Source organism: Micromonospora sp. NPDC049201 (assembly GCF_055586805.1).
Genome location: NZ_JBVJHM010000008.1, coordinates 334,185 through 390,770, shown reverse-complemented (window position 1 = coordinate 390,770; position 56,586 = coordinate 334,185). Strand labels below are relative to the sequence as shown.

The following is a 56,586-nucleotide window of genomic DNA, read 5'->3' as shown; positions in this document are numbered from 1 at the left end:
AGCGCGCTCGCCTCGGTGCCGTCCGGCGCCCTGGTCGAGCGGTACGGGCCGGCGCCGGTGGCCCGCGTCGCCATCGTGCTCTCCGCCGGCTCGCTGCTGGCCGTGGCCGGCCTCGCCCGGTCGTACCCCACGCTGGTGGCGCTGCTCGCGCTCAGCGCCGCCGGCAACGCGCTCGGCCAGCTCGCCAGCAACGCCGCGCTGGCCGAGCACGTGCCCGCCCACCGGCAGGGGCTCTCCTTCGGCGTGAAGCAGGCCGCCATCCCGTTCTCCACGCTGCTGGCCGGCGCGGCGGTTCCCACCGTCGCGCTGACCGCCGGCTGGCGCTGGGCGTTCGTGGCGGCCGCCGGGGCCGCGCTGGCCGCGCTGCCGGCCGTACCCCGGTCCGGTCGGGACCGGCGTACCCGGTCCGCCTCCACCGCCCGGGGCGGTGGCCGGGCCGCGCTGGTGGTGGTCGGGCTGGCCGCGACGCTCGCGGCCGGCGCGGCGAACGCGCTGGGCACGTTCCTGGTCGACTCGTCGGCCGCGCGGGGGCTCTCCCCCGGCCTGGCCGGCCTGACGCTCACCCTGGGCAGCGCGGTGTGCGTGTCCGCCCGGGTCGGCGTGGGGTGGCTGGCCGACCGGCGGGCCGGCGGGCACGTCGGCGTGATCGCCGGGCTGTTGGTGGCGGGCTCGGTGGGGCTGCTTCTGCTCGCGGTTGCCGGCCCGGTGCCGCTGGTCGCCGGCGTGGTGCTCGGCTTCGGCCTCGGCTGGGCCTGGCCGGGGCTGCTGAACTTCGCGGTGGTCCGGCTCCACCCGCAGGCCCCGGCCGCCGCCACCTCGATCACCCAGACCGGTGTGTACGCGGGTGGCTGCCTGGGCCCGCTCGGTCTCGGCGCGCTGGCCGGCACGGCCGGCTATCCGGCGATGTGGCTGACCGCGGCCGGCGCCATGCTCCTCGCGGCCCTGCTCATGCTCCTCGCCGCCCGCCTGCTGTCCCGCCCGGCCTGAGCCCTCCCCGTCCGCCGCACGCCGCCCTGCCAGCACGCCGCACCGGGCCACCGGGCCACCGGGCCACCGGGCCACCGGCCCACCGGCCCACCGGCCCACCGGCCCACCGGCCCACCGGCCCACCGGCCCACCGGCCCACCGGCCCACCGGCCCACCGGCCCACCGGGCAGATACTGCCTCGGACGGCTATGACCAGGTGTCATATTTATGACCGTGCGGTATATGACTCCGCTGCGAACTGTTCCTGGCGGAGATCACGCTCGGTAAGGGCCAAGAACGCAGGAACGGCCAGGAACGGCAACCCCGCGGTCCAGACGCACGGCAATCGGCCGCCCGACGACCGGAGCAGGTCAGCTGGTGCGATCGGCGATGTAGTCGCAGAGGGATTCGAGGGCGCGGCGGGCCGGGCCCTCGGGGAGCGGGGCCAGGTGGGCCCGGGCGTCCTCGGCGTAGCTGCGCACCGTCTCCCGGGCGCGCTTGAGCGCCGGGGACTCACGGAGCAGCGTGAGCGCCTCGGCGTGCAGCGCGTCGTCGACGAGCGGGCCGGTGGCCAGGATCTCCCGCAACCGGACGCTGGCCGCGTCCGAGTCGTCGCCGGCGAGCGCGTAGAGCACCGGCAGGGTGGGCACGCCCTCGCGCAGGTCGGTGCCGGGCGTCTTGCCGGACTGCACCGACTCGCTGGCGATGTCCAGCAGGTCGTCGGAGAGTTGGAACGCGACGCCGATGACCTCGCCGTACCCGGCCAGGGCCTCGATGTGCGCGGCGGACGCGCCACCGAACATGCCGCCGAAGCGGGCCGAGGTGGCGATCAGCGAACCGGTCTTCTCGGCGATCACGTGCAGGTAGTGCGCGACCGGATCGGTGCCGCGCGGGCCGACAGTCTCGGCGATCTGACCGTGCACCAGGCGCGCGAACGTGCGCGCCTGCAACCGGACCGCCTCCGGGCCCAGGTCGGCCGCGATGTCCGCGGCCCGCGCGAAGAGGAAGTCGCCGACCAGGATGGCCACCGAGTTGCTCCAGCGGGAGTTGGCGCTCGGCGCGCCCCGCCGCACAGCCGCCTCGTCCATCACGTCGTCGTGGTACAGCGTGGCCAGGTGGGTGAGTTCCATCACCACGGCGGCCGGGACCACCTGGGCGGCCTCCGGATCGCCGAACTGGGCGCCCAACGCCACCAGCAGCGGCCGGAACCGCTTGCCGCCGGCCTCCATGAGATGCCGGGCCGCCTCGGTGACCAACGGGTCGGCGCTGGCCACGCCGGACCACAGTTGGGCCTCGACCCGGTCGAGGACGCCCAGCACGGACGCTTCGACGCGCGGGTCGGCGAGGTGCAGGCCGAGCGCGCCGAACTGACCTGAACGCTCGCCAGCCGGGTTCACCACGTCTTCAACCATGCCACACCCGTTCGACCTGCTCGGTGAGGGGGATACGGACCGGGGGCCGGTACGCCACGGCGTACCGGCCCCCGGGTGGAACCACTTCCGTCATCGGACGAATTCGGCGGCACCGGTGGTCAGGTCCAGCAGGGGCCCGGGGACCACACCGAGGACGAGCGTGGCGAGCACGCCGATCATCAGGGCGGCCGAGGTGAGCGCGCCCGGCACGGTCACCGTCGGGGTCGCCTCACCCGGCTCCGACAGCCACATCATCACCACGACCCGCAGGTACGGGAAGGCCAGCACCATGCTGGTCAGCACGCCGGCGATCACCAGCCAGGCCTGGTCGGCCTCCAGCGCCGGGCCGAAGACCGCGAACTTGCTGGTGAAGCCGCTGGTGAGCGGGATGCCGGCGAACGCCAGCAGGATGAACGTGAAGATCGCCGCGAAGAACGGCGAGCGGCGGCCCAGCCCGGCCCAGCGGGACAGGTGGGTGGCCTCGCCGTCCGCGTCCCGCACCAGCGTCACCACGGCGAACGCGGCGAGCACCGAGAAGCCGTACGCGGCCAGGTAGAACATCGTGCCCGACAGCCCCTCCTTGCTGGGGGCCAGCACACCCACCAGCAGGTAGCCGGCGTTCGCGATCGACGAGTATGCCAACAGGCGCTTGATGTCCGTCTGGGTGACCGCCAGCACGGCGCCGACCAGCATGGTCAGCACCGCCACCACACCGATCACCGGCGTGAAGTCCCAGGAGGCCCCGGCGAACGCGACGTGGAACACACGCAGCAGCGCGCCGAACGCGGCGACCTTCGTGCAGGCCGCCATGAAGCCGGTCACCGGCGTGGGCGCGCCCTGGTACACGTCCGGCGTCCAGACGTGGAACGGCGCGGCGGCGGCCTTGAAGAGCAGACCGATGGCGAGCAGCGCCATGCCGGCGAAGAGCAGCACCTGGCTGGACGAGGACGCGCCGACGGCGGCGTGCACGGTGGCGAAGTCGACGCCGGCGCCACGGCCCGGGATGCCGGAGGTGAAGCCGTAGATCAGGGCCACACCGAACAGGAAGAACGCCGAGGCGTACGCGCCGAGCAGGAAGTACTTCATCGCCGCCTCCTGGCTCAGCAGCCGCCGGCGGCGGGCCAGCGCGCAGAGCAGGTAGAGCGGCAGCGAGAAGACCTCGAGCGAGATGAACATGGTCAGCAGGTCGTTCGCCGCCACGAAGATCAGCATGCCGCCGATCGCGAACGAGATCAGCGGGTAGACCTCGGTGGTCCCGCCGACGCCGTCGGCCTGCTTCCGGTCCTCGGGCGACTCGGCGGTGACCGCCGCGTGCGCCACGAAGGCGCCGCCCCGCTCCACCGTGCGCTCGCCGACCAGCAGCAGCGCCATCACGGCCAGCACCAGGATGGCGCCCTGGAGGAAGAGCGTCGGCCCGTCCACCGCGATCGCGCCGCCGGCGGTGACCAGCCGGGCGTCGGACTTCAGGATCACCATGGTGATCGCGGCCAGCGCCGCCACCAGGGCGAGCGCGAGCTGCACCGCGTTACGCAGCCGGCGCGGCACGAACGCCTCGACCAGGACGCCCAGCAGGGCGGCGCCCAACATGATCAGGATGGGAGCGAGCGCCGCGTAGTCGATCGACGGCAGCTTCAGTTCACTCACTTTGAAGCCTCCTGGACGCTGCCGACCTCAGGGGCGGGATCGGACTTGCCGACGTCCTGCATGGTCGCCTGGACGGCGGGGTTGATGACATCGGTGACCGGCTTGGGATAGAAGCCGAGCAGCACGATCAGCGCGATCAACGGCGCGACGACGACCTTCTCGCGCAGGCTGAGGTCCCGACGCATGCCCTCGACCTCGGTGAGCGCCGGGTTCAGCGTGCCCTGGGTGGTGCGCTGCACCATCCACAGCACGTACGCCGCCGCCAGGATGATGCCGAGCGTGGCGATCACCGCGACCGGCTTGTTGACGGTGAACGTGCCGATCAGCACCAGGAACTCGGAGACGAACGGCGCGGTGCCGGGCAGCGCCAGCGACGCCAGACCGGCGAAGAAGAGCACGCCGGCCAGCACCGGCACCAGCTTGCCCGCGCCGCCGAAGTCGCTGATCAGCGCCGAGCCACGCCGGGCGATCAGCATGCCGACCACCAGGAAGAGCAGGCCGGTGGCGAGACCGTGGTTGAGCATGTAGAGCACCGCGCCGGTGCCAGCCTGGGTGGTGAACGCGAAGATGCCCACCCCGATGAAGCCGAAGTGCGCGATCGAGGTGTACGACACCAGCCGCTTCAGGTCGTTCTGCCCGACCGCCAGCAGCGCCGCGTAGATGATGCCGATCACGCCGAGTGCCAGCGCGTACGGCGCGAACCAGCGGGACGCCTCCGGGAACAGCGGGAGGCAGTAGCGCAGGATGCCGAACGTGCCGACCTTGTCCAGCACGCCGACCAGCAGCGCCGCCGCACCGGCCGGCGCGGCGCCACCGGCGTCCGGCAGCCAGGTGTGGAACGGGAAGAACGGCGCCTTGATCGCGAACGCGAGGAAGAAGCCGAGGAACAGCCAGCGGGCGGTGTTGGTGGCGAACTCGGCCTGGCTCAACGCCTGCCAGTCGAACGTCTTCCCGCCGACCACCCAGAGACCGATCACCGCGGCCAGCATGAACAGGCCGCCGACCAGCGAGTAGAGGAAGAACTTCACCGCCGCGTACTGCCGCTGGTGGCCGCCGTAGCTGCCGATCAGGAAGTACATCGGGACGAGCATGACCTCGAAGAACACGTAGAACAGGAAGACGTCGGCGGCGGCGAAGACGCCGATCATCGTGCACTCGAGGACGAGCAGCAGCGCGAAGTAGACGGGCACCGAACGCTTCGACTGCTCGGCGTCGTGCCACGACGCCAGGATCACCAGCGGCACCAGGATCGCGATCAGCATCAGCATGACCAGCGCGATGCCGTCCACCTCGAAGGTGAACCGCACACCCCAGTTCGGGATCCACGCGTACGACTCGCGGAACTGGAACCGGTCACCGTCGGCGGAGAAGGCGAACCACATCACCACCGAGAGCACCAGCACCAGCAGCGACCAGCCGAACGCCACCAGCTTGGCCAGGTCCGGCCGCCGACGTGGCAGCAGCGCCACCACCAGCGCGCCGACCAGCGGCGCCACGGTCAGCACCGAGAGGAACGGGAAGTTGGACATTATTCGGCCTTACCTCCGTCGTGACTGCGTGGCCCGCCGGCGGGGGCGGCCGCGTTGAGGTCGATCACGCCAGCCACCCCGCCTGTACCGCCAGGAACGCCGCCACCACGAGCAGCGCGCCGGTCAGGATCGAGGTCGCGTACGACCGCACGAAGCCGGTCTGGAGCCGCCGGAGTCGGCCGGAGCCCCCGCCCACCGCGGCGGCCAGGCCGTTGACCAGCCCGTCGACGCCCCGGTTGTCGAGGAAGACGAGCGCCCGGGTGAGGAAGATGCCCGGCTTCTCGAAGACCGCCTCGTTGACGGTGTCCGTGTAGAGGTTCTTGCGGGCGGCGGTGACCAGCACGCCGGCCGGCTGCGGCTCGGTGGCCGTGCCGTTGCGGAACAGGAGCCAGGCCAGCCCGGCGCCGAGCACGGTGAGCAGCAGCGAGAGCACCGTGATCACCCAGTGCGCGAGGACCGCCTCGTGCCCCTCCTCCTGGACGCCCAGGCCGGCGGTGGCCTCCAGCCAGTCCGGCACGGACGTGGAGAGCAGGAAGCCCGCGCCGACCGAGCCGATCGCCAGCAGGATCAGCGGGATCGTCATCAGCTTCGGCGACTCGTGCGGGTGCTCGATGTCCTCGGTCCAGCGGGCCGGGCCGTGGAACGTGAGCACGAAGAGCCGGGTCATGTAGAACGCGGTGAGCCCGGCGCCGAGCAGCGCGGCCAGGCCGAACAGCCACGCCGTCCAGCCCTCCCGCTCGAACGCGGCCACGATGATCGGCTCCTTCGAGAAGAAGCCGGAGAAGGGGAACATGCCGATGATGGCCAGCCAACCCATCATGAACGTCAGCCAGGTGACCTTCATGTACTTGGAGAGGTTGCCGAAGCGGCGGATGTCCACCTGGTCGTGCATGCCGTGCATGACCGAGCCGGCGCCGAGGAACATGTTGGCCTTGAAGAAGCCGTGCGCCAGCAGGTGCACGATGGCCAGCGCGTACGCCGCGCCGCCGAGGCCGACGCCGAGGAACATGTAGCCGATCTGGCTGACCGTGGACCAGGCCAGCACCCGCTTGATGTCGTCCTTCGCCGCGCCGATGACGCAGCCCATCAGCAGCGTGAGCGCGCCGACGCTGACCACCACGAGCTGGAGCGTCTCGTTCGCCGAGAAGATCGGGTTGGAGCGGGCGATCAGGTAGACGCCGGCGGTGACCATGGTGGCGGCGTGGATGAGCGCGGAGACCGGGGTCGGGCCCTCCATCGCGTCCGGCAGCCACGCCTGGAGCGGGAACTGGCCGGACTTGCCGGCGGCGCCCAGGAGCAGCAGCAGGCCGAGCACCAGCACGGTGGTGGAGGTCAGCGAGCCGACCCCGTTGAACACCTCGTCGTACTGGGTGGTGCCGAGCATGGCGAACATGACGAAGATGCCGATGGCCAGGCCGGCGTCGCCGACCCGGTTCATCAGGAACGCCTTCTTGCCGGCGGTGGCCGCGCTCGGCCGGCCGTACCAGAAGGAGATCAGCAGGTACGACGCCAGGCCGACGCCCTCCCAGCCGAAGTAGAGCATCACGTAGTTGTTGCCGAGCACCAGCAGCAGCATCGCGGCGACGAACAGGTTGAAGTACCCGAAGAACCGTCGCCGGCCCTCGTCGTGCGCCATGTACTCCACGGCGTAGAGGTGGATCAGGAAGCCCACCCCGGTGATCAGCAGCACGAACACCGCGGCCAGCGGGTCGAAGAGCAGACCGAAGTCCACCTTCAGGTCGCCGACCGTGATGAACTGCCAGAGGCTCGACTGGACCTGCTTGTTCTCCAGGCCACGGAGCTGGAAGAAGTAGGTCAGGCCGAGCACGAACGCGGCGCCGATGGCCGCCACGCCCAGCCAGTGGCCCCAGCGGTCCGCCCGCTTGCCGAGCAGCAGCAGGACCGCCGCGCTGACCAGCGGGATCGCCACCAGCAGCCAGACACTGCCCAGCAGCCCATCCGCCGTAGCGAATTCCACAGTCTGTTCCACGACTGGCCCCTCAGTACTTCAGCAGGTTGGCGTCGTCGACGCTGGCCGAGCGCCGGGTCCGGAAGATCGCCATGATGATCGCGAGCCCGACCACGACCTCGGCCGCCGCCACCACCATCACGAAGAACGCCATGATCTGGCCGTTCAGGTCACCGTTGATCCGGCTGAACGTGACCAGGGTCAGGTTGGCCGCGTTGAGCATCAGCTCGACGCACATGAACAGCACGATCGCGTTGCGCCGGACCAGCACGCCCACGGCGCCGATGGTGAACAGCACCGCCGCGAGGATCAGGTAGTAGTCCGGGGTCACTGTGCTGTCCCTTCGTTCGCGACTGCGGGGCTCCGCTTCGCTGCACTCCTCGCGCTCACCGATCCGTGCCCTTCAGTGCGGTCTCCTCCGACGTCATGTCGCGCACCGGCATGATCTCCGGGATGCCGCGGTCGGTCAGCCGGCCGTCCGGCAGGCGGGCCGGCGTGGCCACCGAGGAGGAGGTGGCGAAGACGCCCGGGCCGGGCTTCGGGCCGGGGTAGTTACCGGGACGGAACCGCGCCTTCATGGTGGCGACCTGGTCCATCCGGTCCTCCTTGCGCCGCTCCACGTGCGCCAGCACCATCGCGCCCACCGCGGCCGTGATCAGCAGCGCCGAGGTCAGCTCGAAGGCGAAGACGTACTTGGTGAACAGCAGCCGGGCGATGCCCTGCACGTTGCCCTCGGCGTTCGCCTGGTCGAGCCCGGCCGCCCGCACGCCGTCGAGCGCGCGGTAGAGACCGGTGCCGACCAGGCCGGCGAAGCCGAGCCCGAGCACCACCGCGGCGACCCGTTGGCCGCGCAGCGTCTCGATCAGCGAGTCGGACGCGTCGCGACCGACGAGCATCAGCACGAACAGGAAGAGCATCATGATCGCGCCGGTGTAGACGATGATCTGCACCATGCCGATGAACGGGCCGGCCTGGAGCACGTAGAACACGCCCAGGCAGAGCATGGTCAGCACCAGCCAGAGCGCGGAGTGCACCGCGTTGCGGGCCCAGACCATGCCGAGCGCCCCGATCAGGGCCAGCGGGGCGAGGATCCAGAACGTGACCTCCTCACCCCCGGTCACGTCGCCCGCCGCGGCGAGCACCGTAGAAGTGGTCATACCCCTGCTCCCTTGCCCGCCTCGGACCGCTGCGCGGCCTGCTCGGCGCCGGGGAAGGTCACGCCGGGGTGCTCCTTCACCGGATACTGGCCGCCCATCGGCGAGTGCTCGGCGCCGGCCGAGGTGCCCGGGTTGGTCAGCGCACCGACGTAGTAGTCCTTCTCGCTGTCGCCCAGCCGCATCGGGTGCGGCGGCTGCTCCATGCCTTCGAGCAGCGGCGCGAGCAACTGCTCCTTCGTGAAGATCAGGTCCTGCCGGTTGTCCCGGGCCAGCTCGTACTCGTTGCTCATGGTGAGCGAACGGGTCGGGCAGGCCTCGATGCAGAGCCCGCAGAAGATGCACCGGGCGTAGTTGATCTGGTAGTTGCTGGCGTACCGCTCACCCGGGGAGAAGCGCTGCTCCTCGGTGTTGTCGCCACCCTCCACGTAGATCGCGTCGGCCGGGCAGGCCCAGGCGCACAGCTCGCAGCCGATGCACTTCTCCAGCCCGTCCGGGTGCCGGTTGAGGATGTGCCGCCCGTGGTAGCGCGGCGCCGAGACCGGCGGCTTGAACGGGTAGTCGGTGGTGACGACCTTCTTGAACATGTGCGAGAAGGTGACCCCGAAGCCCTTGAACGTTCCGGTGATCGCGCCCACGTCACACCTCCCTGGACTCGGAGCCGGCGACGACGTTGGCCGGCTCCCGCTCGGCGACCACGCGCTTGGTACGCGGGCTCGGCGGAACCTGAAGATCCATCGGTGGCAGCGGGAAGCTGCCGTACGGCCGGCTGTCCGCCTGCTCCTGGGGCGACGGCCTCGGCTGCTTCTTCCGGCTCGGCCAGAAGAGCGTGGCCAGCAGCAGCACGCCCGCGCCGATGGCGGTGACGAGCAGCCGGTCCCGGGTCTGCCAGTCCTCGATCGAGCGGAGTCCGGCGAGCACCAGGATCCAGACCAGGTTGATCGGCAGCAGCACCTTCCAACCGAAGCGCATGAACTGGTCGTACCGGAGCCGGGGCAGCGTGCCGCGCAGCCAGACGAACACGAAGACCAGCAGGATCACCTTGCCGAAGAACCACAGCATCGGCCACCAACCCTCGTTGGCGCCCGACCACAGCGTGATCGGCCAGGGGGCCCGCCAGCCGCCGAGGAACAGCGTCGTGGTGACCGCGGACATGGTCACCATGGCGACGTACTCGGAGAGCATGAACAGCGCGAACTTCAGCGAGCTGTACTCCGTCATGAAGCCCGCGACCAGCTCCGACTCCGCCTCCGGCAGGTCGAAGGGGGCCCGGTTGGTCTCGCCGACCATGGCGATGAAGAAGATGATGAAGCTGGGCAGCAGCAGGATCGCGTACCAGCCCGGGGTGGGCAGGTCGAAGCCGCCGATGCTGAGCTGCGTGCCGTCGGCCTGCTTGGCGACGATCCCGCTCGTCGACATCGTGCCGGCGGTCATGAAGACCGCCACGATGCTCAGCCCCATGGCGACCTCGTACGAGATCATCTGGGCGCTGGAGCGGAGACCGCCGAGCAGGGGGTACGTCGAGCCGGAGGCCCAGCCACCGAGCACGATCCCGTAGACGCCCATCGAGGAGCAGGCCAGGATCACCAGCACCGCCACCGACACGTCGGTGACCTGGAGCGGCGTCCAGTGGCCGAAGATGCTCACCTTCGGGCCGAACGGGATCACCGACAGCGCGGTGACCGCGGAGATCACCGAGATGGTCGGCGCGAAGAAGAAGACCACCTTGTCGGCGGCGCGCGGGAGGATGTCCTCCTTGAACGCCATCTTCAGGCCGTCCGCGAGCGTCTGGAGCAGGCCGAACGGGCCGACCTGGTTCGGGCCGGGCCGCACCGCCATCCGGCCGACCACCCGCCGCTCGAACCAGACGCCGAGCAGCGTGGCCAGCAGGCCGAACGCGAACGCGAAGACGATCTTCCCGAGGACCAGCCACCACGGGTCCTTGCCGAAGTCGGCCAGCGTCGGGTCCTGCGCCGCGAGGTAGACCGCGTTCACTGGTGTGCACCCCCTGCGTTGAGGAGCGGACCCGGCCGTGCGGCGGCGTCCGCGGCGACACGTCCGGCCGGTACGGCCGGCCCGTCGGTAGAGCCCGCGGTCACCTTGACCACATGACCGGACGTCGCGCCGAGGCTGCGCCGCACGGTCGAACCGGGTGAGTTGGTCGGCAACCAGACGACACCGTCCGGCATCTCGGTGATCGCCGCCGGCAGGGTGACCGCGCCACGGTCGGTGCCGACCGTGACCGGGTCGCCGTCGGCCACGCCGAGCGCCTCGGCGGTGCCCTTGCCCAGCCGGACGACCGGCAGGCGGGCGGTGCCGGCGAGGTGCTCGTCGCCGTCGGTGAGGCTGCCCAGGTCGAGCAGTTGGTGCCAGGTCGCCAGCACGGCCTCGCCCGGACCGGGCTGCGGCACGGTGGCCGGCTCGACCGAGGGGGCGGACGGCCGCTCGGTGCGGGTCCGGGGCAGCGCGCCCAGCTCGCGGCGCACGCTCAGCACGTCGCCGGTGCCGAGCGGCACGTCGAGCTGGGCGGCGATCGCGTCCAGCACCCGGCCGTCGGTCATCGCGCCGGTGTCCAGCACCCGCTCGAAGGTCCGCAGCCGGCCCTCCCAGTCCAGGAAGCTGCCGGCCTTCTCGACCACCGGGGCGACCGGGAAGACCACGTCGGCCCGGCGGGCCACCGCGCTCATCCGCAGTTCCAGGCTGACCAGGAACGGCACCGCGTCCAGGGCCGCCTCGGCAGCGCGCGGATCGGCCAGGTCGGCCGGGTCGACGCCGGCCACCACCAGCGCGCCGAGCTTGCCGTCGGCCGCCGCGGCGAGGATGCCGTCGGTGTCGCGGCCCGCCTGGCTCGGGATCACCCCGGCCGGCAGGTCCCACGTCTCGCCCAGCTCCGCGCGGGCGGCCGGCTCGGTGACCACCCGGCCGCCGGGCAGCAGGTTCGGCAGGCAGCCCGCGTCGACCGCGCCGCGGTCACCCGCGCGCCGCGGCACCCAGGCCAGCCGGGCGCCGGTACGCCGGGCCACGTCCGCCGCCGCCGACAGGCCGCCGGGCACCGCGCCCAGCCGCTCGCCGACGATCAGGATCGCGCCCGGCTGCCCCAGCGCCTCGGCCACCGTGGCGTGCTCGGCCAGCACGCTGGCCTCCTCGCCCGGCACCACCCGGGCCAGCTTGGCCCCGAGCTTCTCCAGGCCGCGGGTCGCGAACGGCGCGATCGCGTACACGGTGAGCGTCTTCTTCAGGTACGCCTTGCGCAGCCGCAGGAAGAGGATCGGGCACTCCTCCTCCGGCTCCAGGCCGACCAGCACCACGGCGGGCGCGTTCTCCACGTCCGCGTAGGTCACGTCGGTGACTCCGGCGACGCTGCTGGCCAGGAAGTCGGCCTCCTCGCGGGAGACCGGGCGGGCCCGGAAGTCGATGTCGTTGGTGTGCAACGCGACCCGGGCGAACTTGGCGTACGCGTAGGCGTCCTCGACGGTGAGCCGGCCGCCGGTCAGCACCGCCGTGCCGGTCGCGCCGTCGCGGGCCGCGCGCAGCCCCTCGGCGGCCCGGGTGAACGCCTCGCTCCAGGACGCCTCGCGCAGCTCACCGGTCTTCTCGTCGCGCACCAGCGGGGTGGTGAGGCGGTCGAACGCGCGGGCGTACTGGAAGCCCCAGCGCCCCTTGTCGCAGTTCCACTCCTCGTTCACCGCCGGGTCGTCGCCGGCCAGCCGGCGCAGCACCTTGCCCCGCCGCCAGTCGGTGCGCTGCGCGCAGCCGGCCGAGCAGTGCTCGCAGACGCTGGGCGAGGAGACCAGGTCGAACGGGCGGGAGCGGAAGCGGTACTGCGAGCCGGTCAGCGCGCCCACCGGGCAGATCTGCACGGTGTTGCCGGAGAAGTAGGAGTTGAAGGGGACGTCCCCCTCGTCGCCGTCCTCGCCGTACGCGTCGTCCCGGTAGATGTTGATCTCCTCGTGCGAGGAGCGTCCCATCAGGTCGATGAACTTGTCGCCGGCGATCTCCTCGGAGAACCGGGTGCACCGCTGGCAGAGCACGCAGCGCTCGCGGTCGAGCAGCACCTGGGTGCTGATCGGCAGCGGCTTCGGGTACTCCCGCTTGTGCTCGTGGAAGCGGGAGTCCGTCCGGCCGGTGGACATCGCCTGGTTCTGGAGCGGGCACTCGCCGCCCTTGTCGCACATCGGGCAGTCCAGCGGGTGGTTCAGGAGCAGCAGCTCCATCACCCCCTCCTGGGCCTTCTTCGCGACCGGCGAGGTGAGCTGGGTCCGCACCACCATGCCGTCGGCGACGGTCTGGGTGCAGGAGGCGACCGGCTTGCGCTGGCCCTCCACCTCCACCAGGCACTGCCGGCAGGCGCCGGCCGGGGCCAGCAGCGGGTGGTCGCAGAAGCGCGGGATCTCGGTGCCCAACTGCTCGGCGACCCGGATCAGCAGCGCCCCCTTCGGCGCGGTGACCTCGACGCCGTCGATGGTCAGCGTGACGGTCTCGGTCTGCTTGGCTACGTCCGTCATCAGTGCGCCCCTACCAGGGTCTTCTCCGACAGCTTCGGTGCGGTACGTCCCTCGATGTAGTCGAGGTAGTCCTGCTTGAAGTACTTCAGCGACGAGGTCACCGAGCTGGTCGCGCCGTCACCCAGACCGCAGAACGAACGGCCGAGGATGTTGTCGCAGGTGTCGAGCAGGGTGTCCAGGTCCTCGTGGGTGCCCTGGCCGGACAGGATGCGCCGGTAGACCCGGACCATCCAGTAGTTGCCCTCCCGGCACGGGGTGCACTTGCCGCACGACTCGTGGTGGTAGAACTCCAGCCACCGGTAGGTCGCGTACACCGGGCAGTCCTGGTCCGAGAAGATCTGGGTGGCCGTGGTGCCCAGGATCGAGCCGGCCGCCGCCACCCCCTCGAAGTCCAGCGGCACGTCCAGGTGCTCGGCGGTCAGCAGCGGCGTCGACGAGCCGCCCGGCGTCCAGAACTTCAGCTCGTGCCCGGGCTGCATGCCGCCGGCCAGCTCGATCAGCTCGCGCAGCGTGATGCCCATCGAGGCCTCGTACTGGCCGGGGTTGGCGATCCGGCCGGAGAGCGAGTAGATCATCGGGCCGGACGACTTCTCCGTGCCCATGGTCTTCCACCAGTCCGCGCCGCCCAGCACGATGTACGGCACGCTGGCGATGGTGCCGACGTTGTTGACCACGGTCGGGCTCGCGTACAGGCCGTGGGTCGCCGGGAACGGCGGGCGCAGCCGGGGCTGGCCCCGGAAGCCCTCCAGCGAGTCCAGCAGCGCGGTCTCCTCACCGCAGATGTACGCCCCGGCGCCGGAGTGCACCACCAGGTCCAGGTCGAAGCCCGAGCCGAGGACGTTCCGGCCGAGGTAGCCCTTGGCGTACGCCTCGGCGACCGCGCTGCGCAGCCGGCGGGCGGCGTGCACGGCCTCGCCGCGGATGTAGATGTAGGCCCGGTTGGCCCGGATCGCGTACGAGGCGATGATGACGCCCTCGACCAGCGAGTGCGGGTCGTGGGTCATCAGCGGCAGGTCCTTGCAGGTGCCCGGCTCGCCCTCGTCGGCGTTCACCACCAGGTAGTGCGGCTTGCCGTCGCCCTGCGGGATGAAGCCCCACTTGAGCCCGGTCGGGAAGCCCGCGCCGCCCCGGCCGCGCAGCCCGGAGTCCTTGATGAGCTGGATCAGGTCGTCCGGGTGCGCCTTGAGCGCCTTGCGCAGGGCGGCGTAGCCGTCCAGCTTCTCGTAGGTGCCGAGCCGCCAGGCGTCCGGCGACAGCCAGCGCTTGGTGAGCACCGGCGTGAGCTTGGCCAGCGTCTCCGGCCGAGGAGTGGTCACTTCCGGACCCCCGTTCCGTTCGCGTCCGCCGGGTCGGCGCCGTCGGCGTCCGTACCGGCTTCGGCGTCCTTGAGGTTGCGCTCCTGGGCGCCGGCCGCGTCGCCGGCGGGCTTGCCGTCGCCGGCCGGCGGGTTCGCCGCCGCGCCGGCCGCCTCCGCCGCCCGCGCGTCGCGGGGCGCCGGGGCCGGACCGTCCGTCGGGACCTTGGTGCCGGGCGCGTCCGCGACCGGGGTCCGCGCGTCCGGCTGCCGGGTCTCGGCGGTACGCACCTGCGGCGACTTGTCGTCCGGCGCCTTCACGTCCGGCGCGGTGCTGCCGCTGGCCGCCTCCGGCGTCGCCGGCTCGGCCGCGCCCGCGTTCCCCGGGGTGTCGGCCTTGGCCGGAGTGCCCGTGGCATCGGCCTTCGCCGGCTCGGGCGCCTTCTCCGGCGCGGGGGCCGGCTTCTCGGCCTCGGCCTTCGCCTTCGCCTCGGCGGCGGCCCGGTCGGCCTCGGCCTTGCTGCGGATCGGCGTCCTCGGGTCGAAGCCCGGCACCGAGATGCCGTGCTGCTCGGCCAGACGCAGGCCGCGCAGGGTCGGCTCGCCCGGCCCGCCGTCGGCCACCGCGCCGTCCCGCTCGTCGGCGAAGCCGGCGAGCTGGACCGCCATCTCCTTGAGCGTGCAGAGCCGCGCGCCCCGGGTCGGCATCGGCCGGCCGCCGGCCTGCAACTCCTGCACCACGCCGAGCGCGCCCTGCGGCTCCACGTTGTCGAAGAAGTCGTAGTTGACGGTCATCACCGGGCCGTAGTCGCACGCCGCCAGGCACTCGGCGTGCTCCAGGGTGATCTTCCCGTCGGCGGTGGTCTCCTCGTGCCCGACGCCCAGGTGCTCGGCGAGCGTGTCGTAGACCGCCTGGCCGCCCAGCACGTCGCACATCGTGTTGGTGCAGACGCTGACCAGGTAGTCACCGGTCGGCTTGCGCTTGTACATGGTGTAGAAGGTGGCGACGGCGCCGACCTGGGCCTTGTTCAGCCCGAGCACCTCGGCGCAGAACTCGACGCCGGCCGGGGAGACGTACCCCTCCTCGGACTGCACCAGGTGCAGCAGCGGCAGCAGCGCCGAACGGGACCGGTCCGCCGGGTACCGGGCGATGATCTCCCGCGCCCGCAGCCGGGTCTCTTCGGTGAACGTCGTACTCATCGGTCACAACCACCCATCACGGGGTCCAGCGAGGCGCCACCGGCGATCACGTCGGCGATCAGGCCGCCCTCGGCCATCGCCGGGAGGGCCTGGAGGTTGACGAAGCTCGGCTCCCGGTAGTGCACCCGGTAGGGCCGGGTGCCGCCGTCGGAGACCGCGTGCACGCCCAGCTCGCCGCGGGGCGACTCGATGCCGACGTAGACCTGGCCCGGCGGGACCCGGAAGCCCTCGGTGACGAGCTTGAAGTGGTGGATCAGCGACTCCATCGACTGACCCATGATCTTGGCGACGTGCTCCAGCGAGTTGCCCATGCCGTCGACGCCGATGGCGAGCTGCGCCGGCCAGGCGATCTTCTTGTCGGAGACCATCACCGGGCCCGGCTTCAACCGGTCCAGCGCCTGCTCGACAAGCTTCAGCGACTCCCGGATCTCGGCCAGCCGGACCAGGTAGCGGCCCCACACGTCGCCGTCGGTGTGGGTCGGCACGTCGAACTCGTACGTCTCGTACCCGCAGTACGGCATGGTCTTGCGCAGGTCCCAGGCGAGCCCCGCCGAGCGGAGCACCGGGCCGGTGATGCCGAGCGCCACGCAGGCGGTCACGTCGAGCACCGCGACGTTCGTGGTGCGCTCGATCCAGATCGGCTGGCCGGAGAGCAGGTTCTCGTACTCCTTGAGCTTCTTCGGCATCAGCACCAGGAAGTCGCGGATCTTGCGGATCGCGTCGTCCGGCACGTCCTGCGCCACGCCGCCCGGTCGCACGTACGCGTGGTTCATCCGCAGGCCGGTGATGGTCTCGAAGATGTCGAGGATGTACTCCCGCTCGCGGAAGCCGTACAACATCATGTTGATCGCGCCCAGCTCCATGCCGGTGGTGGCCAGCCAGACCAGGTGCGAGGAGATCCGGTTCAGCTCCATCATCAGCACCCGGATGGTGGTGGCCCGCTCGGTGACGTCGTCGGTGACGCCGAGCAGCTTCTCCACCGCGAGCGCGTACGCCGTCTCGTTGAAGATCGGCGAGAGGTAGTCCATCCGGGTCACGAACGTCGAGCCCTGGACCCAGTTGCGGTACTCCAGGTTCTTCTCGATGCCGGTGTGCAGGTAGCCGACGACGGAGCGGGCCTCGCGGACCGTCTCGCCCTCCAGCTCCAGGATCAGCCGGAGCACGCCGTGCGTGGACGGGTGCTGCGGACCCATGTTGACGACGATCCGCTCGTCGTTGATCGGGTCGGTGCCGGAGACGACCTGGTCCCAGTCCCCACCGGTGACGGTGAAGACCTTGCCCTCGGTGGTCTCGCGCTCGGTCGCGTAGTTCGACGTGGTCACTGGTAGGACCTCCTACGGTCCGGCGGGGGAATTTCCGCACCCTTGTACTCGACGGGTATGCCGCCGAGCGGGTAGTCCTTGCGCTGCGGGTGCCCCTCCCAGTCGTCCGGCATCAGGATCCGGGTCAGGTTGGGGTGGCCGTCGAAGACGATGCCGAACATGTCGTACGTCTCCCGCTCCTGCCAGTCGGCGGTCGGGTAGACGGCGGTGACGCTCGGCAGGTGCGGCTCCTCGACGGAGACCGCGGCCTCCAGCCGGACCTGCCGCCGGTAGGTCATCGAGGTGAGCTGGTAGACCACGTGCAGCCGGCGCGCGTCGGCGCCCAGGTAGTCCACCCCGGACACCGAGGAGAGCAGCTCGAAGCGCAGCGACATGTCGTCGCGCATCACCTGGCAGACCTCGGCGATCCGCTCCGGGCGGACGTGCAGGGTCAGCTCGCCCCGGTCGACCACGACCTTCTCGATCGCGTCACCGAAGGCCGGGTACGCCTCCTCCAGCGCGTCCCGCACCTCGTCGAAGTAGCTCCCGTACGGCCGGGTGGCCTCCTCGATCGGCTTGCGCTGGCGGACCAGGCCGCCGTAGCCGGAGACGTCACCGGTGCCCTGGTTGCCGAACATGCCCTGCCCGGCCGGGCTGGCCGGCGGGTACTCCGCCGGCGCGGTGCTGCTGGCCCCGGCGGGAGTGGTCGGCACCGGGACCCCGCCGTCGTTGTTCCTGTCGTTCGGCGAGGTCATTTCGGGCCCCCCTGCGTCTGGAGGTGGTTCTGCGCCTTCATCCAGTTCTCGATCCGCAACTGTTCCTCGCGCCCCTCGCGGACCGCCTTCGTCCACTCGGCACGCCGGGCCTTGTCGTTGCGGTACGACGACGGCATCGAGCCGTACGGCACGACGGGCACGTCACCCCGCTCCTTGCGGGCCTCCAGCATCTTGCGGCCGTTCGGGCCCAGCGGCTCGTACATGATCTTCTCGCGCAGCTTGAGCACCGCGTCGATGAGCATCTCCGGCCGGGGCGGGCAGCCGGGAAGGTACATGTCGACCGGGACGACGTGGTCGACGCCCTGCACGATGGCGTAGTTGTTGAACATGCCGCCGCTGCTGGCGCAGACGCCCATCGAGATGACCCAGCGGGGCTCGGCCATCTGGTCGTAGATCTGCCGCAGCACCGGGGCCATCTTCTGGCTGACCCGGCCGGCCACGATCATCAGGTCCGCCTGCCGGGGCGAGGCGCGGAAGACCTCCATGCCCCATCGGCCCATGTCGTAGTGCGGGCCACCGGCGGCCATCATCTCGATGGCGCAGCAGGCCAGACCGAAGGTGGCGCCCCAGACGGACGACTTCCGCGACCAGTTCACCAGCTTCTCGACGCTGGTGAGCAGGACGCCGGAGGGAAGCTTCTCCTCGATGCCCATCTGCTACCTCCTCAGTCCCAGTCCAGGCCGCCGCGCCGCCACACGTAGGCGTAGGCGACGAAGACCGCGACGATGAACATGACCATCTCCACGAAGCCGAAGATCGGCAGGGCGTCGAAGGAGACCGCCCAGGGGTAGAGGAAGATGATCTCGATGTCGAAGACGATGAAGAGCATCGCCGTCAGGTAGAACTTGATCGGGAACCGGCCGCCGCCGACCGGCTGCGGGCTCGGCTCGATGCCACACTCGTACGCCTCGAGCTTGGCCTTGTTCAGACGCCGGGGGCCGGCGAATCGGGCAGCGGCCACGGAGAACAGCGCGAACCCCGCGGCGAGGGCGAACAGCCCGATGATGGGTGCATAAGGAGAGAGCGTCATCGTTGTCCCCTGCTCGTCCTTCCCTGACCTCGGTGGTTGGCCAAAATCACACTATTCACGTCCCTGACGACAGCGGTCGGCGGGGGTCGATCTCTCCGCTCCGTGGTCGGTCGACCGCGGGCCGGTGGTCTCCTCACACGGCCGGGGCCACCTTCGTCATGGCGTTGATGACCCGGTCCATCGCGTCCCCGCCGCGCGGGTCGGTCAGGTTCGCCAGCAGCTTCAGCACGAAGCGCATCAACATCGGGTGCGGCATGCCGTGCTTGGTGGCCATCCGCATCACCTCGGGCCGACCGATCAGCTTCACGAAGATCCCGCCGAGCCGGTAGTAGCCGCCGAAGCGGGCCTTCAGCTCCTGCGGGTACGCCATCAGCGCCCGTTCCCGCTCCGCGCCGGCCGGGCGGGCGAGCGCCTGCACGGCGACCTCGGCGGCCAGCTCGCCGGACTCCATCGCGTACGCGATGCCCTCGCCGTTGAACGGGTTGACCATGCCGCCGGAGTCGCCGACCAGCAGCACGCCGCGGCTGTAGTGCGGGACCCGGTTGAAGCCCATCGGCAGCGCGGCGCCGAGGATCGGCCCGTCCGCGTTGGCCTCGTCGGCCATCCCCCAGTCCTCCGGGGTGTTGGCCAACCAGTCGGTGAGCAGCCGGCGGTAGTTCGTCCTGCCGAACGCCGTGGAGGAGTTGAGCACGCCGAGGCCGACGTTCACCCGGCCGTCGCCGAGACCGAAGATCCAGCCGTAGCCGGGCAGTAGCGCGTCGTTGCCCTTGGCGCGCAGCTCCAGCCAGGACTCCAGGTAGTCGTCGTCGTGCTTGGCGGGTGAACGGTAGTAGCGGCGGACCGCCACCCCGATCGGCCGGTCCTCCCGCTTGGCCATGCCGAGCGCGAGCGGGAACCGGCCGGAGACGCCGTCCGCGGCGACCACCAGCGGCGCGTGGAAGGTGGCCGGTTCCTTGTCCGGGCCGACCTCGGCCTGCACGCCGGTCACCCGGTCGTCGGCGTCGAGCACCGGGGCGAGGACGTTGACACCGGTGCGCAGCTTCGCGCCGGCGGCGACGGCCCGCTGGGCGAGCAGGTCGTCGAAGTCGAGCCGGGTCCGGACCAGGCCGTAGTTGGGGAAGCTGGCCAGGTCGGGCCAGTCCAGCTCCAGGCGTACCCCGCCGCCGATCACCCGCAGGCCCTTGTTGTGCAGCCAGCCGGCCTCGGGCGAGGTGTCCACACCCATCCGGACGAGCTGCCGTACGGCGCGGGGCGTGAGCCCGTCACCGCAGACCTTCTCCCGGGGGAACTCCGTCTTCTCCAGCAGCAGCACGCGTACGCCGTGCCGCGCAAGGTGGTAAGCCGTGGCCGATCCTCCGGGACCGGCGCCCACGACGATGACGTCGGCGTCGTTCTCCACCGCGGTCATCCGCGCCTCCTCCCGCATGCTCGTGAAATGCTTCACAAGCCGATCGGGTTGGAGTCTATGACCGGCGTTACACCTGTATGCGCTGAGGGGGTCCTAACTTCCCGGAAACCGGCTGGTAAGGGAGCGGAGATCGGTCACGGGCGGGCCGGCGCGGCCGGTCCCAGCCCGGCGTCGAGCCGGATGGTCTCGGGCAGATGGTCACGCAACGCGCCTCCGGCCGCCCGGTCCAGTGCCGCCAGCACCTCGGCGACCACCTGGCGGACCTCGGTGGGATCCGCGCCGGCCAGCTCCCTGAGCTGCGTGATCAGCTCCGCGGCGTCGTCGTCGGTGGCGGCGTGGTCGGGTCCCGTCATGGGCGCGAGCCTACGGCGGGAATCATTCTCAAGCCGGACATTCACGAAATGCCCGACCGAGGGTCGGACCGATCAGTTCCGGACGGCCCGGTGCAGCGCGACGACGCCGCCGGTCAGGTTCCGCCACGCCACCCGACCCCAGCCGGCCGCGCCGACGCGCGCCGCCAGCGCCGTCTGGTCCGGCCAGGCCCGGATCGACTCGGCGAGATAGACGTAGGCGTCGGGGTTGCTGGAGACCGCGCGCGCCACCGTCGGCAACGACCGCATCAGGTACGACAGGTAGACCGTGCGGAACGCCGGGTTGACCGGGGTGGAGAACTCGCAGACCACCAGCCGCCCGCCCGGCCGGGTGACCCGGGCCAGCTCACGCAGGGCGGCGTCGGTGTCGTTCACGTTGCGCAACGCGAAGGAGATGGTCACCGCGTCGAAGCTGGCGTCCGCGAACGGCAGCCGCAGCGCGTCGCCGGCCAGCAGCGGCACCGCCGGGCGGGTGCGCTTGCCGGCGTGCAGCATGCCCAGCGACAGGTCCGCGCCGACCGCGTACGCCCCGGAGTGGGCCAGCTCCTCGGTCGAGACGCCGGTGCCGGCGCCCACGTCCAGCACCCGCTCGCCGGGGCGCAGCCCGAGCGCCGCCCGGGTGGCCCGCCGCCAGAACCGGTCCTGCCCGAAGGAGAGCACGGTGTTGGTCAGGTCGTAGCGGGCCGCCACGCCGTCGAACATGGCGGCGACCTCGTGCGGCTGCTTCTCCAGGCTGGCGCGTCGGCCCTGCGGGGTACGGCTCACCCCTCCACTCTGCCAGCCGCACCGACCCGGGTACGGCGCGGGGGCGAGGTGGTCGCCCACCCTGCCCCCGCCGTGTCCGGAGCGTCCGGCTCAGTCGCCGGTGCGCTCGTCGGTCGGGGCGACCAGGACCACCCTGCGGCGGCGGGACAGCACCACCAGCGCCGCGCCGGCGGCGAGCACCAGCGCGCCGATGCCGCCGATCAGGCCGACCTGCATACCGGTCACCGGCAGGCCGCCGTCACCGGAGCCACCGCCGCTGCCGCCACCCGTGGTCGGGGTCGGGACCGCGGTCGCGCCGCCGCTCGGGGTCGGCTCGGCGGTCGGGGTGCCGGTCGGCGTCGGCGTCGGCGTCGGCTGCCCGTTCGGGTCCACGAAGACGTCGAACTGGGCGGTGTTGTCGACGTCGTCGACCTCGGAGAAGGCGCGGCGCTGCGCCGAGCTGGCGACGCGCGGCTCCTCCTCCGGCTCGCCGGATGCGGAGTCCAGGCCGGCGGCGAAGACGAAGCCGGGCCGGAGCAGCTTCTCGGTCACGTCCGCGCCGACCTTCACCCGCACGCCGGCGGTGTAGAACTGGCCCGGCTTCAGCACCGCGCCCCGGTCCTCGCAGTACGCCTGCGCGAAGCCGCCCAGGTCCTGCTCGACGCAGCCCTCGGGCAGCTCGGCGAAGGTGACGCCGGCCGGCAGCGTGATGCCGTACGCGACGCCGGTGGCCTGCCGGCTGCCGTCGTTGAAGACGGCCCAGTCCAGCGGCGCGGTCTCGCCCGGCCGGACCGGACGCAGGTTCGCCTCGCCCGCATCGTCGCCGTCGACCTGCACGTCGGCGTACACGTCCTGCACCCAGGTGGTGAGGTCGTAGCCGGGGGCGGTCACGGTGATGTCGTGCTCGACCGAGTTGTTCTCCAGGTCGGGGTCGGCGGTGGCCGCGCTGATGGAGACCTTCAGCGTGCCGGCCGCACCCTTACCGCCGGTGGAGAAGAGCGGGATGCCGAAGTCCTCGGTGGTGCCCGCGGCGAGGTCGCCGAGCGGGCAGGTGAAGGCGGTGCCGGTCACCTCGCAGCCCTCCGGGACCAGCACGCCGACCTTGCGGTCCTTCAGGCCCTTCGTCTCCACCGTGACCCGGACGCCCTTCGCGTCGACGGTGCCGGTGGTGTTGTCCACCTGGAACTTGAACGGCTTGGCCCGGGCCTCGTCGACGCCCTTGGCGAGCTGGTAGCTGAGCGGGACGAGCTGAAGGTCGGTCTCGTCGGCGGCGTGCGCCGGACCGGCGACGGCGGCGAGGCCGGCGGTGGAGAACAGGGCGACCACGCCGGCACGCGCCAGTGTGGATCGGTATCGGAAAGTCATGGTTCCCCCGGGGGTAGGGACGCGCCGATCAGGCACGGAACGAACGGACGGTACCGGAGCGACGCGGCGCGGCGCCAGCGGCGCATGGGTGGAATTCCCACCGGCCCCTACCGACAGCAGGGGCGGGATGGTCACCCATCCCGCCCCTGCCGCGGTGCGTTATGTGAACGGCCCTCATGGGCCGATGGAGGACGACGGTCCGCCGAACGCCGCCAGCGTAGCCGCGACGGCGACCGGCGTGGCCACGCTCGCCCGGGTCGCCGCCGACCTGTTACCTGGCAGCTCGCGGCCCGGATGGGCGGTGTCGAGCGGGGACGTTAGCGGCTCTCGATCAGGCCCGTCGAGGGCCACGCCGAAGCTCCACCGGAAACGGGACGACACCCGGCCGCACGACGCCCCCGACCGACCGAACGGTGGACCGTCAGCTCGCCTCCACCAGCGGCAACGACTTCCCGACGCCGCCGCCCGGCAGCGCGATCGAGGAGAAGTGCGAGACCACGCGGTCGTCACTCGGGTCGTCGGCGGGCGTGCGGTGCACCGCGAGCCGGCGGTAGAGCGTGTCCCGCTGGGCCGGGATCCGGTCCGCCGACCGGATCATGCCGATCAGCTCGTGCAGGTTGGACCGGTGCCGGGCGCCGGCCGAGGAGATGACGTTCTCCTCCAGCATGATCGAGCCCAGGTCGTCCACGCCCATGTGCAGCGCGAGCTGCCCGACGTCCTTGCCCGTGGTCAGCCAGGAGGCCTGGAGGTGCGGCACCGTCTCGAAGAAGAGCCGGGCCACCGCGACCAGGCGCAGGTATTCCAGCGCGGTGGCCTGGGTGCGGCCCTTCAGGTGGTTGTTCTCCGGCTGGTACGTCCACGGGATGAAGGCCCGGAAGCCGGCGGTGCGGTCCTGCACGTCCCGGATCATCCGCAGGTGCTCGATGCGCTCCGCGTTGGTCTCGCCGGTGCCCATCATCATGGTCGCGGTCGACTCCAGGCCCTGCCGGTGCGCCAGCTCCATCACCTCGAGCCACCGCGCGCCCGACTCCTTCAGCGGCGCGATCGCCTTACGCGGCCGGTCCGGCAGCATCTCGGCGCCGGCGCCGGCGATCGAGTCCAGCCCGGCCGCCTTGATCCGGGCGATGGCCTCGTCGAGGCTCACCCCGGAGACCTTCGCCATGTGCAGGATCTCGCTCGGGCCGATCGAGTGGATGACGAGCTGCGGGTAGGCCCGCTTGACCGAGGAGAACAGCTCCTCGTAGTAGTCCACGCCGTAGTCCGGGTGGTGGCCGCCCTGGAGCATGACCTGGGTGGCGCCCAGCTCGACCGCCTCGCCGCAGCGGCGCAGGACCTCCTCGGTCGGGTGGGTCCAGCCCTCGGCGTGCTTGGGGGCCCGGTAGAACGCGCAGAACTTGCACGCCGTCACGCAGACGTTCGTGTAGTTGATGTTGCGGTCGATCAGGTACGTGACGATGTTGTCCGGGTACCGGCGCCGCCGTACCGCGTCGGCCGCCTCGCCCAGCGCGTGGAAGGGCGCCTCGGTGTAGAGCAGCAGCGCCTCCTCGGGCGTGATCCGCCCGCCGTCCGCGCCGCGCTGCAGGATGTCGTCGATCTCCCGGTTCGCCGTCACATCCCCGAGGGTACGCCGGCCGGTCGCCCAGGCCCGCGAGGGTGCGCCGGCACCGGCCCTGCCGGGTTCTTCGAATCGCGCCAGGTCGTGTCGGACAGCTCAGGGAGGACGACTGGGATCACCAGCCGGCAGCATGCACTAATGAAAGCGATATACCTGTGAGTCATTTTTATGACACACAGGTATATCGCTCCGACGTGATGGTTCCTTCCTCCTGGTCACGGTCGGTGACCTCGGAACGACGACTCAGACCGGTCTACGCGTCGTAGTCGACCGTCAGCTGCTCGGTCACCGGGCTGGACTGGCAGGTCAGGACGTAGCCGGCGGCCAACTCGTCCGGCTCCAGCGCATAGTTGCGGGCCATCGTCACCTCACCGGAGGTGACCCGGGCCCGGCAGGTCGAGCAGACGCCGCCCTTGCACGCGTACGGCAGCTCGCCCCGCACCCGGAGCGCGGCGTCCAGCACCCGCTCGTCCCGGCGCATGGTGAAACTCGACGAACGCCCGTCCAGCACGATCGTCACCTCGGCGCCCGCGCCCGGCTGCTCGACCGGGCGGCGCACCGGCTCCGGCGGGGCGTCCACGTGGAACAGCTCGGTGTGCACCGCCGCGTCGGGCACGCCGCGCCCGGCCAGCACCGCCTTGGCGTCCACCACCATGCCGTACGGGCCGCAGAGGAACCACTCCTCGATCTGGTCGCCCGGCACCACGGTGTCCAGCAGCCGGGTCAGCCGGTCCGCGTCGATCCGCCCGGACAGCAGCGCCGACTCGCCCATCTCGCGGCTGAGCACGTGCACCAGGTGCAGCCGGGTCGGGTAGCGGTCCTTCAGGTCGGCCAGCTCCTCGGCGAACATCACCGTGTTCGCCGTGCGGTTGCCGTACACCAGGGTGAAGGTGCTCCGCGGCTCGACGGCCAGCGCGGTCGCGACCAGGCCGAGCACCGGCGTGATGCCGGAACCGGCGACCACCGCGCCGTACCGGCGGACCCGGTCCGGCGCGAACGCGGAGGTGAAGTGCCCGAGCGGCGGCAGCACCTCGACGGTGTCCCCGTCGCGCAGCGCGCCGCAGGCATACCCGGAGAACGCCCCGCCCGGGACCTCGCGCACCCCGATCCGCAACCGGCCGTGCCGGGCCAGCTCGTCCGGGGTGGAACAGATCGAGTACGACCGTCGCGCCTCCGCGGACTCCGGGTCGTCGGCGACGGCCGGACGGCGGACCGTGAGGTGCTGCCCGGCGGAGAACGCGAACGTCTCCCGCAGCTCCTCCGGCACCGCGAAGGTGATCGACACGGAGTCGTCGGTGAGCCGGTCGACGGCGGCGACCGGCAGCGGGTGGAAGACCGGCCGGCGGCGGACCGGCCGGGTGATGGTGACAGTCACAGCGCCTTCAGGTGGTCGAAGGGTTCGGCACAGGAGCGGCAGCGCCACAGCGCCTTGCAGGCGGTGGAGCCGAACCGGCTGACCTGCGTGGTCTCCGGTGATCCGCAGCGCGGGCAGCGGACCGCCAGGGTCAGCGGCACCACCGTGTCGTCGCCGCGCGGGGCGGGCGGGGCGATGCCGGCGGCGGCCAGTTTCGCCCGGCCCGCGTCGGAGATCCAGTCGGTGGACCAGGCCGGCGCGTAGACGGTGCGGACCTCGGCGTCCGGATGACCGGCGACGGCGAGCGCGCGGCGGATGTCCGCGCGGATCACGTCCATGGCCGGGCAGCCGGTGTAGGTGGGGGTGATGGTGACGACGACCCGGCCGGTGGCCGGCTCCTCCTCGACCGCGCGCAGGATGCCCAGCTCGTCGATGGTGATGACCCGGATCTCCGGATCCACCACCGCCGCCACGGCCGCCCTGGGGTCGGTCACCAGTGCCACCCTCTGTTCGCGACTGCCGGGCTCCGCTGCGCTGCACTCCTCGCGCTCACCAGTGCGCTCCGGGGTGGGCGCGGCGCAGCACCTGCATCTCGGCCAGCAGGTAGGAGAGGTGCTCGGTGTGCACGCCGTCCCGGCCCCCGCCGGGCGTCCAGCGCGTTTCCGGGCGGGTGAGCGTGGCCTCGTCCAGCACCGCGGCCACGGTGGCGTCGAAGTCGGCCCGCAGCGTGGCCGGGTCGACCGGCGCCGCCGGGTCGCCGGTGAACAGCTCGTGGACGTACGGCCATACCTGGTCGACCGCGTCCTGCATGCGACGGTGCGACTCGTCGGTGCCGTCGCCGAGCCGCTTCACCCAGAGCGAGGCGTGGTCCAGGTGGTACGCCGACTCCTTGCGCGCCTTCGCGCCGACCGCGGCCAGCCGGTCGTCGCCGCAGCCGGCCAGCGCGGTGTAGAGCGGAAGCTGCCAGGCGGCCAGGAAGAACAGCTTCGCCATGGTCACGCCGAAGTCGCCGTTGGGCAGCTCGACCAGCAGGCAGTTGCGGAACTCCCGGTCGTCGCGCAGGTAGGCCAGGTCGTCCTCGTTCCGGCCGGCGCCCTCCAGCTCGCCCGCGTAGGTGAGCAGCAGTCGGGCCGCGCCCAACTGGTCGAGGGCGATGTTGGCCAGCGCGATGTCCTCTTCCATCTCCGGCGCGCGGGTGGTCCACTCGCCGAGCCGCTGCGCCGCGATCAGCGCGTCGTCGCCGAGGGCGAGCGTGAAGTCGAAGACGCCGCTCACAGGTGGGCCACCCCGTCCGGTACCTCGTAGAACGTGGGGTGGCGGTAGACCTTGTCGGCCGCCGGGTCGAAGAACGCGTCCTTCTCGTCCGGGCTGGACGCGGTGATCGCGCCGGCCGGCACCACCCAGATCGAGACGCCCTCCTGCCGGCGGGTGTAGAGGTCGCGGGCGTTGCGCAGCGCCAACTCGGCGTCGGGGGCGTGCAGGCTGCCGACGTGGGTGTGCGACAGGCCACGCCGGGCCCGCACGAACACCTCCCACAGGGGCGAGGACTGACTACTCATGCCGCCACCGGTTCCTTCCGCCCCACCCGCTTCGCGGCGTACGCCGCGGCGGCCTCCCGTACCCACGCGCCGTCGGCGTGGGCCCGCTGCCGGTGCGCCATCCGCTCCCGGTTGCACGGCCCGTCGCCCTTGATGACCCGCATCAGCTCGGCGTAGTCGGGCTGGGTGTAGTCGTACGCCTGCCGCTCGTCGTTCCAGCGCAGGCCCGGGTCGGGAATGGTCAGGCCGAGCACCTCCGCCTGGCCGACGCACATGTCGACGAAGCGCTGGCGCAGCTCGTCGTTGGAGAAGCGCTTGATCTTCCAGGCCATGGACTGCGCGCTGTGCGTGGAGTCGCCGTCCGGCGGGCCGAACATCGCCAGTGACGGATACCACCAGCGGTCCAGCGCGTCCTGGGCCATCGCCTTCTGGGCCGCGGTGCCGTGTGCCAGCGTGTGCAGGATCTCGTAGCCCTGACGCTGGTGGAACGACTCCTCCTTGCAGACCCGGATCATGGCGCGGGCGTACGGGCCGTAGGAGCAGCGGCACAGCGGCACCTGGTTGACGATCGCGGCGCCGTCCACCAGCCAGCCGATGGCGCCCACGTCGGCCCAGGTCAGCGTCGGGTAGTTGAAGATCGAGCTGTACTTCTGCCGGCCGTCGAGCAGCAGCTCCACCAGCTCGTCACGGCTGATGCCGAGCGTCTCGGCCGCCGCGTACAGGTAGAGCCCGTGGCCTGCCTCGTCCTGCACCTTGGCCAGCAGGATGGCCTTGCGCTTGAGCGAGGGGGCCCGGCTGATCCAGTTCCCCTCCGGCTGCATGCCGATGATCTCGGAGTGGGCGTGCTGGGCGATCTGCCGGATCAGCGTCTTCCGGTACGCCTCGGGCATCCAGTCCCGGGGTTCGATCTTCTGGTCGGCGTCGATCACGTCGGCGAAGTACGCCTCGAAGTCCTCGTCCGGCCCGGGGCCGCCCCGGCGGGCCCGCGCCGCGGCCTCGCGCAGCGCCGCCTCCGCGGCTTCCACCTCGCCGAGCAGGCCGCCGCCCGGAGCGTCCTCGGGCGGGGCGAAGTCGTTGCCATACATAAGGCCAGTGTTACAGCTCGCGACGCATGACACCAGAGGGTGTAACAGGATTCCGCAATCACCTCCGGTGGCCACGCGGAAGCCGAGGGTGGTCACCCCCGAGCTGGGAAAACGTTTGTGACGTCGACCACTTGCCGCACATGAAACCCCCCAGGAACCGCATATCTGCTCAATATCCCGCCCACCCGGCGAGTCGCCGAGTGTCGGGATCTGGCGGAATGCCAGTCCGGAAGTAGACTTCCCCCGGCACACCGATCGGCTGTCGTTGATCGCCAGTTTTCAGGCCACCGTCCCCCGGCCTCGTGGTGATCGGGCCGAACACATGCGGAAGCCGGTCCCCCCGGCCATACATCTGGAGTTCACCCACTCATGCGACCTCGCGTGACCATGGTGCTCGCCGTCGTGGCAGTGCTCGTCGGCGGCGGCATGCTGGTGCCCGCCGCGTACGCCCAGCTCTCCGGCGGAGACAGCCCGAGCAGCCTCGGCGGCTTCGGCGGCGGCACCGAACAGGTGCCGGCGCCCGCCCCGAGCGCGCCCCCGTCCCCGACGCTCGCCGACGCCCCGGTCTCGGTGGACTTCCGGGGTGACTTCTTCTCCTGGGCGCTGATGGACCGCGCGACCGGCACGGTCACCGGCGCGAAGAACATGAACCGGACCAGCTCCACCGAGTCGATGCTCAAGACCTGGATCGTCTCCGACTACCTGCGCCAACTCGGTGACAAGGAGCCCTCCGCCGAACTCAAGAAGGCGGCGAGCGTGGCCATCCGGGACAGCAACGACGACGGGGCGAACCGGGTCTACCGGGCGGCCGGCGGGTCGTACCAGAAGCAACCGGGCAACAAGCTGAACCCGGTGCTCCAGCGCGCCGTCAAGATCTGCGGCCTGACCGACACCAGGGCCGGCACCGTGCCCGCGTACCTGGGTTGGTGGAGCTTCACCGAGATGTCCCCCCGGGACGCGGTCCGGCTCGGCGACTGCATCGCCGACGGCAAGGCCGCCGGGCCGAAGTGGACGAAGTGGGTCATGAACGAGATGGCCAGCGTCCGGGGCAGCATCAAGAGCCAGCAGGAGAAGTCCGGCGGCGGCAAGTGGGGCATCATCGACGGCCTGCCCGCCTCGATCAAGGCCCAGGGCCCGGTGAGCATCAAGAACGGCTGGACCCGGCTCGCCTACGACGGCAACTGGCACGTCAACTGCCTGGCGGTCACCGACAAGTGGAGCCTCGCGGTGATGATGCGCTATCCGGGCGCCGTCGGCCTGTGGTACGGGTCGAAGCTCTGCGCGAGCGTCGCCACGCAGCTCGTCACCCCGCAGCCCGGCGCCGCGCTCAAGGTGCCGCAGCAGCCGATCGGGAAACTCTGATGGCCGGCGCCCGGCGACGGCCCGGCAGTCACCGCCGCCCGCTGGCGTTCAGCGCGGTGGCGGTGGCCCTGGTCGGCCTGCTGGTCCTCGCGCTCCGACTGGTCCCCGGTTCGCCGCTGCGGCCGACCGCCGCCGCGCATCCCGACGTGGCGGGTGACCGGTCCACCGCGCAGCCCACCGACCGTAGCGACCGGCCGGCGCCGGCGCCGTCGCTGGAGCCGCTGCCGTTCCAGACCAGGAACCTCGACGACCTCGACCTCAAGGGCTGGTACGCCTGGTCCGTGCTGGACAAGCGGACCGGGCAGATCATCGGCTCGAAGAACATGGGCGAGACCAGCACCACCGCGTCCCTGATCAAGTCCTGGGTGGTCGCCGACTACCTGCGCCGCAGCGCCGAGGCGGGAAAGACCCCGAGCGACGCCAAGCTCGACGACGCCACGCGGATCATCCGCGACAGCGACAACACCCGCGCCCAGCAGTTCTACGAGAGCGTGGGCAGCGCCGCCTCGATCAAGCGGCTGATCTCGATCTGCAAGCTGACCGACAGCAAGGTCGCCGCCGACGGCGGCTGGAGCCGGACGCTGCTGTCCCCGCGGGACACCGCCCGGCTCGGCCTCTGCATCGACGACGGCCGGGCGGCCGGGCCGAAGTGGACCACGTGGCTGCTCAACGAGATGCGCCTGGTGCGCGGCGCCGGCGACTTCGGCATCCGCAAGGCGTTCCCGGCCGCCGAGCAGAAGAAGATCGCCATCAAGAACGGCTGGATCGACCGGGAGAAGGAACAGGAGTACCACGTCAACTGCCTGGCGATCGGCGACACCTGGACGATGGGCGTGATGGTCAAGAGCCCGTTCAGCGTCGGCGGGTGGGACTACGGCATGAAGGCGTGCGAGCAGATCACCGAGGCGCTGCTGCGCGAGCCCACCTGATCCCGGCCCGGTGGCGCTGACCGCCGCACCCGGTCAGCGGTGGAAGAACTCCGGGCCGCCCGGCGGCAGCGCCGGCACCTCCCCGTACGCGGCGGCGCGGCGGGCGAACTCGCGCAGCCCGGCCACCTGCCGCTCGCCCAGCGAGAAGTCGAGCGTGCGGAAGTAGGTCGCCAGCGTCGCCGCGTCGAACGGCTCCCAGCGGGCCGCCGCCTCGGCCACCTGGTCCAGCTCGGCCAGACAGAGGTCACGCGAGCGCAGGAACGCCTCGTGCACCTCCTTGACCAGCCCCGGGTGGGCGGCGGCGAAGTCGCGGCGGACCGCCCAGACGGCGAACACCATCGGCATTCCGGTCCACTCGTGCCACGCCTGCCCGAGGTCGGTCACCGCGAGGCCCTTGCCGGGCGCCTCGTAGAGCGCACGCAGCGCCACGTCGCCGATCAGCACGCCGGCGTCGGCCTCCAGCAGCATCTGGGTCAGGTCGGGCGGGCAGCGGAAGTACTCCGGACGCACCCCGTACCGCTCGGCGAGCAGCACCTGGGCCAGCAGCACCCCGGTACGCGAGGTGGAGCCCAGCGCCACCTTGCCGCCGTCCAGCTCGGTCAGCGGCCGGGTGGAGACCATGTTGACCGAGAGCACCGGGCCGTCGCTGCCGACCGCCAGGTCGGGCAGGAGCAGCAGTTCGTCGGCGTGCTTCAGGAACTCCACGAGCGTGATCGGGCCGATGTCGAGGTCGCCCCGGACCAGGTCGGCGCTCAGCCGGTCCGGTGAGTCCTTGTGCAGGTCGACGTCGAGCAGCGCGCCGGACCGCATCAGCCCCCAGTAGATCGGGAGGCAGTTGAGGAACTGGATGTGCCCCACCCGGGGGCGGGCGATGCGGTCGGCCATGACCCGACCGTAGCCCCGCCCACAGCTCCCCGCCCCGCAGGGAGCCCCGGGAGTGGCCCATCCCGCACCGGGCTGGAAGGAGGGGCCCCTTGTTAACGCGTCCGGTAGAGAAGGGGCCCCTTCTCACCGCCCCATTCCGCGACCGCGGCGCGCTCGACACGTACCGCCCGGCGGACCGGCCCGGCCAGCGCCGCCACGACCAGCAGGCCGACCACCCCGCAGCCGACGACCAGCGGCCGGGGGTCGGCCACCGCCAGCAACAGGCCGCCGACCAGGTAGCCGCCCATCGCGGCACCCTGCACCGCCGCCCCGAAGACCGCGAACGCGCGCCCCCGGGCCACCTCCGGCACCCGGCGGGCCAGCAGCAGGTTGTTGAAGACGTTGTCGCCGCCGTTGGCGATGCCCCCCACCAGCCAGATCGGCACGAGCAGCCACGCCGACGGCACCGCCGCCGAGACGAGCACCGCCAGGCAGCAGCCGCCGAGCAGCACCAGCCCGGCCCCGAGCAGCGCGCCGTCGTCCGCGAGCCGGCGGGCGACCCGGGCGAACAGCCAGGCGCCGAGCACGATGCCGGCCGTCCAGGCGCCGGTGACCAGGCCGTACACGGTGGTGGAGCTGTTCAGCGTCTCGCGGATGAAGAAGACCTCGATCACGTTGATCGCCCCCACCGCGCCGACCACCGCGGCCACGCTGCCGACCATGACCAGCAGCATCGGGTCGCGACGCAGCCGCCAGGCGGGCGTGGCCACGGCGACGCCGGCCGCCGCCGTGGCCCGGCCACCCCGTCGGGTACGGATGAGCAGCGCGGCCACCACCAGCGCGAGGTAGCTGACCGCGTCGACGAGCAGCGGCACCCGGGTGCCGAACTGCCCGACGAGCAGCCCGGCCAGCGCCGGCCCGGCGAGCGCGCCCAGCGTGCCGGCGGTCTGGTTGAGCGCGCCGGCCCGGGGCAGGTCCTCGGCCCGGACCATGACCGGCACCAGCGCGGCGAGCACCGGCTGGGTGACCGCGAGCCCGGTCGCCAGCAGCGCCACCAGCGCGAGGACCAGGGCCGGTGCCGTCGCGTACGCCAGCGCCGCGCAGATCGCGGACTGCACCAGGCCGGCGACGATCAGCAGGGTCCGGCTGTCCACCCGGTCGGCGAGGCGTCCGGTCAGCGGGGCGAGCGCGACGAGCGGCAGCGTCGCGGCGAGCAGCAGCCCGGAGACGGCGAGGCCGCCCGCGCCGGCGGACTGGAGCGCGAGCGTCAGCGCGGTGGCCGCGAGGAAGTCCCCGCAGCTGGAGACGCCCCGGGCGGTGGCGGCGAGCCAGACGTCCGGCCAGCGCGACGAGCCAGTTGTGAAGGACATACTTCGAAAATAATCCTTCACGACTGGCGCGCGCAACCCACCTCAGTCGATGGGCATCGCCCGGTACTGCATCGCCACCTTGCGTACCCCCGCCGGCGGATCGGTCCGGCTCCGCTGCCGGTACGGCGACGTCAGCGCCCGGATCGCCTCGTTCAGCTCGACCAACTCCTCGGCGGTCACCAGCAGCACGCTGTCGCTGAACCAGAACGACTCGTACCACTCGCGCGGCTCGTCCGGCACCCGGCGCAGCCAGTCCCGGACCCGCTGCGCGTCGCGGACCAGGTGCGCCTCGATCAGCGCCGCCTCGGCGGCGTGCGTCTCCGGGTCGGCGTCCGGCCCGGCCTCGACCGAGTACGACGGGTTCACCGCCTGCCACACCCGCTCCCGCGCGTCACCCCGGCCGGCCGCCTCGCGGACCAGGCCGAACTTCGCCAACTCGCGCAGGTGGTAGCTGGTGGCGCTCGGCGACAGGCCGGCGACGCCGGCACACTCGGTGGCGGTCGCGCCGCCCTCCACCGCGCTGAGGTGTTCGATGATCGCCATGCGGGCCGGGTGGGCGAGCGCCCGCATCACCTGCGGGTCGCTGATAGTCACCCGGTGCTGTTCGGGACGCGCCTCGGTCATGCCCCCATGATCCCGCGCCGGCCGGCGACCGGCGCACGAGGCGGCGCCCGGCAGCGCCGGCCGCGTCCGGCCGGAATCCGGTGGCGTCGCCGATCAGGGCCTCCGTATAGTGGATGACCGCCCGACGGCCGCGGTGAGCATGCACCGCAGCGGACGTCCCCGCGCCGGGAGCAGGCCAACCGCCCCCGGACACGCGAGCGAGCATCATGTTGAGCCTGGGAGTTCACAGTGCCCGCACCGGAACTGACCGCCACCACCCCGCTCGACGACGAACTCGTCGCCGAACGGGCCCACCTGGACACCTCCCGCGCCGCGCTGCGCCGGATGCGGGAGCGCGCCGAGTCGCTGTTCGCCACCGGCGACAAGGTGGCCGGCGACGCGTACACCGCCGAACAGCTCGGCCGGCACATGGCCCGGCGGGTCAAGGAGCTGGCCGACGATCCGACCACCCCGCTCTTCTTCGGCCGGCTGGACTTCGGCGGGCACGCCGACAGCCCGCCCAGCGGGGAGACGGACCCGGACCACGCCGGGCGGAACTACCACGTCGGGCGGCGCCACGTCACCGACGACCTGGGTGAACCGCTGGTGCTCGACTGGCGGGCCCCGGTGTCCCGATCGTTCTACCGGGCCAGCGCCCGCGACCCGCAGGGCGTCGCGGTGCGCCGCCGGTTCGGCTTCAGCGCCGGCGCGCTGACCAGCTTCGAGGACGAACACCTCGACCGGGGCGAGGAACTCGGCACGGCCAGCCGCATCCTCACCGCCGAGATCGAACGCCCCCGCGTCGGCCCGATGCGCGACATCGTCGCCACCATCCAGCCCGAGCAGGACGAGCTGGTCCGGGCCGACCTGGCCGACTCGATCTGCGTGCAGGGCGCGCCGGGCACCGGGAAGACCGCGGTCGGGCTGCACCGCGCCGCGTACCTGCTCTATCTGCACCGGGAACGGCTGCGCCGCTCGGGTGTGCTGATCGTCGGGCCGAACCGGGCGTTCCTGTCGTACATCGCGGCGGTGCTGCCGGCGCTCGGGGAGGTCGAGGTCGAGCAGGCCACCGTCGAGGACCTGCTCGCCCGCGTGCCGGTCCGCGCGGTCGACGACCCGGCCACCGCCGCGCTCAAGCACGACATCCGGATGGCCGAGGTGCTGCGTCGCGCCGTCGAGGCCCACATCGGTACGCCCACCGAGCCGATCATGGTCTCGGACGGCTCGTACCGCTGGCGGATCGGGCTCGACCCGCTGCACCGCCTGGTCACCGAGACGCGGCAGGAGGGACTGCCCTACGCCACCGGCCGGGACCGGGTCCGGGCCCGGGTGGTGGGGCTGCTGCAACGCCAGGCCGAGGCCCGCCGCGCCGAGTCGCCGTCGGACGCCTGGCTGCGCCGGATGAGCCGGATCAAGCCGGTCACCGACCTGCTCGACGCGGTCTGGCCGGCGCTCACCCCGGACGGGCTGCTGCACCGGCTGCGGACCGACGCCGAAGCGCTCGCCGCCGCCGCCGACGGGCTGCTCACCGCCGACGAGCAGGAGCTGTTCCGCGCCGGCAAGGTCGGACGCACCGCGAAGACGACCCGGTGGACCGCCGCCGACGCGGTCCTCCTCGACGAGGTCGCCGGGCTGCTGGAGCGACCCGCCGGGTTCGGTCACGTGGTGGTCGACGAGGCGCAGGACCTCTCGCCGATGCAGTGCCGGGCCATCGCCCGCCGCAGCGAACACGGCTCGATCACGCTCCTCGGCGACCTGGCCCAGGGCACCGCGCCCTGGGCCGCGACCGACTGGCGGGAGTCCCTGGCCCACCTGGGCAAGCCGGACGCCGCGGTGGTGCCGCTGAGCGTCGGCTTCCGGGTGCCGGCCGCCGTGGTCGCGTTCGCGAACCGGCTGCTGCCCGCGCTCGCCGTCGACGTACCCCCGGCCCGGTCGCTGCGCCACGACGGGGCGCTCGATGTGCGTACCGTCGAGGACCTGACGGCCGCGACGGTGGCCGAGGTGCGGGCGGCGCTGGCGCACGACGGCTCGGTGGGCGTGATCGCCGCCGACGACACGGTGGACCGGCTCCGCGCGGCGCTCGACGCCGCCGGCGTCGAGACCGCGACCGCCGACGACGTCGAGGCCGCGGCGCGCGTCACCGTCGTCCCGGCGACGCTCGTCAAGGGCCTGGAGTACGACCACGTGGTGGTCGTCGAACCGGCCGCGATCGTGGCCGCCGAGCCGCGCGGCCTGCACCGCCTCTACGTGGTGCTGACCCGGGCGGTCTCCGGGCTGGCGGTGCTGCACCGCGCCCCGCTGCCCGCCCCGCTGGCCGACTGACGGAACCGGTGGCCCCCGGGCGGGGCGACTGGCGGGCACCCGGTACACAGGGGAGGACCGTCCCCCGCCCGAGGAGCCCGCGATGATCCTGGCCCGCGCCGAACAGGTCAGCCGCCGCTACGGCGAGGTGCTGGCGCTGGACCGGGTCGACCTGACCGTCCGGGGCGGGGAGCTGGTCGGCCTGCTCGGCCCGAACGGCGCCGGCAAGAGCACCCTGATCAACCTGCTGGTGGGGCTGCGTCGCCCGACCGCCGGCCGGGTCGAGCTGCTCGGCGGTGACCCGCGCGACCCGGCGAGCCGGCGACAGCTCGGGGTGACCCCGCAGGAGACCGGCCTACCCGGCACGCTGCGGGTCGGCGAGGTGGTCGACTTCGTCTCCGCGCACTTCCCCGACCCGGTGCCCCGGGGTGAGCTGCTCGACCGGTTCGGCCTCACCGACCAGGTGCGCCGGCAGACCGGCGGTCTCTCCGGCGGGCAACGCCGGCGGCTGGCCGTCGCGCTGGCGTTCGTCGGCCGGCCCCGGCTGGTGGTGCTGGACGAGCCCACCACCGGGCTCGACGTGGAAGCGCGGCACGCGCTCTGGGACGCGATCCGCGGCTTCCACGCCGACGGTGGCACGGTGCTGCTGAGCAGCCACTACCTGGAGGAGGTGGAGGCGCTCGCCCAGCGGGTGGTGGTGATCGGCCACGGGCGGGTGCTCGCCGACGACTCGGTGGCGGCGATCCGGGGCATCGTCGGCGTACGCCGGGTCAGCCTGGTCGCCGACGACCTGCCGGCGCTGCCCGGGGTGGTCGCCACCGAACGCGTCGACGGGCGGGTCCACCTGCTCACCACCGACGCCGACCAGCTCGTCCGCGACCTGGTCACCGCCGGCGTGGCGTTCCGCGACCTGGAGGTCCGCCCCACCTCGCTGGAGGAGGCGTTCCTCGCCATCACGGCCGACGCCCGGCCCGCGCCCACCCCCGCCTAGGAGACCGCCGTGCCGCTCGCCCTGGTCCACGCCCGCTACCAGCTCCTGGAGATCATCCGGATCCCGGTGGCGGTGGTGGGCAGCGCGTTCTTCCCCGCCGCCGCGATGCTCTTCTTCGTGGTGCCGTTCGCCGGCGACGACCCCACCGGCGCCACCTACGCCACCGCCGCCATGGTCACCTTCGCGACCATGAGCGCCAACATCTTCCAGTACGGCGTGGGCGTCGCCGAGGACCGCGACCAGCCCTGGAACCCGTACACCCGGACCCTGCCGGCCGGGCCGACGCCGCGCCTGGCCGGGCGGATCCTGGCCGGCCTGGTGCTGACCTACCTGTCGATGGTGCCGGTGGTGGTGATCGCGGCGGTGGCCACCGCGGCCCGGGTCACCGTGGCGCAGTTCCTGATCGGGCTCGCCGCGGTCGCCGTGATCTCGGTGCCGTTCACGCTGCTCGGCCTCGCGATCGGTTACTCGTTGCCGAGCAAGGCGGCGATCGTGGTGGCGCAGGTGCTCTTCTTCCCGCTGGCGTTCGGCGGGGGCCTGCTCTCCGCGCCGGACCAGGCCCCCGGTTTCGTCCAGGCGGTCGCCCCCTACCTGCCGACCCGGGGCGCGGTGGAGTTGATGTGGGCGGCGGTCACCGACTGGCGGCCCGATCCCCGGGCGCTGGTGATGCTGGTGGTCTGGGTGGTGGCGCTCGCCGCGGTCGCCGGCTGGGCGTACCGGCGGGACGAGGGACGCCGCTTCCGCTGACGTTTTGTCCGGTTCCGGCCCGGCGGCCGGCCCGGTGGTGCCACGATGCCGGCAGGGCGGGCCAGCGGGACCGCCCCCGGCGGAAGGGGTCACCGTGAACGGCGTCGAGCCCGGCACACCCTGCTGGACCGACCTGGCCACCCCCGGACTGGACGATGCGAGACGGTTCTACCCGCAACTGTTCGGCTGGACCGGGCGGATCTCCACCGTGCCGGACGCCGGCGGCTACACCGTCTTCCTCAAGGACGGCAAGGCGGTCGCCGGGGTCGGCCCGCCGGCCACCCCGGACCAGGTGCCGGTCTGGTCGACGTACGTGGCCACGGACGACGCCGACCTGGTCGCCACCCGGGTCGCGGCGGCCGGCGGGCAGGTGGTCGTCGCCCCGTTCGACGTCGCCGCGCAGGGTCGGATGGCGGTGCTCGCCGACCCGGCCGGCGCGGTGTTCAGCGTCTGGCAGCCGATGGCGATGCGCGGCGCGGAGTTGTTCAACGCGCCCGGCGCGATGTGCTGGAACGAGCTGGTCACCCCCGATCCGGAGGGAGCCCGGGAGTTCTACGCGCTGGTCTTCGGCTGGCATCCCGAGGAACGGTCGACCGGGCCGGCCCCCTACGTCGGATGGCGCTGCGGCGCGCGCATCGTCGCCGGGATGCTGCCGCCGGCCGAGCCGCTCCCCGCCGACCTGCCGGCGTACTGGACGGTCTACTTCGGGGTGGAGGACACCGACGCCACCGCGGCCCGCGCCGCCGAACTGGGCGGCACCATCCTCGTCCCGCCCCGGGACAATCCGGCCGGTCGCGCCGCCGCCCTCCGCGACCCCCACGGCGCCCTCTTCTCCGTCTCCACCCTCCGCTGACCCGCACCACGCCACACCACGCCCGCACCACGCCACGCCACGCCGCGCCCACGCCGCGCCCGCGCCACGCCGCGCCCGCGCCACGCCGCGCCCACGCCACGCCCCGCCGCGCCCGCGCAGTTTCACGGAAAGCGTGGCTATTCGGCCGCGAATAGCCACGCTTTCCGTGAATTAGCGGGGGGCGGGGGCGGGGCGGGGGGAGAGGGGCGGGTCAGTGGGGGCGGGGGCGGACGGGGACCACCAGGGGGCCGTGGTCGCCGGGGATCACGCGGACGTGGGCGCGGTAGTGGCGGGCGAGCAGGTCCTCGGTGAGCACCTCGGCGGGTGGGCCGGCGGCGGCCACCCGGCCGTCGGCGAGCAGCACCAGACGGTCGGCGTACTCGCCGGCGATGGAGAGGTCGTGCATGGTGGCGAGCACGGTCAGGTCGTGCTCGCGGCGGAGCTGGTCGACCAGTTCCAGCACCTCCTGCTGGTGCCCGATGTCCAACGCGCTGGTCGGCTCGTCGAGCAGCAGCAGGGTGGCGCCCTGGGCCAGCGCCCGGGCCAGGAAGACCCGCTGCCGCTCGCCGCCGGAGAGCGTGGCCAGCTCGCGGCTGCCGAACCCGGCCAGGTCGAGCCGGGCCAGCACCTGGCGCACGGCGGCCAGGTCGGCGGCGGACTCCCGACCCAGCGGCGGCATGTGGGGCGTGCGCCCGAGCAGCACGTAGTCGACGACCGCCATGCCGGCCGGCACCGCCGGTGACTGCGCCACGGTGGCCACCACCCGGGCCCGGTCGCGGCGGCGCATCGCGCGGATCGGCGTACCGAAGAGGGAGACGGCGTCCGGCGCGGGCAGCAGGCCGCCGACGGCGCGCAGCAGCGTCGACTTGCCGGCGCCGTTGGGGCCGATGACGGTGACCCACTCGCCCACCGCGACGGTCAGGTCGACGCCGGCCAGGACCGGACTGCCGCCCAGCTCGACCCGCAGGTCCCGGACCTCGACCGCGGCGGTCATGCTGGTCCCCCGGCGTGCGACTGCGGGGCTCGCAAACCCGGCTCACTCCTCGCGCTCACGCGCGCACCCCGCGGGCGGTGCGCAGGATCAGGACGAAGAACGGGCCGCCGAGCAGCGCGGTCACCACGCCGATGGGGATCTCGGCGGGTGCCGCGGCGGTCCGCGCGACCACGTCGGTCAGCGCCAGGAACGCGCCGCCGAAGAGCATCGACAGCGGCAGGATCACCCGGTGGCTGGAACCGGCGAGCAGCCGGACGGTGTGCGGCACGATGATGCCGACGAAACCGATCAGGCCGGAGGCGGAGACCGCGGCGGCGGTGCCCAGCGAGGCGGCGGCGATCAGCAGGTAGCGGGACCGCTGCGGGTGCAACCCGAGGCTGGTGGCCTCGTCGTCGCCGAGGGCGAGCACGTCCAGCTCCCGCCGGTGCGCCAGCACCACCACGGCGGTGAGCAGGAAGTACGGCAGGACCAGCAGGACGTCGTGCCAGCCGGCGGTGGAGAGCCGCCCGAGCAGCCAGGAGTACACCTGTTGGAGGCTGTCCGAGTGCGCTTGCAGCAGGTAGGTCTGCCCGGCGGCGAGGAACGCCGAGACGGCCACCCCGGCCAGGATCAGCGTGGCCGGTGAACGGTCCCGGCCACCGGCGGCGCCGAGCAGGTACGTCATCGCCACCGCGCCGAGCGAGCCGACGAACGCGGCGAGCGGGACGGTGACCGGCAGACCGGTGAGCGCCCCGCCGGCCCCGGCGCCGAGCACGATCGCCGCGGTGACCGCGAGCCCGGCCCCGGCGGCCACGCCGAGCAGGTACGGGTCGGCCAGCGGGTTGCGGAAGACACCCTGGTAGCAGCCGCCGGCCAGGGCGAGCAGCGCGCCGACGAGCAGACCGAGCACGACCCGGGGCAGGCGCAGCTCGGTGACGATGGCGACCTCCTGCTCGGTGAGGCCGCTGTCCAGGTGCACGCCGGGCAGCAGGTTGAGCAGTTCCGCCGCGACGCTGCCGGGCGGCAGGCTGACCGGGCCGAACGAGACGCCGGCCACCAGCGCGACGAGCACCGCCACCAGGCCGGCGAGCAGCCAGCGTGTGCGCAGCCCGGCCGGCCGGGCCGGAGCGTCGGTGTGTGCCGCGCCCCGGCGGGGGTGCGGCAGCCGGCCGGCCGGCCGGGACGCGTCGGGCGTCCCGGCCGGCACGGGGTCCGCCGGTCGTACGGCCACGGTCAGGCCGGAACCTTGGCGGTGGCGTCGACGATCGCCTTCAGCAGCTCGACGACGCGCGGGCCCCAGCGCGAGGCGATGTCGTCGTCAAGCGCCACGACCTGGTTGTTCTTGACCGCGGTGAGGCCGGCCCACCCGCTGCGTGCCTTGACCGTGTCGGCGCTCTGCTGGCAGCACTTGGTGTCGGCCAGGAAGACGAAGTCGGGGTTCGCCTTGACGATGACCTCCTGGGAGAGCTGCGGGTAGCCGCCGCTCTTGCCGCCGGCGTCGGCCGGGTCGGCGATGTTCTCCAGCCCGGCGAGCGCGTAGATGGTGCCGATGAACGTCTTGCTGGTCGCGGTGTACAGCTCCGGACCCAGCTCGTGGTAGTAGGTCAGTTTCTCGGCGCGCTTGGGCAGGTCCTTGGTGAGCGCGGTGATGTCGTCCTTCATCTTCCGCACCACGGCGTCCGCCTCGGCCGGGTGGCCGGTGAGCTTGCCCAGGTCGGTGAGCTGCCGGTACGTGTCGTCGAGCGTGGTCGCGGCCGGGGTGAGCAGGACCGGGATCTTCAGCGCGACGAGCTGGCTGGCGATCTTGTTGGTGTCATTGGTGATCACCACCAGGTCGGGGCTCTTCGCGGCGATCGCCTCGGCGTTCGGCTGGTAGCCGGAGAGGTCGGTCTTCGGCGCGTCCGCCGGGTAGTTCGACTGGTCGTCGACGGCGGTGACCTGCTTGCCGGCGCCGATGGCGAAGAGCATCTCGGTCGAGGTCGGCGAGAGCGAGACGATCTTCTCGGGGCGCTTCTCCAGCGTCAGGTTGCCCACGCTGGCGGGGAACGAGCCGCCGGACGCGCCGGGGGCGGGGGCGTCGGTCGAGGTCTTCTCGGCGCAGCCGCCGAGCAGCAGCACGCCGGCCGCGAGCGCGGTGGCGAAGAGCCGAGGGGTAGGTCGGGTCACAGGTCCTCCTGTCGGTCGAGGAGCGTGGTGCTTCGCCGACAGGCTGGAAGGGCCCCGTCCGCGAGGCGCCCTTCCTCGAAGGCGCGTGTCGCGACCGGGCCGCAGGCGACCTGGCTCGTCCCACGTCCGTCGGCGCCGGCGGGAGGCCGACGCCGACCGTACGGGGCATCACAGTTGCGGGACAGCGCCGGTTTCGCACCGGCTTCGCTGTGGCACGGTCGGTGCCACCGTAGCGCACGACCAGCGAAGATCACCCGGACGGGCGGGGTGGGCGGGGACCCCGGTGGGGGTGGAGCCGGGGTCCCCGCCGCCGGGTGAGGTCAGCAGTACTGGCTCTGCTTGCCGATCGCCCGGTACGGGCAGTCGGCGTACTCGGAGAGCGTCAGCACGGCGTCCCGGTTGCGCGAGGTCTGCGCCGGGATCACCTCGTCGGGCGGGTAGAAGCCGCCGCCGGAGGCCGAGCCGGGGTACATCTCGAACGTGTACGCCCAGATCTTGTGGGTGCCCCACATCCAGTCGATGCTGGTGCCGTCCGCGATGTAGAGGTCGCTGGACTGCTCCGGGGTGTAGCCGTTGCTGGCCGCCATCTGCTGGCCGATGGTGGCGAACGTGTTGTACTGGTCGGCGTTCATCCCGGTGGCGGTGTTGCTGTACGTGTAGCCGTACGGCCAGAGCACCAGCTGGGAATAGGTGTGGAAGTCGATGTTCGCCTTGATCTGCTGCACCCCGCCGACGACCCGGCTGTTGACGAAGTTGCGCAACGCGGCGGTCTCCGGGGCGGAGAAGGCGGACGGGCCGCGGTAGGTGTCCGACGACTTCGTGCTCGACGAGCCGCCGCAGCAGCCCCACTGGTAGCTCCAGTTGCGGTTCAGGTCGGTGCCGACGTACGTGGAGCCGCTGTTGGGCTGCCGGTTCTTCCGCCAGGAGCGGTAGGAGCCGGTGGCGATGTCGTACTCGCTGCCGTCCGGGTTGACGGTGGGCACGATCCAGATCTCCCGGGAGTTCACGATGTTGGTGATCCGGGAGTCGGTGCCGTAGTTGTCGGTGAACAGGTTGAGCAGGTAGATCGCCATCTCGACGGTCAGGTGCTCGCGGGCGTGCTGCTGGGCGTTGAACAGGATCTCCGGTTCACCCTCGTCGGTGCCGACGTTGTCGGAGATCTTCACGGCCATCAGGTCCCGGCCCTGGTAGGACGTGCCGATGCTGAGCTTGCGGGCGATGCTCGGGTGGTCGGCGACCACCTGGTTCACCACCGCGGTCAACTCGGCGTAGTCGTGGTAGTTCGAGTCGGCGGGCGGGAACGCGTACGCGGTCGCGCCGCCGGCCGGCGCCGGGGCGACGTCCTTCTCCAGCCGGAAGCCGAGCCGGGTGATCGCCTTCGCCTCGGTGGTGGTGGCCGTGACGTGCAGCACGCCGTGTTCGGAGTAGTCGATGGCGGCGCCGGTGCGGGCGACCGCGGTGCGGTCGGCGACGGTGCGTGGGCCGAGCACCCGGTAGGCGACGGCGGCCGACTCGCCGGCCCGGTCCGGGTCGGGGCGGGCGGCGGCCGGCCCGGCGGCGGCGGTGACCAGGATCAGGCCGACGGCGGCGACGAACGCGAGCCGGCGGCGCAGCGGGGACGTGCGGAGGGCCATGGACAACCTCCTCGGGGTACGGGGAGATCCCGTTGTCCGCACACTCCACCAGCAGTCACATGGTCATATCAACATCCGTCGTTGTCACGTACCATCCCGACCTGATCCTCACGTCGGCAATGATTTTCCATGGCTGAACATCTGGCGAAACTTCCCGCCAAGGACGACAGTGAACGGCAACGATGCCGTTTCCCCGTGGAGCTGCCATGTTCGGAAGACCCCTGCGCGCGGTCGCCCTCGCCGGCCTGACCGCGCTCACCCTGCTCGGCACCACCGCACCCGCCCAGGCCAACGGCCCCCGGCCGGGCGTCACCCACGACGAACAGATCACCTTCCAGGAGTTCTCCCGCTACCCCGACTGGCGTACCGGCACGCACCAGGGCACCCGCGCCGTGCCCGGCCGCCAGCCGGCGCTCACCATCGCCCGGCCCGCCGGCACCACCGAGTTCACCGACGAACACACCGGCGCCACCCGCACCTGGGAGTACGCCACCTGGACCTCACCCGAGCGGCGGATCGGGTTCGACGCCACCGAGCTTGTCGCGTCCTGGAACGCCAGCACCCCCGCCGGCACCTGGATCCAGGTCGAGCTGCACGGCACCTACAACACCGGGGCCCAGACCCCGTGGTACGTGATGGGCCGCTGGGCCTCCGGCGACCAGGACATCAAGCGGGCCACGCTGGACGGTCAGGGTGACCCCTGGTCGAGCATCTGGACCGACACGTTCGCCGTCGACGACGCCTCGGCCGGGGTGCTGCTGCGCTCGTACCAGCTCCGGCTGACGCTCTACCGCGCGCCCGGACAGGCCGCCGCGCCGCAGGTCCGGATGGTCGGCGCGATGGCCTCGAACGTGCCGGACCGGTTCACCGTCACGCCGAGCCGGGGTGGCATCGCCTGGGGCACCGAGCTGGCCGTGCCCCGCTACTCGCAGAACGTCCACATCGGCGAGTACCCGGAGTACGACGGCGGCGGCGAGGCGTGGTGCTCCCCCACCTCCACCGAGATGGTGGTCGAGTACTGGGGACGCAAGCCCTCGGCCGAGGACACCGCCTGGGTCGACCCCGCCTACGCCGACCCGACCGTCGACCACGCCGCCCGGATGACCTACGACCACGAGTACGACGGCGCCGGCAACTGGCCGTTCAACACCGCGTACGCGGCCGGCTTCCCCGGTCTGGAGGCGCGCGTCACCCGGCTGCACTCGCTGGACGAGGCGGAACGGTTCATCAAGGCCGGCATCCCGGTGGTCACGTCGCAGTCGTTCCTGGCCGAGGAGCTGGACGGGGCGAACTACGGCACCTCCGGGCACCTGTTCGTGATCGTCGGCTTCACCGCCGACGGCGACGTGATCGTCAACGACCCGGCGTCGTCCTCGAACGAGGCGGTGCGCAACGTCTACAAGCGCGAGCAGTTCGAGCAGATCTGGCAGCGCACCAAGCGCTACCGGGCCAACGGCACCGTCGCCTCCGGCTCCGGCGGCATCGCATACCTGATCAAGCCGCTGAACCGCCCCTGGCCCACCGTCCCCAACTCCACCAACTGGTGAGCTGAAAGGAGGGGCCCCTTGTTAACGCCTGGCGTCGAGAAGGGGCCCCTTCTCACCACTCAGTCCTTGGGCTCGGGCTGGTCGTCGCCGGCCAGGGCGGAGCGCAGCCGGTCCTTCTCGGCGCGGCGGCGCTCCGCCGCGTCGGCCATCTCCCCGGCCATCTCGTCCCGCCACCCCTTCAGCAGGAAGAACGACAGCGTGGCGGAGAAGACCAACGCCAGCATCAGCCGCAGGAACATGTTCATCTCGACGAACCAGAGGGCCGCCAGCACCGCGACGAACAGCCCGATCCGGCCCAGCGTGTACTTGACCGCCGCGCTCATGCCCGCATTCCCACTCTCTCCGCCGCCTCAGCCCGTCCGCCGGGCCAGCCAGTGCACGCCATGAAACCAGATCACCGCGTAGACCACGGTGAAAACCGCCGCGGCCAGCGCGCCGGTGAACAGCGCCGGCAGCCCTGCGGCCAGCCCGGCCGCCAGCAACCCGGCCAGCACGCCGACCCCGAGCCCGACCAGCGCCGCCAGCACCCGGGCGGCACCGAACTCCCAGGCCCGGAAGTCGTCCCAGAACAGCCAGAGCGGCAGGATCACCGCCAGCCAGCCGTTGGTCCCCCCGAACCCGCCGGCGCCGAGTGCGGCGAACGCCCACTCGAAGAGCAGCAACGCCAGCACGCCGATGACCAGCCCGGCGAGCGTCACGCCGAGCAGGTCACCGAGCGTCAGGATGCGTCCCTCGGCGTCCCGCCGAGGAAAACCGCGCTGCTGCTCCCCGGTGCTCGTCGCCGGGTCAGGCCCAGACCTGCCGGTGCTCATCGCCGGGTCAGGCCCAGACCTGCTGCGGCTCGGAGCGGCGCTCGGCCATCGACGGCGCGGCGGCGTACTCACGGACGGTCTCGTAGCGGGTGTTCCGCTCCATCGGGCGGAAACCGGCGTCCCAGATCAGGTGGAGCAGGTCGTCCCGGTGCATGGTGTTCGGCGTGCCGTACGAGTCGGCGTCGTGCGTGATCTTGTATTCCACCACCGAGCCGTCCAGGTCGTCCACGCCGAAGTTCAGCGAGAGCTGGGCCACCGAGAGCCCGTGCATGACCCAGAAGCACTTCACGTGCGGGACGTTGTCGAACAGCAGGCGGGAGACCGCGAACGTCTTGAGCGACTCGGCCGGGGAGGCCATCGTGGTGCGGGCCTGGATCCGGTTACGGACCTTGCCGTCCGCCGAGTCGACGAAGTCGTGCTGGTAGCGCAGCGGGATGAAGACCTGGAAGCCCCCGGTCTCGTCCTGCAGCTCGCGCAGCCGCAGCACGTGGTCGACCCGGTGCCGGGGCTCCTCGATGTGGCCGTAGAGCATGGTCGACGGCGTCTTCATGCCCTTCGAGTGGGCCAGCCGGTGGATCCGCGACCAGTCCTCCCAGTGGCAGGCATGGTCGACGATGTGCTGCCGGACCTCCCAGTCGAAGATCTCCGCGCCGCCGCCGGTCAGCGACTCCAGCCCGGCGTCCATCAACTCGTCGAGGATGGCGTCGGCGGTCAGCCCGCTGATCTTCTCGAACCACTGCACCTCGGTCGCGGTGAACGCCTTGAGGTTGACCTTCGGCAGCGCGGCCTTCAGCTCGCGCAGCACCTTGGGGTAGTAGCGCCAGGGCAGCGTCGGGTGCAGGCCGTTGACGATGTGCAGCTCGGTGAGCTGCTCGTCCTCCATCTCCTTGGCCTTGCGGACCGCCTCGTCGATCCGCATCGTGTAGGCGTCCTTCTCGCCCGGCTTGCGCTGGAACGAGCAGTACGCGCACGACGCGGAACAGACGTTGGTCAGGTTGAGGTGCCGGTTGACGTTGAACATCACCCGGTCGCCGTTGAGCTCCGTACGCCTGTGGTGGGCCAGCCGGCCCAACCAGGTCAGGTCGTCGCTCGCGTAGAGCGCGATGCCGTCCTCGCGGGTCAGCCGCTCCCCCGCGTAGACCTTCGCTTCGAGCTCGCGCTTGAGTCCGGCGTCCATCCGAAAGCCACGTCCTTCCACCTGGGGGTCCCGATCGAGCGTACGTCGCGGGTCCGGAGCGTCGCCCGCGCGGTCGACCGCAGCGACCCAGTTCACCGGTCGTCACGCTCCGCACATCGACATCGTTGCGTCGGTGAGGTAAGACAGGGTGGGGCGGAACACACACCAGGGGTCGCCCCGTCTCATCACGCCCACGACGCGTGGCGCGCACCAGACCGGACGGGGAGCGGAATGGTCGACAGCACCAAGGCCCGAAGGCGACGGCGACGCTCACCGGTGATCTCACCGGTGCTGCGCCCGGCGCTCTGGTCCGCCCTGCTCGGGGCGGTCGCGGCCGCGGCGCTCGCGACCCCGGCCTGGGCCGATCCGCTGCCCGACACCATTCCCAGCACCGGGTCCCGGCCGCAGGTCACCGGCCCGCTCCAGCTTCCCACCGTGCCGGGTGCCGCCACCGGCCGACCCGGCGCCACCGTCCCCGGCCAGCCCGGCGTCCCGGTGCCCGGCCTGCCCGGGGCCACCGTGCCCGGCGGCGCACCGGTCCTGCCAGGTGCCACGACCGGCGTCACGAACCCGGCCGACGGGCCGCTGATCGCGCAGATCAACCTGGTCGACGGTCAGGTCGCCCAGCTCGGCGACAACCTCCTGCGGGTCAAGGGCGAGCGGGACGCGGCCCAGGCCGAGCTGACCACCGCCGCCGCCCGGCTCAAGGAGGCACAGGCCGCGCTGGCCCGGGCCCAGGAGAACGCCAAGAGCGCCGCCGCCGACGCGGTCAAGGCCGACGCCGCGCTGCCACCCGGCGAGTTCGGCGCCAGCCTGCGCCAGTTCTCCGATCTCCAGCGGATCACCCGGGGCGACAAGGCCGAGGGGGCCACCACCTCGGTGACCGGCGAGCTGCTGCGCGCCACCACCGACGAGCGGGTCGCGCGCGAGGCGCACGCCTCGGTCCAGCGCCGGGTCACCGAGAAGACCGCGGAGTTCACCCGGGTCGAGACCGACCTGCACAAGCAGGAAGCCGCGCTGCTCAAGCTCCGCCGCGACAACGCCGCCAAGCTGCTCGACATCGAGCGCCGCGAGGACGCCGCCGAGCAGCGGCTCGGCAACCCGTACGTCGTCAACCAGAGCATCAACGGCCTGGTCGCCGACCCGCGGGCGCTGACCGCCGTGCGCTACGCCCTGGCCCAGTTGGGCGACCCCTACCTCTGGGCGGCGGAGGGCCCGGACCGGTTCGACTGCTCCGGGCTGATGCTCGCCGCCTACCAGTCGGCCGGCTACCAGGGCCTGCCCCGCGTCTCCCGGGACCAGTACTACGCGACCCGCTCCCGCACCGTCAGCCCGACCGCCCTCCTCCCCGGTGACCTGCTCTTCTTCGCCTCCAGCGGTAGCTGGAGCAGCATCCACCACGTCGCCATGTACATCGGTAACGGCAAGATGGTGGAGGCGCCGCGGACCGGCGACGTGGTCAAGATCTCGGTGGTCCGGTGGTCCCGGCTCTACGCGGCGACCCGGGTGGTCGGCGCCGTCCCCGGGCCCACCACGCCGGTGCCGCTCCCGACCGTGCCGGTCAACCCGCCGAAGCCCGGCACCACGCCGAAGCCGACGCCGAAGCCGACGAAGACCGCCACGCCGAAGCCGACGAAGACCGCCACGCCGAAGCCCACGCCGACCACGTCCAGTCCGACGCCCACCCCGTCGACGAGCACCAGCCCGACGCCCACCCCGTCGGACACGCCGAGCCCGTCGCCGAGCCGCACCGCCACCGTCGCGCCGTCGTCGACCTCGGCGGAACCGACCGACAGCGCCGCCGCGCCGTCGAGCAGCACGGCGAAGCCGACGGAGAGCACGGCCGGCAGCAAGTCCGCCAGCCCGACCAGCACCGACTGACCCAACCGTCCGCTCCGACTGTGTTCCCGGGCCGGAATGTGGCACGGTGAGATCCAGGCACTTCCGGCCGGCGCCACGGTCGGGGGCGAGCGTGGGTGCGGAGGGGCGAGATGGGCGAGCACGAGGTTCCGGCGGAGACGGTCCAACCGGGATCCACGCCCGACCCCGGCGGGAACGCCGACGAGCGCCCGGCGCAGCCGGGGCCGGTCGCCGTCGCGCGGGCCCGGGTCAGCGTGGCCGGCTCGGCCGTAGCGCCGCCGTCCGGCGGGGAACGGCCCGGTCCGCCGGCCACCGCCACCACCTACCGGGCGGGTGCCCCGGCGGAGAGCGTCCCGCCGCTGGACCGCCGCCGCCCCGGGGCGACCGTCTCGCCGCCGTCCAGTTGGTCCGCCTTCGCGGCGGCCGACCGGCCGGCCTCGACCGACGACGACGCCGGCTCGCCGGCCGCCTCGACGCCGCCGACGCCGGTTCCGGTGGCCCCGATCCCGCCACCGCCGGCCGCCCCAACCCCGGCCGCCCCAACCCCGGCCGCCCCAACCCCGGCCGCCCCGAGCCCGGCTGCCCCGACCACGGCTGGTCCGATCCCGCTCCCGGCCGCCGCGACGCCGGCACCCGTTCCGACCGTGGACGCCGCCGACCGTTCCGGGCCGGCTCCCGACGACGCCGCGACGGGCCCGACCGACGACGACTTCCCGGCCACCCCGGCCTCCGGTGCCGCCCCGGCCCTCAGCGCCGCCCGCATCTCCGGCTCCGCCCAGGTGCCCGGCTCAACCCAGGTGCCCGGCTCTGCCCAGGTCTCCGGGGCCGTTCAGGTCTTCGGGGCCGCTCAGGTGCCCGCGCCGCGCGCGGAGTCCCCGGACGCGAGCCGGTACGCCCGCCCCGTCGGCGACGCCGGGCAGCAGCCGGCCGGCCGGGTCACGCCCGCGCCACGCACCGACTCCTCGGCAGCGCCTGCCCGGGCCAGCGCTTCGGTACCCGGCCTGAGCCGGGTCTCGGCCGACGAGGTCGCCGTGTCGGTGGCGGCCGCGCCCACCGCCGCGAAGCTCTACCGAGCCGCCCCGGTCAACCCGGAGCCACCGGAGCCCGCCCAGCCGCCGGAGCCGGCGCAGCCGCCGTCCCCGCCGGGCCCCGAGCCCGAGCCGGCTCCGACCCCGGTGCCCGGGCCGACGCCCCCGTCACCGGCTCCGCCCGTACCCGAGCCGGAGCCCCCGCTCCGCCCGACGCCCCCGGTACCCGCCCCCGTGCCGGCTCCGTCCCCGAATCCGCCCGGACCGTTTCCACCCGGACCGAATCCGCCGGGACCGAATCCGCCGGGACCGGTTCCGCCGATGCCCGGGCCACCCGTGCCACCCCCGGGGCCGGCGGTGCCTCCGCCACCGCCGCCGCCCGGCCCGATGCCCGCGCCCCCGTTCCCGCCGCCGCCAGCGATGGCCGGCGTGCCCGGAGCGCAGCCGGTCTGGCCCCCCACGTCCGCGCCGCCGGCCCCGGCCGTCCCGGCGCCGGCGCCGCCGACCTGGCCGCCGCCGGCCGCTTCCGCACGGCAGACCGAAACCGCCCCTCCGGTACGCCCGCAGCTCGGCAGTCAGGACCTGGCCGGAACCGCGTACGGCGGCACGGAGGGCCCGGGCTTCGCCACGGTCGCGCTCCCGCAGAGCAGCCCGTCGGAGAACACCGGTTCGCTGACCGGGCACATCCTGGCCCAGGGCTGGGCCGAGGACACCCCGGCCACCCGGGCCAGCAACACCAAGGTCATCATCGTGTTGGCCATCGCACTGACGGCGCTGATCGCCATCAGTCTGCTCGTGGTGTTCCTGGCCAACGACGCGTTGAGCGGCCTGACCGGCACCGTGCTGATGCGCTGACGGGGTGAGCCCGCCCACTACGGCCGCGCGATGCGGTGGCCGTGTCGGTGAAGCGCCGTACACTTGTGGGGATCACTGACCCGGCGTGCCCGACTGCGCGCCCATGGGCGATCTTGCGGGCGATTCGGCGGCGTGACGGTGCCGCGGCAGGCCATCGCGAAGATGCGCCCCGCTCGAAAGGTATTTCTTGACCACCTTCGCTGAATCCGGCATGTCCCCGTCCACCGACCCGATCACCGACGCCCCCGACTTCGCCTCGCTCGGCCTTCCGACGCAGGTGGTCGACGCGCTCGCCCGGCAGGGCATCACCACCCCGTTCGAGATCCAGCGGGCCACCGTGCCGGACGCGCTCGCCGGCCGCGACGTGCTCGGCCGGGGCCAGACCGGCTCCGGCAAGACGCTGGCCTTCGGCCTGCCGGTGATCGCCCGGCTCGCCAACCGCAACCGGGCCCGGCCGCTGCACCCCCGCGCGCTGGTCCTGGTTCCCACCCGCGAGCTGGCCATGCAGGTCAACGACGCGCTGGTGCCGATCGGCAAGGCGGTGGGCATCTTCCTGAAGACCGCGGTCGGCGGCGTGCCGTACGACCGGCAGATCGACGCGCTCCGCCGGGGCGTGGAGATCGTGGTGGCCACGCCTGGGCGGCTCGGCGACCTGATCGCGCGCGGTGTCTGCCGGCTCGACGACGTCGAGGTCACCGTGCTGGACGAGGCCGACCAGATGGCCGACATGGGCTTCCTGCCCGAGGTCACCGAGCTGCTGGCGAAGACGCCTGCGGACGCCCAGCGGCTGCTCTTCTCGGCCACTCTGGACAACGACGTCGACTCGCTGGTCAAGCGGTTCATGACCGACCCGGTCACCCACTCGACCGCGCCGGCCACCGCGGCGGTGTCCACCATGGATCACCACATGCTGCTGATCCCGCCGCACGACAAGTTCGCGGTGACGGCGTCCATCGCCGCCCGTGAGGGACGCACCATGGTCTTCGCCCGTACGCAGCTCGGCGTCGACCGGCTGGTCGAGCAGCTCACCGCGGTCGGCGTACGGGCCGGTGGCCTGCACGGCGGCAAGACCCAGCGGATGCGTACCAAGACGCTTGCCGAGTTCCGCGAGGGCCGGATGAACGTGCTGGTCGCCACCGACGTGGCGGCCCGGGGCATCCACGTCGACGGCGTCACGCTGGTGCTGCACGTGGACCCGCCGAAGGACCCGAAGGACTACCTGCACCGGGCCGGTCGCACCGCCCGGGCCGGCGAGTCCGGCGCGGTGGCGACCCTGGTGCTGCCGAAGCAGCGCCGGACCACGTTGGCCATGCTGGAGAAGGCGGGCGTCGAGCCGTCCGAGGCTCGGGTCCGTGCCGGCGACGAGGCGCTGGCCGAGCTGACCGGCGCGCGCGAGCCCAGCGGCGTACCGGTCCGCGAGGAGCCGGAGCCCCGCCGTGGCGGCGGCCCCCGCCGCTTCGGCGACCGGGACGGACGCGGCTACGGCGACCGACCCACCGGCGGACGCAGCTACGGCGACCGGCCCACCGGCGAGCGTCGCTACGGCGACCGACCCACCGGCGGACGCAGCTACGGCGACCGACCCACCGGCGGACGCGGCTACGGCGACCGGCCCACCGGCGAGCGTCGCTACGGCGACCGGCCCACCGGCGAGCGCAGCTTCGGCGACCGGCCCACCGGCGAGCGTCGCTACGGCGACCGGCCCACCGGCGAGCGCGCCTTCGGGGACCGGTTCGGCAGCGACCGGACCGAGCGCCGCGACGACCGGCGCTTCGGCGACCGGCGGTCCGACGACCGCGGGGACCGCTTCGCGGGCCGGCAGTCCGACGACCGGCGCTTCGGCGAGCGGGCGCAGCGCGACCGGACCGGCGGCGACCGGCCGTTCGGGGACCGGCCGACCGGCGGGCGCGGCTTCGACCGGGACGACCGGGGACGCGACGACCGCCCCACCGGCGGGCGTGACTTCGGCGAGCGCCGCCACGGGGACCGCCCGCAGGGCGAGCGTCGCTTCGGGGACCGCGACGGCAGCACCGAGCGTCGCTTCGGGGACCGGGGCGAGGCCCGGCCGGCCGAGCGTCGGGGCGGCTTCCGTCCCGAGGGCCGGGGCCGGGACGACCGGCCGCGCGACGACCGGCGCGGTTTCGGCGGGCGTCCGCCGGCCCGTACCCACTGATCCGGAGCCTCCGGGAGATCACTTCGAACGCCGCCGTCGAGCATCCGCTCGGCGGCGGCGTTCGCGCATCCGCTGCCGGTACCCGGCGGGTCGCGTAACGTCCGGTCCATGCCGAAGTCGCTCTTCTGGGCCCGGACCGACACCGCCGGATCCGAGCACGTCGTGCTCGACGACCGCCAGGGGCTGACCGCGCAGGGCGTGGCGCTGGCCGTGGACCCGATCCCGTACACCTGCCGTTACCGCCTGACGGTCGCGCCGGACTGGTCGACCAGCCGGCTGGAGGTGGACGCGGACGGCGCCGGCTGGGCGCGGAGCGTACGCCTGGAGCTTGGCGGCGACGGGTGGCGCGTGCGTACCGGCGAGGAGGGTGACCTGGACGCGGCGCTGCGGGCGGCCGGGCATCCGCCCGTGGGCCTGCCCGGTACGGATGACCCGGACCGGCTGGCCGAGGCGCTCGACGTCGACCTGGGCGGCTCCCCGCTGACCAACACGCTGCCGATCCGCCGGATCGGGCTGGGCCGGCTCCCCGCCGACCTGGCGACGAGCGTGACGGTGGTGTGGGTGCTGCTGCCCGGCCTGACGGTGCTCCCCGCCGAGCAGGTCTACACCTCGCTGGGTCCGGGCCGGGTGCGGTACGCCGGTGACGGGTTCACGGCCGACCTGGAGGTCGACCCGGAGGGCTTCGTGGTGCGCTATCCCGGGCTCGCGGAGCGGGTCGGCCCGCGCTGACCGTCGGGCCGGCCGGTCAGGCGCGTAGTCCGCGCAGCAGGACGCCGAGGTAGCGGTCGGCGGCGTCCGCGTCGCTGATCGCCACGGCGTGTTGCACGCCGCACATCAGGCTGCGCAGGTCGTCGGTCGTGATGTCGGCTCGGACGGCGCCGGCCTGCCGGGCCCGGTGGAGCAGGTGGTCGAGCGCGTCGAAGAAGTCGGTCGCCGGGGCGACGGCGTCGGCGGTGAGGTCGTCGCGGGCGGCCAGCACCTCGGCCAGCGCCGGTTCCTCGCGGAGCAGCCGCAGCCCGGTCGACATCAGCCGCTCGAATCCGGCGACGGGATCGTCGGCGGCGGCGCTCGCCCGCGCGTCCGTGGCCAGCCGGGTGAAGCTCTGTGCCGCCAGTGCCTCGATCAGCACCTGCCGGCTGGGGAAGTGCCGGTAGGCGGTGCCCACGCCGACGCCGGCGGCCTTGGCGATGGCGTTCAGCGGCAGGTCGCGGTCGCCGTCGCGTAGCCGGGCCCCGGCCACCGTGAGCATCTGTTCGCGGACCCGGGCGGAGTCCGCCCGGAGCCGTCCGCCCGGGCCCGTCGACATGGCGAAAGGATAACTCATCCGCTTGCCTGCTACGCTGGGCGCAGATCGGATAGATAATCCGATCGGATCACGCATCCGTTGAGGAGCTGTCATGGCTGTGAGCTGGACCTTCGCCGACATCCCCGACCTGACCGGCCGCACGGCCGTGGTGACCGGCGCGACCAGTGGGCTCGGCCTGGTCGTCGCGCGGCAGTTGACGGCGCACGGTGCGACCGTGATCGCGGCGGTCCGCGACATGGACAAGGCGGCCCGCGTCCTGCCCGGGGTCGAGGCGCGGCGGCTCGACGTCGCCGACCTGGACTCGGTCGCCGCCTTCGCCACCGGCCTGCACGCACAGGGGCGGCCCCTCGACCTGCTGGTCAACAACGCCGGCATCGGCGGCCACCAGGGCCGCCGGCTCAGCCCGCAGGGCATCGAGATGCAGTTCGCCACCAACTTCCTCGGCCACTTCGCGCTCACCGGTCGCCTGCTCGACCTGATCCGCGACGGCGGGCGCGTCGTGCACGTCGGGTCCGGCCTCTACCGGATCTTCCGGGTGGCGCCGCCCTTCGACGACCCGGCCGCCGAGCGGTCCTACTCGCCCTCGCGGGCGTACGTGACGTCCAAGCTCGCGAACCTGCTCCTCGGCCTGGAACTCGACCGCCGGTTGCGGCGCGCCGGCCGGCCGGTGCAGAGCCTGGTCGCCCATCCCGGCCTGGCGAGAACCGCGTTGAACGACGACATCCGCCGCCCGGCCCTGCGCGCGACGATGACGGTCCTCCAGGCGCTGATCGGCCGGCCGGCCGAACGCGCGGCGGTTCCGCTGCTGTTCGCCGCCACCGCCCCCGGGGCGCGGGGCGGGGTCTTCATCGGCCCCGGCAACCGGAGGTCGGACGACCGGGTGCACCTCGACCCGGTCGCCGCGCCCGCGAACGACCCGGCCGTCGCCGGCCGGCTGTGGGACCGGGCCCGCACCTGGTCCGCCGTCGAGTACCCGCCGGACCTACGATGACGACCGACGCCGGTCAGGCCGGCCAGGTGCCGTCGTCCAGGAACCGGTCGACGGCGGTGAGGTACGGGGCCAGGTCGAGGCCCTGCCCGGCCACCCACCGGTCGGAGTAGTACGTGTCGACGTAGCGGTCGCCCGGGTCGCAGATCAGCGTCACCACCGAGCCGGTCCGCCCGGCGGCGCGCATCTCGGCGATCAGCCCGAACGCGCCCCAGAGGTTGGTGCCGGTGGAGCCGCCGACCCGGCGACCGAGCACCGCCGAACCGGCGCGCATGGCGGCCAGCGACGCGGCGTCCGGCACCTGCACCATCCGGTCCACCACGCTGGGCAGGAAGGACGGCTCGACACCGGGCCGGCCGATGCCCTCGATCCGGGAGCCGCGACCGGTGCGGAACGACCAGTCGCCGGCCTGCCACGCCGGGTAGAACGCGGAGTTCTCCGGGTCCACCACGCACAGCTTGGTGGGCAGCCGGCGGTAGCGGGCGTACCGGCCGATGGTGGCGCTGGTGCCGCCGGTGCCGGCGCCCACCACGACCCAGGCCGGCACCGGGTGCCGCTCCAGCGCGAGCTGCGCGTAGATCGACTCGGCGATGTTGTTGTTGCCCCGCCAGTCGGTGGCCCGCTCGGCGTAGGTGAACTGGTCCATGTAGTGACCGCCGGTGTCCTCGGCCAGCCAACGCGCCTCGATCACCACCTTGGCCGGGTCCCGGACCAGGTGGCAGCGCCCGCCCTGGAACTCGATCTGGGCGATCTTCTCCGGCGAGGTGGAGGCCGGCATGACCGCGATGAACGGCAGCCCGAGCATCCGCGCGAAGTACGCCTCGGAGACCGCCGTCGACCCGGACGACGCCTCGACGATCGTGGTGTCCCGGCGGATCCAGCCGTTGCACAGCCCGTAGAGGAACAGCGAGCGGGCCAGCCGGTGCTTGAGCGAGCCGGTCGGGTGCACCGACTCGTCCTTGAGGTAGAGGTCGATCCCCCACGCCCGGGGCAGCGGGAACGGCAGGAGGTGGGTGTCGGCGGACCGGTTGGCGTCCGCCTCGACCGTGGCGATCGCCTCGGTGAGCCAGCGCCGGGCGGCCTCGTCACACCGGTCGAGATGAGTCACGCCGGCAACGTTACAAGCGAGGCCGGCTCGCGTCCGTCCGGACCCGACGCGCCTGCCGGCGCTGCCCGGCCCGGCCGGCGGCGCGCACCACCGGCGTGAGCGCCAGGGCGAGCCGGGGGAACGCGTCGAGCAGCCGGACCTGCGCGCCGCGCCAGCGCGGCAGGCTGACCACCGGGCGCGGCCGGCGGGCCAGCCGGACCGCCCGCGCGGCCACCCGCTCCGGCGTCAGCAGCGACCCGGTGAAGGACGCCAGCGCCCCGGGGTCGTCGAGCCTGTCGTGCAGCATCGGCGTCCAGATCCCGTCCGGGCACAGGCACGACACGTGTACGCCCCGGACGCCGGCCATCCGCAGGTCGGTCAGCGTGCCGAGGCTGAACGCCAGCAGGGCGTGCTTGCTGGCCGCGTACACCGTCTCGCCTGGCGCGGCGATCAGCCCGGCCAGCGAGACGACGTTGAGCACGTGGCCGTGGCCCTGCTCCCGCATGACCGCCACGGCGGCCAGCGTGCCGTTGACCGCGCCGAGCGCGTTGACCTCGATCACCCGCTGCCGGGTTTCGGCATCCTGCTCCCAGGCGGGACCGGTGACCAGGATGCCGGCGTTGTTCACCCACAGCCCGAGCCCGCCCGGCCCGCCGGCCGCCTCGGCGGCGACCGCCGCGCAGGCGGCGCCGTCGCGGAC

General features: G+C 72.7%; 50 protein-coding genes, 2 pseudogenes and 1 riboswitch (2 of these 53 running past the window's edge). Of the genes and pseudogenes, 13 read left to right on the top strand and 39 right to left on the bottom strand.

All coding sequences use genetic code 11. The annotated features are described in order from the left end of the window. Positions 1 to 987 carry the 3' portion of an MFS transporter gene (locus ACZ6O5_RS20065; protein WP_465979043.1) on the top strand. The gene continues 195 nt to the left of window position 1, outside the view, so 987 of the gene's 1,182 nt are visible here — the last part of the coding sequence; its start codon lies off the left edge, out of view; its stop codon occupies positions 985 to 987. Positions 988 to 1,337: 350 nt separating this feature from the next. Here the strand turns inward: ACZ6O5_RS20065 and ACZ6O5_RS20060 are convergent, their stop codons facing one another. The 25 genes and pseudogenes from ACZ6O5_RS20060 to paaA all read right to left on the bottom strand — a co-directional run bounded on the left by ACZ6O5_RS20060 (position 1,338) and on the right by paaA (position 28,260). Beyond that, positions 1,338 to 2,378, bottom strand: coding sequence for a polyprenyl synthetase family protein (locus ACZ6O5_RS20060; RefSeq protein ID WP_281943592.1), 1,041 nt, complete (start codon positions 2,376 to 2,378; stop codon positions 1,338 to 1,340). Between the two features lie 90 nt (positions 2,379 to 2,468). Then, complete coding sequence (nuoN, locus tag ACZ6O5_RS20055) at positions 2,469 to 4,022, bottom strand: NADH-quinone oxidoreductase subunit NuoN (RefSeq protein WP_465979041.1); 1,554 nt, start codon at positions 4,020 to 4,022, stop codon at positions 2,469 to 2,471. Continuing rightward, positions 4,019 to 5,551 carry an NADH-quinone oxidoreductase subunit M gene (locus ACZ6O5_RS20050; RefSeq protein WP_107154680.1) on the bottom strand — a complete coding sequence of 511 codons (1,533 nt, stop codon included), beginning with the start codon at positions 5,549 to 5,551 and terminating at the stop codon, positions 4,019 to 4,021. Before ACZ6O5_RS20050 ends, nuoN begins: the two co-directional genes overlap by 4 nt. 64 nt (positions 5,552 to 5,615) lie before the next feature. After that, a complete protein-coding gene (gene nuoL / locus ACZ6O5_RS20045; RefSeq protein WP_465979038.1) occupies positions 5,616 to 7,541 on the bottom strand; it encodes an NADH-quinone oxidoreductase subunit L in 1,926 nt (641 codons plus the stop codon). A gap of 10 nt (positions 7,542 to 7,551) precedes the next feature. After that, complete coding sequence (gene nuoK / locus ACZ6O5_RS20040; protein WP_089154544.1) at positions 7,552 to 7,851, bottom strand: NADH-quinone oxidoreductase subunit NuoK; 300 nt, start codon at positions 7,849 to 7,851, stop codon at positions 7,552 to 7,554. Between the two features lie 55 nt (positions 7,852 to 7,906). Further along, entirely contained in the window at positions 7,907 to 8,677 is a 771-nt protein-coding gene (locus ACZ6O5_RS20035; protein ID WP_465979036.1) for an NADH-quinone oxidoreductase subunit J, read from the bottom strand. After that, positions 8,674 to 9,312, bottom strand: coding sequence for an NADH-quinone oxidoreductase subunit NuoI (gene nuoI, locus ACZ6O5_RS20030; protein ID WP_465979034.1), 639 nt, complete (start codon positions 9,310 to 9,312; stop codon positions 8,674 to 8,676). Before nuoI ends, ACZ6O5_RS20035 begins: the two co-directional genes overlap by 4 nt. A 1-nt stretch (position 9,313) precedes the next feature. Beyond that, positions 9,314 to 10,669 carry an NADH-quinone oxidoreductase subunit NuoH gene (nuoH, locus tag ACZ6O5_RS20025; RefSeq protein WP_465979032.1) on the bottom strand — a complete coding sequence of 452 codons (1,356 nt, stop codon included), beginning with the start codon at positions 10,667 to 10,669 and terminating at the stop codon, positions 9,314 to 9,316. After that, positions 10,666 to 13,179: an NADH-quinone oxidoreductase subunit G gene (locus tag ACZ6O5_RS20020; RefSeq protein WP_465979030.1), complete on the bottom strand. Its 2,514-nt coding sequence runs from the start codon at positions 13,177 to 13,179 to the stop codon at positions 10,666 to 10,668. Before ACZ6O5_RS20020 ends, nuoH begins: the two co-directional genes overlap by 4 nt. Beyond that, entirely contained in the window at positions 13,179 to 14,495 is a 1,317-nt protein-coding gene (gene nuoF / locus ACZ6O5_RS20015) for an NADH-quinone oxidoreductase subunit NuoF (protein WP_465979028.1), read from the bottom strand. Before nuoF ends, ACZ6O5_RS20020 begins: the two co-directional genes overlap by 1 nt. 302 nt (positions 14,496 to 14,797) lie before the next feature. Then, a pseudogene (gene nuoE, locus ACZ6O5_RS20010) lies at positions 14,798 to 15,673 on the bottom strand (NADH-quinone oxidoreductase subunit NuoE); the annotation flags it as partial. Beyond that, the gene (locus ACZ6O5_RS20005) at positions 15,670 to 16,995 is read right to left on the bottom strand and encodes an NADH-quinone oxidoreductase subunit D (protein WP_357304897.1); all 1,326 of its coding nucleotides are present in this window, start codon (positions 16,993 to 16,995) and stop codon (positions 15,670 to 15,672) included. The pseudogene nuoE and the gene ACZ6O5_RS20005, both read right to left, overlap by 4 nt. Further along, on the bottom strand, positions 16,992 to 17,729 hold the full coding sequence (locus ACZ6O5_RS20000; RefSeq protein ID WP_465979026.1) for an NADH-quinone oxidoreductase subunit C: 738 nt from the start codon (positions 17,727 to 17,729) through the stop codon (positions 16,992 to 16,994). Before ACZ6O5_RS20000 ends, ACZ6O5_RS20005 begins: the two co-directional genes overlap by 4 nt. Continuing rightward, entirely contained in the window at positions 17,726 to 18,403 is a 678-nt protein-coding gene (locus ACZ6O5_RS19995) for a NuoB/complex I 20 kDa subunit family protein (protein ID WP_091062855.1), read from the bottom strand. The genes ACZ6O5_RS20000 and ACZ6O5_RS19995 overlap by 4 nt, the downstream gene beginning before the upstream one ends. An 11-nt stretch (positions 18,404 to 18,414) precedes the next feature. After that, entirely contained in the window at positions 18,415 to 18,780 is a 366-nt protein-coding gene (locus ACZ6O5_RS19990) for an NADH-quinone oxidoreductase subunit A (RefSeq protein ID WP_089154551.1), read from the bottom strand. Between the two features lie 133 nt (positions 18,781 to 18,913). Further along, positions 18,914 to 20,188 (bottom strand): geranylgeranyl reductase family protein, encoded by a 1,275-nt coding sequence (locus ACZ6O5_RS19985; RefSeq protein WP_465979025.1) that lies wholly within the window; start codon positions 20,186 to 20,188, stop codon positions 18,914 to 18,916. Positions 20,189 to 20,322: 134 nt separating this feature from the next. Beyond that, positions 20,323 to 20,541, bottom strand: coding sequence for a hypothetical protein (locus ACZ6O5_RS19980; protein WP_465979023.1), 219 nt, complete (start codon positions 20,539 to 20,541; stop codon positions 20,323 to 20,325). A 72-nt stretch (positions 20,542 to 20,613) separates the two neighbouring features. Continuing rightward, entirely contained in the window at positions 20,614 to 21,324 is a 711-nt protein-coding gene (locus tag ACZ6O5_RS19975; protein ID WP_465979022.1) for a demethylmenaquinone methyltransferase, read from the bottom strand. 90 nt (positions 21,325 to 21,414) lie between these two features. Then, on the bottom strand, positions 21,415 to 22,668 hold the full coding sequence (locus ACZ6O5_RS19970; protein ID WP_465979020.1) for a cell wall anchor protein: 1,254 nt from the start codon (positions 22,666 to 22,668) through the stop codon (positions 21,415 to 21,417). A 421-nt stretch (positions 22,669 to 23,089) separates the two neighbouring features. Then, positions 23,090 to 24,280 carry a cyclic dehypoxanthinyl futalosine synthase gene (gene mqnC / locus ACZ6O5_RS19965; RefSeq protein WP_465979018.1) on the bottom strand — a complete coding sequence of 397 codons (1,191 nt, stop codon included), beginning with the start codon at positions 24,278 to 24,280 and terminating at the stop codon, positions 23,090 to 23,092. A 256-nt stretch (positions 24,281 to 24,536) separates the two neighbouring features. Further along, positions 24,537 to 25,658 (bottom strand): 1,2-phenylacetyl-CoA epoxidase subunit PaaE, encoded by a 1,122-nt coding sequence (gene paaE, locus ACZ6O5_RS19960; RefSeq protein WP_465979016.1) that lies wholly within the window; start codon positions 25,656 to 25,658, stop codon positions 24,537 to 24,539. Continuing rightward, the gene (gene paaD, locus ACZ6O5_RS19955) at positions 25,655 to 26,131 is read right to left on the bottom strand and encodes a 1,2-phenylacetyl-CoA epoxidase subunit PaaD (protein ID WP_465979014.1); all 477 of its coding nucleotides are present in this window, start codon (positions 26,129 to 26,131) and stop codon (positions 25,655 to 25,657) included. Before paaD ends, paaE begins: the two co-directional genes overlap by 4 nt. A gap of 55 nt (positions 26,132 to 26,186) precedes the next feature. Continuing rightward, positions 26,187 to 26,912, bottom strand: coding sequence for a 1,2-phenylacetyl-CoA epoxidase subunit PaaC (gene paaC, locus ACZ6O5_RS19950; protein WP_465979012.1), 726 nt, complete (start codon positions 26,910 to 26,912; stop codon positions 26,187 to 26,189). Beyond that, entirely contained in the window at positions 26,909 to 27,196 is a 288-nt protein-coding gene (gene paaB, locus ACZ6O5_RS19945) for a 1,2-phenylacetyl-CoA epoxidase subunit PaaB (protein WP_405092052.1), read from the bottom strand. The genes paaC and paaB overlap by 4 nt, the downstream gene beginning before the upstream one ends. Continuing rightward, positions 27,193 to 28,260 (bottom strand): 1,2-phenylacetyl-CoA epoxidase subunit PaaA, encoded by a 1,068-nt coding sequence (gene paaA / locus ACZ6O5_RS19940; protein ID WP_465979010.1) that lies wholly within the window; start codon positions 28,258 to 28,260, stop codon positions 27,193 to 27,195. Before paaA ends, paaB begins: the two co-directional genes overlap by 4 nt. Before the next feature lie 369 nt (positions 28,261 to 28,629). On the opposite strand from paaA, the gene ACZ6O5_RS19935 reads away from it, so the two are divergent. Continuing rightward, positions 28,630 to 29,622, top strand: a complete 993-nt coding sequence (locus tag ACZ6O5_RS19935) for a hypothetical protein (protein ID WP_465979008.1) — start codon at positions 28,630 to 28,632, stop codon at positions 29,620 to 29,622. Further along, positions 29,622 to 30,551, top strand: a complete 930-nt coding sequence (locus tag ACZ6O5_RS19930; RefSeq protein WP_465979006.1) for a serine hydrolase — start codon at positions 29,622 to 29,624, stop codon at positions 30,549 to 30,551. Before ACZ6O5_RS19935 ends, ACZ6O5_RS19930 begins: the two co-directional genes overlap by 1 nt. A gap of 33 nt (positions 30,552 to 30,584) precedes the next feature. Here the strand turns inward: ACZ6O5_RS19930 and ACZ6O5_RS19925 are convergent, their stop codons facing one another. The 3 genes from ACZ6O5_RS19925 to ACZ6O5_RS19915 all read right to left on the bottom strand — a co-directional run bounded on the left by ACZ6O5_RS19925 (position 30,585) and on the right by ACZ6O5_RS19915 (position 33,409). Then, positions 30,585 to 31,436: a menaquinone biosynthetic enzyme MqnA/MqnD family protein gene (locus tag ACZ6O5_RS19925; protein ID WP_107154657.1), complete on the bottom strand. Its 852-nt coding sequence runs from the start codon at positions 31,434 to 31,436 to the stop codon at positions 30,585 to 30,587. Between the two features lie 92 nt (positions 31,437 to 31,528). Beyond that, positions 31,529 to 32,785, bottom strand: coding sequence for an MFS transporter (locus ACZ6O5_RS19920; protein ID WP_465979004.1), 1,257 nt, complete (start codon positions 32,783 to 32,785; stop codon positions 31,529 to 31,531). 42 nt (positions 32,786 to 32,827) lie between these two features. Further along, positions 32,828 to 33,409, bottom strand: coding sequence for an ArsR/SmtB family transcription factor (locus ACZ6O5_RS19915; protein ID WP_465979002.1), 582 nt, complete (start codon positions 33,407 to 33,409; stop codon positions 32,828 to 32,830). A gap of 228 nt (positions 33,410 to 33,637) precedes the next feature. Between ACZ6O5_RS19915 and ACZ6O5_RS19910 the strand changes: the two genes are divergently transcribed. From ACZ6O5_RS19910 to ACZ6O5_RS19895, 4 genes are all read left to right on the top strand, one after another. Next, a complete protein-coding gene (locus ACZ6O5_RS19910; RefSeq protein ID WP_465979000.1) occupies positions 33,638 to 35,710 on the top strand; it encodes a HelD family protein in 2,073 nt (690 codons plus the stop codon). 82 nt (positions 35,711 to 35,792) lie between these two features. Beyond that, a complete protein-coding gene (locus ACZ6O5_RS19905) occupies positions 35,793 to 36,680 on the top strand; it encodes an ABC transporter ATP-binding protein (RefSeq protein ID WP_465978998.1) in 888 nt (295 codons plus the stop codon). A gap of 9 nt (positions 36,681 to 36,689) precedes the next feature. Beyond that, entirely contained in the window at positions 36,690 to 37,427 is a 738-nt protein-coding gene (locus tag ACZ6O5_RS19900; protein ID WP_465978996.1) for an ABC transporter permease, read from the top strand. A 94-nt stretch (positions 37,428 to 37,521) separates the two neighbouring features. Further along, positions 37,522 to 38,280 (top strand): VOC family protein, encoded by a 759-nt coding sequence (locus ACZ6O5_RS19895; protein ID WP_465978994.1) that lies wholly within the window; start codon positions 37,522 to 37,524, stop codon positions 38,278 to 38,280. Between the two features lie 211 nt (positions 38,281 to 38,491). Here ACZ6O5_RS19895 and ACZ6O5_RS19890 read toward each other — a convergent pair whose 3' ends face one another. The 4 genes and pseudogenes from ACZ6O5_RS19890 to ACZ6O5_RS19875 form a co-directional block, all read right to left on the bottom strand. Further along, positions 38,492 to 39,274, bottom strand: a complete 783-nt coding sequence (locus ACZ6O5_RS19890) for an ABC transporter ATP-binding protein (RefSeq protein ID WP_465978992.1) — start codon at positions 39,272 to 39,274, stop codon at positions 38,492 to 38,494. Positions 39,275 to 39,329: 55 nt separating this feature from the next. After that, complete coding sequence (locus ACZ6O5_RS19885) at positions 39,330 to 40,418, bottom strand: FecCD family ABC transporter permease (RefSeq protein WP_465979091.1); 1,089 nt, start codon at positions 40,416 to 40,418, stop codon at positions 39,330 to 39,332. Between the two features lie 68 nt (positions 40,419 to 40,486). Beyond that, positions 40,487 to 41,419 (bottom strand): ABC transporter substrate-binding protein, encoded by a 933-nt coding sequence (locus tag ACZ6O5_RS19880; RefSeq protein WP_465978990.1) that lies wholly within the window; start codon positions 41,417 to 41,419, stop codon positions 40,487 to 40,489. 83 nt (positions 41,420 to 41,502) lie between these two features. After that, positions 41,503 to 41,672, bottom strand: a riboswitch (cobalamin riboswitch). Between the two features lie 70 nt (positions 41,673 to 41,742). Beyond that, positions 41,743 to 43,053: pseudogene (locus tag ACZ6O5_RS19875) on the bottom strand (M14 family metallopeptidase); the annotation flags it as partial. 206 nt (positions 43,054 to 43,259) lie between these two features. Here ACZ6O5_RS19875 and ACZ6O5_RS19870 point away from each other — a divergent pair. Further along, positions 43,260 to 44,600, top strand: a complete 1,341-nt coding sequence (locus tag ACZ6O5_RS19870; RefSeq protein ID WP_465978988.1) for a C39 family peptidase — start codon at positions 43,260 to 43,262, stop codon at positions 44,598 to 44,600. Between the two features lie 59 nt (positions 44,601 to 44,659). Here ACZ6O5_RS19870 and ACZ6O5_RS19865 read toward each other — a convergent pair whose 3' ends face one another. The 3 genes from ACZ6O5_RS19865 to mqnE are packed head-to-tail and all read right to left on the bottom strand — an operon-like array spanning position 44,660 to position 46,589. Then, entirely contained in the window at positions 44,660 to 44,923 is a 264-nt protein-coding gene (locus tag ACZ6O5_RS19865) for a DUF4229 domain-containing protein (protein ID WP_465978986.1), read from the bottom strand. Between the two features lie 27 nt (positions 44,924 to 44,950). Further along, positions 44,951 to 45,412, bottom strand: coding sequence for a hypothetical protein (locus ACZ6O5_RS19860; RefSeq protein WP_425785230.1), 462 nt, complete (start codon positions 45,410 to 45,412; stop codon positions 44,951 to 44,953). 7 nt (positions 45,413 to 45,419) lie between these two features. After that, on the bottom strand, positions 45,420 to 46,589 hold the full coding sequence (mqnE, locus tag ACZ6O5_RS19855; RefSeq protein WP_465978984.1) for an aminofutalosine synthase MqnE: 1,170 nt from the start codon (positions 46,587 to 46,589) through the stop codon (positions 45,420 to 45,422). A 231-nt stretch (positions 46,590 to 46,820) separates the two neighbouring features. Between mqnE and ACZ6O5_RS19850 the strand changes: the two genes are divergently transcribed. After that, on the top strand, positions 46,821 to 48,470 hold the full coding sequence (locus ACZ6O5_RS19850; protein ID WP_465978982.1) for a C40 family peptidase: 1,650 nt from the start codon (positions 46,821 to 46,823) through the stop codon (positions 48,468 to 48,470). 301 nt (positions 48,471 to 48,771) lie between these two features. Here the strand turns inward: ACZ6O5_RS19850 and ACZ6O5_RS19845 are convergent, their stop codons facing one another. Beyond that, positions 48,772 to 49,212, bottom strand: coding sequence for a hypothetical protein (locus ACZ6O5_RS19845; RefSeq protein ID WP_465978981.1), 441 nt, complete (start codon positions 49,210 to 49,212; stop codon positions 48,772 to 48,774). A 694-nt stretch (positions 49,213 to 49,906) separates the two neighbouring features. On the opposite strand from ACZ6O5_RS19845, the gene ACZ6O5_RS19840 reads away from it, so the two are divergent. The 3 genes from ACZ6O5_RS19840 to ACZ6O5_RS19830 all read left to right on the top strand — a co-directional run bounded on the left by ACZ6O5_RS19840 (position 49,907) and on the right by ACZ6O5_RS19830 (position 53,234). Next, positions 49,907 to 50,332 (top strand): hypothetical protein, encoded by a 426-nt coding sequence (locus tag ACZ6O5_RS19840; RefSeq protein ID WP_465978979.1) that lies wholly within the window; start codon positions 49,907 to 49,909, stop codon positions 50,330 to 50,332. A gap of 211 nt (positions 50,333 to 50,543) precedes the next feature. Continuing rightward, entirely contained in the window at positions 50,544 to 52,505 is a 1,962-nt protein-coding gene (locus tag ACZ6O5_RS19835) for a DEAD/DEAH box helicase (protein ID WP_465979089.1), read from the top strand. A gap of 108 nt (positions 52,506 to 52,613) precedes the next feature. Continuing rightward, entirely contained in the window at positions 52,614 to 53,234 is a 621-nt protein-coding gene (locus ACZ6O5_RS19830) for a putative glycolipid-binding domain-containing protein (RefSeq protein WP_465978977.1), read from the top strand. Positions 53,235 to 53,250: 16 nt separating this feature from the next. Here ACZ6O5_RS19830 and ACZ6O5_RS19825 read toward each other — a convergent pair whose 3' ends face one another. Beyond that, positions 53,251 to 53,811: a TetR/AcrR family transcriptional regulator gene (locus tag ACZ6O5_RS19825; RefSeq protein ID WP_465978975.1), complete on the bottom strand. Its 561-nt coding sequence runs from the start codon at positions 53,809 to 53,811 to the stop codon at positions 53,251 to 53,253. A gap of 91 nt (positions 53,812 to 53,902) precedes the next feature. Here ACZ6O5_RS19825 and ACZ6O5_RS19820 point away from each other — a divergent pair, with 91 nt between their 5' ends. After that, complete coding sequence (locus ACZ6O5_RS19820; RefSeq protein ID WP_465978974.1) at positions 53,903 to 54,802, top strand: SDR family NAD(P)-dependent oxidoreductase; 900 nt, start codon at positions 53,903 to 53,905, stop codon at positions 54,800 to 54,802. A gap of 13 nt (positions 54,803 to 54,815) precedes the next feature. Here the strand turns inward: ACZ6O5_RS19820 and cds1 are convergent, their stop codons facing one another. Both cds1 and ACZ6O5_RS19810 read right to left on the bottom strand, forming a co-directional pair. Next, positions 54,816 to 55,907, bottom strand: a complete 1,092-nt coding sequence (gene cds1 / locus ACZ6O5_RS19815) for an L-cysteine desulfhydrase Cds1 (protein WP_465978972.1) — start codon at positions 55,905 to 55,907, stop codon at positions 54,816 to 54,818. A 10-nt stretch (positions 55,908 to 55,917) separates the two neighbouring features. Further along, positions 55,918 to 56,586, bottom strand: the 3' portion of a protein-coding gene (locus ACZ6O5_RS19810; protein ID WP_465978970.1) for an SDR family oxidoreductase. The gene runs 174 nt beyond the window's last position; only the last 669 of its 843 coding nucleotides appear in the window; its start codon lies off the right edge, out of view — the gene reads right to left on this strand; its stop codon occupies positions 55,918 to 55,920.

Excerpts from the sequence above, each read along its gene's own strand:
- ACZ6O5_RS19850 (WP_465978982.1), top strand. The coding sequence starts at position 46,821 with ATGGTCGACAGCACCAAGGCCCGAAGGCGACGGCGACGCTCACCGGTG.
- paaA (WP_465979010.1), bottom strand. The coding sequence starts at position 28,260 with ATGTATGGCAACGACTTCGCCCCGCCCGAGGACGCTCCGGGCGGCGGC.
- paaB (WP_405092052.1), bottom strand. The coding sequence starts at position 27,196 with ATGAGTAGTCAGTCCTCGCCCCTGTGGGAGGTGTTCGTGCGGGCCCGG.
- ACZ6O5_RS19870 (WP_465978988.1), top strand. The coding sequence starts at position 43,260 with ATGTTCGGAAGACCCCTGCGCGCGGTCGCCCTCGCCGGCCTGACCGCG.
- ACZ6O5_RS19825 (WP_465978975.1), bottom strand. The coding sequence starts at position 53,811 with ATGTCGACGGGCCCGGGCGGACGGCTCCGGGCGGACTCCGCCCGGGTC.
- ACZ6O5_RS19935 (WP_465979008.1), top strand. The coding sequence starts at position 28,630 with ATGCGACCTCGCGTGACCATGGTGCTCGCCGTCGTGGCAGTGCTCGTC.
- ACZ6O5_RS20035 (WP_465979036.1), bottom strand. The coding sequence starts at position 8,677 with ATGACCACTTCTACGGTGCTCGCCGCGGCGGGCGACGTGACCGGGGGT.
- ACZ6O5_RS19915 (WP_465979002.1), bottom strand. The coding sequence starts at position 33,409 with ATGACCGAGGCGCGTCCCGAACAGCACCGGGTGACTATCAGCGACCCG.
- ACZ6O5_RS19865 (WP_465978986.1), bottom strand. The coding sequence starts at position 44,923 with ATGAGCGCGGCGGTCAAGTACACGCTGGGCCGGATCGGGCTGTTCGTC.
- ACZ6O5_RS19995 (WP_091062855.1), bottom strand. The coding sequence starts at position 18,403 with ATGGGCATCGAGGAGAAGCTTCCCTCCGGCGTCCTGCTCACCAGCGTC.
- ACZ6O5_RS19860 (WP_425785230.1), bottom strand. The coding sequence starts at position 45,412 with ATGAGCACCGGCAGGTCTGGGCCTGACCCGGCGACGAGCACCGGGGAG.
- ACZ6O5_RS19820 (WP_465978974.1), top strand. The coding sequence starts at position 53,903 with ATGGCTGTGAGCTGGACCTTCGCCGACATCCCCGACCTGACCGGCCGC.
- ACZ6O5_RS19920 (WP_465979004.1), bottom strand. The coding sequence starts at position 32,785 with ATGTCCTTCACAACTGGCTCGTCGCGCTGGCCGGACGTCTGGCTCGCC.
- ACZ6O5_RS19925 (WP_107154657.1), bottom strand. The coding sequence starts at position 31,436 with ATGGCCGACCGCATCGCCCGCCCCCGGGTGGGGCACATCCAGTTCCTC.
- ACZ6O5_RS19890 (WP_465978992.1), bottom strand. The coding sequence starts at position 39,274 with ATGACCGCCGCGGTCGAGGTCCGGGACCTGCGGGTCGAGCTGGGCGGC.
- ACZ6O5_RS19970 (WP_465979020.1), bottom strand. The coding sequence starts at position 22,668 with ATGACTTTCCGATACCGATCCACACTGGCGCGTGCCGGCGTGGTCGCC.
- ACZ6O5_RS19990 (WP_089154551.1), bottom strand. The coding sequence starts at position 18,780 with ATGACGCTCTCTCCTTATGCACCCATCATCGGGCTGTTCGCCCTCGCC.
- ACZ6O5_RS19835 (WP_465979089.1), top strand. The coding sequence starts at position 50,544 with ATGTCCCCGTCCACCGACCCGATCACCGACGCCCCCGACTTCGCCTCG.
- ACZ6O5_RS20060 (WP_281943592.1), bottom strand. The coding sequence starts at position 2,378 with ATGGTTGAAGACGTGGTGAACCCGGCTGGCGAGCGTTCAGGTCAGTTC.
- ACZ6O5_RS20000 (WP_465979026.1), bottom strand. The coding sequence starts at position 17,729 with ATGACCTCGCCGAACGACAGGAACAACGACGGCGGGGTCCCGGTGCCG.
- ACZ6O5_RS19830 (WP_465978977.1), top strand. The coding sequence starts at position 52,614 with ATGCCGAAGTCGCTCTTCTGGGCCCGGACCGACACCGCCGGATCCGAG.
- ACZ6O5_RS19845 (WP_465978981.1), bottom strand. The coding sequence starts at position 49,212 with ATGCGGGCGGCGCTGAGGGCCGGGGCGGCACCGGAGGCCGGGGTGGCC.
- ACZ6O5_RS20050 (WP_107154680.1), bottom strand. The coding sequence starts at position 5,551 with ATGTCCAACTTCCCGTTCCTCTCGGTGCTGACCGTGGCGCCGCTGGTC.
- ACZ6O5_RS19980 (WP_465979023.1), bottom strand. The coding sequence starts at position 20,541 with ATGACGGGACCCGACCACGCCGCCACCGACGACGACGCCGCGGAGCTG.
- ACZ6O5_RS20020 (WP_465979030.1), bottom strand. The coding sequence starts at position 13,179 with ATGACGGACGTAGCCAAGCAGACCGAGACCGTCACGCTGACCATCGAC.
- ACZ6O5_RS19930 (WP_465979006.1), top strand. The coding sequence starts at position 29,622 with ATGGCCGGCGCCCGGCGACGGCCCGGCAGTCACCGCCGCCCGCTGGCG.
- ACZ6O5_RS19905 (WP_465978998.1), top strand. The coding sequence starts at position 35,793 with ATGATCCTGGCCCGCGCCGAACAGGTCAGCCGCCGCTACGGCGAGGTG.
- ACZ6O5_RS19985 (WP_465979025.1), bottom strand. The coding sequence starts at position 20,188 with ATGACCGCGGTGGAGAACGACGCCGACGTCATCGTCGTGGGCGCCGGT.
- mqnE (WP_465978984.1), bottom strand. The coding sequence starts at position 46,589 with ATGGACGCCGGACTCAAGCGCGAGCTCGAAGCGAAGGTCTACGCGGGG.